This window comes from Pleionea sp. CnH1-48 (genome assembly GCF_024124665.1).
Classification (GTDB): domain Bacteria; phylum Pseudomonadota; class Gammaproteobacteria; order Enterobacterales; family Kangiellaceae; genus JAMXSB01.
Map to the genome: position 1 here is coordinate 1 of NZ_JAMXSB010000019.1, position 57,671 is coordinate 57,671.

Genomic DNA, 57,671 nt, shown 5'->3' on the forward strand with positions numbered 1-57,671 from the left:
AAATCTTGAATTAACAGATATTGAATATCTCTTTCTTTCAACACTCAAATCGATAATGTCGTTATTGACGCTTATCCTATCTGAGTGCCCACACAGATTACTTTATCCTGATTGTCAAAGAACATGTCCAAATCAGTCTCGCTGTTTGAACTCGATGTCGACTCTTTCTCAACACCGGGGCGCGAATTATACATGTTATTCGCAGAATGCCAACCCCTTTTCTTAGAAAAACCTGAAGTATTTATTCGGCCTTTCGGGTTAGCCAGAAAAAGCAATAATTTATCACCGATAAATTCATTTAAATCAAAGACTTAAAAATGAGCTTTTTCTGATTCTCTAGCTCTTCACTTGGCGTGTCGTGCTGAAGTAGGCGCGCATTATATAGAGGTTTGGGGGTTACGCAAGATCTTTTATGAGTTTTTTTACACTTTTCTTAAAAATAGCAGAAATGGGGATAAACATGGGTGTTTTTTGGTCAAACCAGTCAATAAATAGCAAAACGGGGGCTATTGCCCCCGTCGATAACTTCTAACTCTTGAAGTATTTACTTTATCATTAAAGTTTTTTTACGAGCGAAGTATGCTAAACCAGCCAGTAAAACAACAAGAGAACCTGGCTCTGGAATACTTTGCGTAGCAAGAGCGAACTGGAAACCATCATGAAATAAGAAGCCGTCAGTATCAGCAAAGTTACTAAAAGCAGCAGTAAAATCAATTGATGAAGTCGCAGCAAAAGCAGCAGTTTCAATTCCAGTATTATTAGAGTCGCTATCAGCAAAGCTAACAGACGCTCCATTATTTCCATCAAGGAATAGATCACTGGTGTAATTAGAGCCACCAAAAACCTGATTCACAGCACCTAAACCAATCATCTCCAGGCCAGCCATTGTGGCGATATTAAAGGTAATATCCATATCGCCAGAATCAAAGCCAAACATGTCTAATGGGAAAGTAGTTCCACCCGTTCCACGCATGCCGAAACCGCCAGTGTATGGATCGATTACATTATCCAATCCATAAAACTCGATAGAAGACAGATCCATACCATCGTAAGCACCCGCAGTAAAATCAAGCGATACACCAGAAATAGTAATACCGTTTACTGTCATGGTTGCGCCATTGGCAAAATCTTCAAGAGTACAAGCCGTCGCAGAGTAACATCCAACCACATCAATAACAGATGGAGCACCTGTTGCTAGATTCTGTGTGTCGCCAGTCACATCAGCACGAGTTACTGGAGTTGCAAATGCATTAGTAATACATGCAGCCGAAAGAGTCACCAAACCCAATAATTTTGTTAAACGTTTCATAGTCTTTCCTTAAATCTTCTTGCTAAAAAGACGCCTCTCTCAATGAAGAGAGAGGCATTTTATTTTTAGTTACAACGAGCACCGCGAGGGTTAGTGTATAGACCGATCAGAGTGCGGCGGTCACGAGAGTTAACCGTACCGTCACCATTTAGGTCAAACTTGGAGTCATTCGAACCAGCACGAATGGCATCAAGCAAGATGCGCATATCATCGATATCGATACAACCATCATCGTTGAAATCACCTGGAACTTGAGCATCTGGGATTAAGCAGAACTCATTAAATGTACCTGTATCAGCAAATGCATTGTCAGATACAAAGACTCTCCACTCACCCGCTAAGTCTTCACCATTAAATGCAGCTAGAGCATCATTAGGAATAAGAACTGCATCAGCAGGATAAGCATTTGGTGAAGTACAATCGTTTTCAGCAGATAAAGTACCATCATCATCAAAGATATTGTTGATGTCGTTACCACTACAGCCAAATCCGCTAGTTGTGCGACCAGGACGGTCAAGTAATGTAACTGTTGTGCCAGTATCAACATGCTCAAGAGTTACAATCAAGTCACCTACCCAAGTGTGATTCAAGTTAATTAATGCGTTCAGATCATTCAACTGACCAGGCTCATTAATCATCAAGCTGAAGGTAGCACCATTTCCGTCACCATCAGGAATTGAAAGTGCAGGCGCTTCACAGAACAGCTCACTAGTGATGAAGCTAAATGTTTGCGAGTACGCACCATCGCCACAAATGTTTGCAGCTTTTACACGCCAGTAGTAACGAGTGTTACCAGTTAAGCCTGTACTGGTGTAGCTAGTACCATTTACAGTTGCTGTTTCAACAATGTTTGCAAATCCAGCATCAGTAGCGATTTCGATAGTATAAGATTCGCCAGCGTTCGCAGCATCCCAAGAGAATGTTGGTGATAAACCAATGCCTGAGCTGTTATCTGCAGGAGCTTGCAGAGTTAACGCACCAGGAGCACTATCAAATGCAGTGAAAGATACATTGACTTGACGATCATCAGCACCACTTGCAGCACCTTCAATAGTGAACTGGTACTGACCAGATGCTAATCCAGCAGGAGTAGAAACGCTCGCAACGCTCGCACCAGGTAAGCTAACAGGGTTCACGCTGAAGTTACCGTTAACGCCAGCAGGTAAACCACTGTAGCTTAAAGTAACATCGTTAGAGAAACCTTGAACCTGACCAATGGTTAAATTGATTGGTGCTAAGTTGTTGTCGTTAGTTGTACAAACTTTTTGGTTAGTGTCTGAAGCGGTAATGAAGAAACCAGGCTCGCCACACTCATCGAATTTAAAGCTACATACACGAGTAGCCCAGTTGAATGAACCCGTTGTTTCAACATACTCTTCAGTGATCCAGAAAGTACACTGGTCAACAGGATCAACACTAACAGAAGCATAATCACCCCAGCGGCTAGTGCCTTGTTGGAAACCACTTCCATCAACACACACAGACTCAGTACGAGTTTCACCAGCAGGATCTGATGCTAAGCGTCCAGCAAAATAAACTGATGGGAATTGACCAGCACCAGAACCAGAACGGGTATAAACCAAACCAAGGTTACCGTCTTGGTCAATAGAAGATGAACCCATGAAGCGGAACAATCCGTCAGACGTATCAAGGTTACCAGAATCGGTTAAGGTATGATTACCAGCGCCAGAAGAATCTAAGTCAAAAGTTGCCCAGCGAACGGTCATGACGTTGTTACCATCATTAACATTGTGTGCAATTGAACCTTTTAACTCACCGTTTATCATACGAGTTGAAAAACGATACATAGTCATCTGAGGTAATGTGTCTAACTGCTGACTGGTACCTGGTTGAGGCGCACAAGTTGAACCAAAACCAGAAGATAAACAGCTTGAGTTAAACTCAGGTGCAGAGACAGCAGCAACTTGGTTGAAAGTTGTATTGGCAGGGTTGTTAGCGTCAACACAGTACTCATAGAAGAGATATGCATCATCTTCTTCTGGACCACCGTTGTTCCAAACTTCCCAATCGTTCGCCATCACGAACATGCCACAAGTGCCAGCAGGAGGAGCTGAGCTACCACCTTCAAGATGTGCAGGCTCTAAGTTAAAACGGCCACGCTCACCAGCACCAGGATCAGGTAAGAATTGAGTCTGAATGCTTGCAGGGTTACCCGCTAACATTGCCGTTCTGTCGAACCAAGTAATACCAACACCTACGAAGCTTGGATTAAATTCGTTATGAGACATGTAGTAGCCGTCAGGCCAAACAGAAATTTTCTCATAGTCATTAAAACCAGCCGATACGTTAAAGTCGTAGAGAGAGAAATTACCATTGTTGATGTCATCGACAAGATCAGGACCTTGTGAAACAGCAAAACACTGGTGACCACCGTCCGCTTGCTGTGGAGTAAACTGACTGAATACCCAGCGATCAGCTAAGTGATCATATAAAACAATTGGGTCACCAGCATTTGTGGTTTCACACACACCACCAAAGCCTTGCCAGAAACTATTTCCAATAAATGGACCAGCAGCAACACTGCCGTCTGATTTATTGTAAACAACCCAACCCAAATTTACATACTGAACATAGTAATCAACACCAACGTCACCATTAACATCAGGCGGTGCAACGTTAGGAGCACCCACTGCTGTATTGTCGGACTGACTATAACCATTAAAACTAATACCAGCAGCTGGAGATGGAGCCAAAATAGTTGCTGCTGTTTTTGCATTACGTGCTTGTTTCTTTTTCTTAGCAGCAATGGCATCGCTATCGTTATTCATTGTTTTAAAACGAATAGCGTCAGGAACCAATGTGTTTGGAATTTCTTTTGCTTTTACAGCTTCAGTTTTATTCACCCCTCTTTGTTGAGCTTCTTGCTTTCTTTGCAGCTCTGCTCGCTGTTTTGCAATCGCTAATCCTTTTGCTAATGGAACAGCTTGTCCTGCTTTAACCAGTTGAACTGGCGCTTTTGGATTCAGCGGTACATCTTTACTAACGGACTCTTTAGCAAAAGCAGAAGAACCTAACGCCCCCGCCAACGCTATCAAAGCCATGCGTTGATGTGCTTTCATCAGTATTTATCTCCATTTATTTTGTTTATGTAGGACCTGCCAAACCTTCACCCAAACCAAGTCGATATACATATCAATTTGTGGGTACTAAACGTTTTTACAAACGGGCAAGTAAGAAACACACACGCAATTAGCAAACCATCTATTGGCAGATTGGTAATAATTGACATTTTTCTAAAACATAATTGAGATAAACTATTAGCTCGCAGCGCAGCATTATCTCTGAGCAATATATATACAACCACAAATCAAAAGCAATTAAAACTCACAATCCGAATATTTCACTTCAAATAAAAACCCGAATAAAAGTGCTGTAAAACATCCTGACTGTAGCAAGCGCACGATCATCGCTAGTATGAGATTAAAAAGTTTTTTTTGAGGAAGGCATTCAATAAATTCAATAGCAGATTTTAATTTACTGGCCTGGCTATTGATCTGATGAAGAATAAATTAAATTTAGTGTAAAGCTTACTGACAGAAAATCTCGATAAGAAATCCAGCAGCTTTCGCTGCTGGACAATAATCATTACTTTTTAATGTAGTTTTCAAGAATACGACGAGTGTCGTTAAGAAGGGTTCGTTCATTTACAGCAATCTGAGCCAAGGTTTTTGCACTATTTTCGTCAAGCTTTGCCATTGACTGGAAAGCAGTACGAGCCACGCTTGGGCTGTTAGAGTCGAGTAGACCGTTCAACATCTTAATGTCTTCTTTTGTGCCCACACTCCCTAACACATCAGCAGCTTCAATAATTAAACCAGGAACAAAGGAGGCTAGCTTTACTTGACTACCATGTTGCTTAATAATGCTACGAGCCTGCTCTGCTAACCACTCTTTATCCGAATCCACATCCATCTTTAAGAAAGATTTTAAAGCGTAGGTTTGCATTTCATTACTTAGCGTCCCGCCAGCAATAACCTCTTTAAACTCAGAACGTTGTTTATCAGTAAAATGAGGTAACCACTTAGGCTGCATGTGCAACTCAAAAATACCTATTTGACGGTTTAAAGGGTTGTTGCTTTTCATTTGCTTTAAAAGCAATGCAACCATCTGTGAAGGCTTTTTAGGAGCGCCTTGAATTTGAGCATCAAATAAAGCTTTAACTTCTTTATTGGTATCAAACATAGCAGCTCTGAGTAACATGTAATTCAAGATACGTGGTCCATCAGGATCTTGAACTTTTTCATCACGAACAATGGGATGCTTCATAATATGGCTATAAACAATAAGATAGGTTTGTCCTTTCTTAAAAGCTTCTGTAGCAGCTTCATTCAATCGCAACGTTACTTTATCTTCACTTTTGCCGAATAACGTCTCTTTAATTTCGAAAACGACCTTACCATTTTCGATATCACTCACAGCTTTTGCTTCAACAACAACATTATAAGGGTTAACCAAAACCTTAACTGGCGGTCTTACGGGCTTTACCGCGTGCGCTGTTGATAACAATGAACTCACCAATACAATACCAACCCATACATTGAATAAATATTTTAAACTCATTATTGAAATCCCTAAATTCAATTACCTTAAATACCGACTTAAAAGGAAGCAAAAAACAAACCATCGGCTCCTAACCATCTGGCCAATGTAAATATTTACTTCCACCAACACAAACAACAGTAGGTACTAAAAGATACTACGCCTCTAGATACAGAATGCCAATAGTGAGAAAAACAACTTGGAGAGATATAAACGAAAGAGATATACGTACAGAAGAAAGGAAAAAAGATATCAGCGCATAGCGCTGATATCTTTATTAAGACTAACGTGCAATAACACGACGTCTTGCAAAGGCTAATAATCCAACCATTGCGATCAGACCAAAACCAAAGCTACCACTTGAACCATAGCGGCGAATAGTAACCTTAGTTGACTGCTGACCAATGCTTGCGCCTTGAGCGTTAACAAGAGCAACGTTCAATACTTTGAAACCGTACTCTTTGGTTTCGTTAGTTTCGAACTCGATGTACTTAGTAGAAGTATCACCGTCAGCCCAAGAAACCGTACCATTAGTTGCAGTGTAGTGAGTACCCGCTGTAGCAGAACCGTCAACTAAAACGTAGTCAACACTTACAGCAAAGTCACTACCATCAACACGGTTAACCGCAACACGAGCAGTTTCACCAGCATTAACAGAGAACTCTGTGGCACCAAACTGAATACTACCGTACTGAGGTGGAGTCACATCTAAAGTAACAATTGACGATTGGTCACCATAAGGTGTGTTACCACCAACAATCAACTGAGCTTTGTATTGACCTTCTTCTAGAGCAGAAGCATCTAGACCAAGAGCAACATCAGCTGTTGAATTAGCAGCAATGGTGCCAGATACAGTGTTCAATACAAAACCGTTTGTCTGCTTCCAGTCACAAACTGTATTGTCGCCAGTATCTAAACCAATAACACCACCCAGATCCATACTCACGCCCCAAAGCTTACCGTCACATCCGATAGCCAGGCCAGCTTGTGAGTTATCAGGCATCAAGTCGTCGTCATTGCCATCTTGGTCAACATCATAAGATGGGTAATTGAAGGCTTCGATTGGAGCCATTGTTGCACTGGTTGAGTCTAGAACCACTACATCAAATGCAGGTGCAGCAACATTTGATTGAACATACAAACGACCGTTAGATGGGTTAAGCGCCAAACCAGCAACGTTTAAGCCAACATTAACAGAGCGTAGGATAGTTCCATCAGTAGTAAACTGGTGAATGATGCTATCGTTCCATGAACCTGAGTAGAAGGTGTTAGTCACAGGGTCAAAAGTTAGACCACGTTGTGATGTACCAACAGCAGGACAAATGGTGTTACCCGTTACTGTCATGTCAGTAGGGTTCAACTCATGGATACAGTTCGCTGGGTCGCCCACAGCTACTTGCCACAACATACCAGTACGGTTATTGAAGGCAATGTCCGCGCCAAACGCAAATGTGATAGCTGATGTATCAATTGCATCGGTTGTTGGGTTACCCGTTGAATCGAAGCGAACAACAGCATGCGCAGGAGCACCTAACTGTACTGCATCACCTAACCAGAAATCACCCGTATTTTGGTTAACAGCAATACCGAAGCTACCATTAACACCAAAGATACCAGCCAAATCAGCCTGCTTAGCAACAACACCTACTTTAGAGTAATCACGCTGATCACGGATTTTCTTAGTATTGATGTCTTGTAAGTTTTTAGGGCCAAAGTGACGTGAAGAAGGATGGAAAGGACCATTAATCTTGCTCGCAGCAACTTCAGGAGCTTCAGTCAATAACAAGAAGTATTGAGCATCTGCGCTACCTGTGTTTTCTAAAGTAATCGTATCTTCTGATGCACGACCTTTAGTAACAGTAAAGCTAGCAGTTTCTGGAGCAGACAAACGACCTGCATCTAGCTCGATTGCAGTATCAAATGCGATGTCACCAGTAGCAACATTTTTAGTCGAGTATAAGTTTCTTGCAACACTGATTCCGTCTTCTGTAGCAGGAACAAAAATGCTGAAATAACCGTCATTCAAGTTAGCATCATTAGCTGTAGCAGCTGTCATAACGCTGTTAGAACCAGCAGTTACTGTCGCACCATTCAGAGCGTCGCCTGTATTCGCATCAATAACGAAACCTTTTGCCATTGTGCCTTGCTGAGGCATACATGCAGCGTCACCAAACTGGATATCATCAACATACGCATACCACTCGAAGAATGCGTCATAATAACGCCAGCGTAGCTGGAAGCTAGTTGCACCTGCCAATTGAGCAGTTAAGTCCACTTCGTGCTTAGCAACAGAGTTATCAGAAGGTACGCTGTATACAGAGTTCCAACCACCATTATCAATATTTAATTCAACATCGAGTGAATCAGCACCCGTGAAGGTTCTGAACAAAGCAACAAAGTTAAGTACTTTGCTGTCAATATCAGCAACATTAATCACAGGAGAAACAAGACTAGTATTAATAGCAACGTTACCCGCTGCATCACTGTCAATCGCAGCCGCTTCACCTTCGGTATTCAAAATATTACCGCGAGAAGTTGCTGAAGCACGGCCCCAAACAGCGCCATTACCAGCATCATCAACCACAGTCCAACCTGTTGGTGGAACACCAGAGTCAAACTTTTGAGTGAATGATGGGAAGCTTAATGCGTATCCAGGAGCGATACATGCACTATCGGTCATTAGTGCGAAGTTTTGCGTGTTGGTGTTCTCAGGAAGAATATCAGCCTCTTGAGCCAAGTATCCATCAACCATGGCCGTCGCAGTCAACTTAACTAAAGTGCCTTCAAACAAATCAATGCTGTACTGACCTGTTACAGGGTTAGAGTGAGTTGTTAATACTGTACCTGGCGCATTCACACGAATCTCAGCATAAAGACTGCCGCCTAAGCCAGAGCCGTCAGTAACAGAACCCGTTACAGTGATTGCGTTTGCCGCATTCAATTGTGCGTCAACGTCAACTACTGCATCTTCTGCAACATCAACGTCATTGTTAGAACCTTCTAACCAACCATACTTGAAGAAAGTAATGGCGTAGTCGTCACCAACAGGTAAACGTAGCTCGTAGTTACCATCTGCATCAGTAATAACAGTGGTTGCACCAACCGTTACAACAGCACCAGCGATAGGATCACCAGAAGCAGAATCTGTAACCGTTCCGCTTACTGTACCAGAAGGGCCAGCAACACAGTTCGGGAACTTAAAGCTACCGATATAGGTAGACCAAGCAGTAGAACCATTGTTAGCAGCTTTGTAGTACTCAGTGGTGTACCAGAAAGTACAATCATCAGAAGGGTCAACACTTAAGCTACTGTAGTCACCCCAACGGTTTGCACCACTTTGAGAACCTTCACCTGCTTTTAATACAGTTTCAGGAACCGTCAAAGTATTTGCGGCGTCACCAGGTTGACGACCTGAGAAGCGCAATGAAGGGAAACTAGAAGAACTTGAAGCACTATAGGCAACAGCAATGTTACCAACAGCATCCATAGCCGCACTACCCATCCAGCGAGACTCGCCATCGCCCAGGCTGTATGTACCATTATTGGCAACAGTAACAGCTCCTGCGTTGTCAACGTCAAACTCGTACCAACGAACACCAGGAATGTTTGTGCTTTCGCCAACAACCGTATGGTTAGCAATCAACTTATGCTGAGAACCATTCAAGTTACGATAAGCCAAACGGAACATCATACGCTGAGCAATAGAATCTAAGCGCTGAGAAGTCCCTTGCTGTTGAACACAATCACGAGAGAAACCACACACTGCGCCGTTATAAGGAGCAACAGCTACTGTTTGTAAGTGATCAAACGATGAATTAGCAGTGTTATCCCAATCAACAGAGAAGGTGAAGATATCCATTTCACCGTTACCTTTTGCCGAAACAAAATATTCTGGCATGGTAACAGGCGGCATGAAGACACCATCAATGTCAGCAGGCATTGGCGTAAAGGCGTCTGGGTGAGACGTTTCCAGATCAAAAATAACCTGTTGTGCAGGCTGACCTAGCAACATTTTATCTCTTTCGTAAGCAACCACACCAGAACCAGTAAACGAGTTACCCGTGAACTGGTTTACACCTGCGTAGTAACCATCATGCCATACACCATAGTGTGGATAATCGTTAAACTTGGTGGTGCTGTACAAGAAATCATACAGATAGTAAGAACCCGTTGGATCGCCTGTTTGAGAAATAGCGATACACTGACGGTTATCCGTGAAAGAACCGTTAAATGCAAACTGGCTAATTAACCAGCGATCAGCGGCACTATCATAAAGAACGATGGGGTCACCACGGTTGGTGCTTTCACATAAACCACCAAAGCCTGACCACAAAGTATTGATCGCTACGGGAGCAACAAGTTGATTACCTTGCTTGTCCCAAATAGCTAATGCAGTGTTTACTGTTTGAACATAATGGTTAGGACCAACGTCACCATTTGTATCAGGAGGAACCGCCCCCTGAACATTATCCATACCATTAAAACCAGTCAAAATCTGTGGCACCATCGCAGCGGCGTTGCTTTTAGATTTCATCTGGCTTTGAAGAACAGGATCCTGAATATCAGCAGGCTGATTTTTTAATACTTCTTCAGCAAAAGGAAAGTTTCTATTAGGAACTTCATGAAAAAAGTCCACACCAGGAATGGGCTCAGCCGACTTTTTCATCTTATCTTTTCTTGCTGGCGTAAGCGCTGGTAATGGTTTTGCCACATCTAATAATCGGTGGCTAAGCTTTGGGGTAGACAAGTACACTTTCGGTGCATCTTGTTTTGCTTCTTCAGCTGCCTCAACCGTAGTTGGAAGCATAGCCGCAGTAACAAAACTTGCAGAAAGCGTTGCTGCCATTAATTTTATTTGTACTGACACAACAACTCCTTTGGACCTGTTTGGGTAAAAAAATATGAAGTAAAACTAAACAGGGCGATTTTTATATCATTTAAGGATTGTTGTAAGTAGTGAAATAATTACTATTGATACGATTTGACAGTTAGTTTCGGCCAAAAATTTAAGCATACTACCCATAAAGTATGCTCAAAAACTAACACTATTGTTGTTCGTCTATTTCTGGATGAGGGTGATTGGGTACTTCGCATACCCCATTTTCATTGCGAAACTTTTCTTCACATTCATAGGGAGGCAACGCCTTTCCCTTATTTTTTTTATTAATTTCAGAAAGCGGCTCACTTACCCCTACTTTTTGCAGGGAAACTTTAGGAGAAGCTTTTTGGGTTTGATTTTCTATCGTTGATTGTTCGTCAACTTTTTTTTCGCTCTGACATGCCTGCAATAAAGGAAAACAGATCAAAGAGAGAATAAAACAACGAAATGCCTGATTTTTTTTCATGGTCTTCCTTCATCCTTATTAAGATGGTGAAAGAAGCTGCCAAACATGCTGGCAGCTTTTTAACGGCTATTCTCTCCAGGTAACAGATAATCCGATACTTCTACCAGGAGAAAACGTCTCTTGATCATCTGCCGAAGCAAAATACAGTTCGTCTAAAAGATTAGTTGCGGATAACGAAAGTTTCCAATGATCATTGATTTGATAAGCCCACTTGGCAGAAACAAGATCAACGCTCTCTAAAACATCTTCGATTTCACCATCACCAAACTCATTTTTCTCACGGCGATGTGTCCAATTAACTCCGACAGACCAATTATCACTATCATATTTATAGTTAAAGCGTACACGATCAGCAGGAATATCTGCCAACCATTGATTGTTACTATCACGACCTAAATAACGAGTGTAACTACTGGTAAGCGATTGACTCTCACCATAGAGGCCATACTCAAATTCATAACCTTGAATATCACCCTCATCGAGGTTAACAAAGGTATTACTGCCGTTATCTAGACGAATACGTTCTATGTAATTATCAACGAGCATTTGAAACGCGCGTACTTCTATGGTTTGCCCACTGCCTTCCCAACGAATACCTAAATCAGTATTCAAAGATTCTTCGGTCTCTAAATCAAAAACCGAAATCACATCACCGCGTCCGGTACTGCCGGTAAAAAAGCGTTCTGAAATAGAAGGAAAACGAAAGCCATTGGCAACATTGGCAACAAACTTCCACTGGTCGTTGATCACCCAGTCTAAACCGACAAACGCACTCCAGGCATTATCAGTAATGGTCGGGCTGCCACCAACTGACTGGCGTTGCCAGTTAAGTCTGGCCCCCAGATGCCAAAACAAATGGTCTTGCTCAATTTGGCTAGAAACAAACAGAGCAATGTCATCTTGCTGCCCATTATCAATAATGGTCGTATGCTCAACAGAACCATCAGATAATTGAGTTTCTGTTTCATTTGCTTCAACATTACGTCGAGAAAACCAATCCACTCCCCACTGATTATTGATGTTCTCACTGCCAACCAGTTTACTTTGGAAGCTTCCACCTAGATCTAAAGATTTGTTTTCGACAAAATTAATTCGACTACCTGGTCTTAGTGTATCCGTTTGCAAGCTGTTAGGGTGAGCAAACAAAGACATCGCCCAACCATCTTCAGTATTTTTGGCTGCAAACTTTACCACTGAGTGAGACTCTTCAGGATAATTGGTGATGCGACTGGCAGGAAATCGGCGATTCGACTTACCAATATCATCAGCGCGTGTTTGCAACCAGGAAAAGTCATACTCAATGCCATTACTCATCCACTCTTGGCTAAGGTAAAAGTTCTGCTGCCGATATCCGTTATTTAATATACCCATATCATCAGGCGCTTCACCTTTATCCGCATGGCGATAGGAATAAGCTACGACACCATTCTCAAGTCGCTTTTTGTACGTAGCAAAATGCATTTCACTTTGGCTTTGGTAACCGAGAGTAAATTCGTCGGAATCAGGTTCGGTAAGAAAAATATTAACAACGCCACCCAAGGCCCCTGAACCATAAAAGGTTGATACAGGGCCTCGTACGACATCAACAGAATCCAGTAAAACCGGATCAATAAAGGATGCCGAAATGCCAGCTCGACGTTCAGTGGTAATAGGAACACTATCAATCAATGTTTTAACACGGTGTTTTGCAACACCACGGATCGAATAAGTTTGAAAGATCCCTCCCTGACCATTAGCCACAACACCGGTTGTGTTTTCTACCATTGCCAATAGAGTATCAGGTTCAACAGGCATGTCTTCGTAGTTGATATTGTCGGCAACAATAGTTTGCGGAGCCTGACTTAAGAAAGGATCTCGGAAAGCAGAGATAACAAGACGACGCTCTTGCGGTTGATCACTATCTAACGTAATAGATGTAGTGCCTACATTAGAATCAACGGCGATAGTTTTAGCATTATATTCAGGATGCGAAATGCTCAGCTCACAGGAACTTGCGGGACAATTAAAAGAATACACGCCCGCTTCAAAACGCACTGCACTTTCGGAACCATCAACCAAAAACTTTGCACCTTCAATCATGTCTTGATTGTTAGCATCAACCAACTTTACTTGCACAGTTTCTGCCCAACTGATGGAAAAAGGCAAACAAGCCAATAGCGGTGTCCATTTTTTAACCACTGAATACATTCTATTAAACCTATTAAAATTAAATCCTAAAAGCCGCAGGTATTATATCAATTGAACCAGCAAATAATATGCAACGACAGAGTAATATTTACTCTTATTCTTTTTGATTGGAGTCATCGAGCATGGATAAGTTTCAACCTTTCTGTTTTTCATAAAAAAACCAGCTCAATTGAGCTGGTTTTGTTTAAACCCAATTAATTGAAAATCAGGGCTTCCATTCGGCATTCAAAGTCACACCAGAATACGCTCGATATCCACGTAAACCAATGTGCCAGGTGCCAGCACCAGGATTGTTGAAGGTACAAGTCTCGGCGTTACCGTTGCGATAAGGACGGCAGTCATAGCTAGAAGTGCTTGGCTGCGAGCCTTCACGAACATAAAGGTCCGCATCACCGGAACCACCAGAAATAGTCACAACCAAAGATGACATGCCCGCAGGAATATCAATGGTATAACGATCCCAAGCGCGACGGTCTCCAGACAAATTCGTCTCGGTTAACGTACCACCATTGCCAGTACCGCCTTCTGTGTAAGAGCCCGTCAAACTAACACCTGAATAGGTGTTATATGCACGCAGCATGACATGATAAGTACCCGCCTGCACATTACTGATAGTACAGGTTTCGCTGTTGCCGTTCAGGTATGGGCGACAATCGTAAGCAGAAGTGGTTGGCTGAGAACCAAAGCGAACATAGAGATCAGCGTCGCCAGAACCGCCATTGATAACAAAGCGTAGGTTAGATGCACCAGCTGGTACTTCCATAGTGAAGAAAGCCTGATCACCCGTGGTTCCAGATAATCCAGTTTTAGCAACACCATTCACCAATTCATTATCATTGCCACCAGGCGCGGTCACAGTGATTGATTTAGACGTTGAGTTGGTTGCACCTTGGTTATCAGTAACGGTTAAAGATACCGTGTAAGTTCCAGCCGCACTATAAGTATGCGAAGCATTAGCACCAGTGCCCGTTGAGCCATCACCAAAATTCCAGGCGTAAGAAGCGATAGTTCCATCGCTATCTGTACTGCCAGAGCCATCGAAGCTACACGCTAGATCGGTACAACTGTCTGTGAAAGAAGCCGAAGGAGGATTGTTGGTTCCGCCACCACCGCCACAGCTATTAAATTTAAAGCTGGAGATGTGCGTGCCCCACTGACCATTAGATTTACCGTACTCATTAGTAAACCAGAAAGTACAGCCATCAACCGGATCGAGAGCCATGTGGCTATAGTCACCAAAACGATTGCTAGAGATGCGAGATGTACCGTTTACCAAAATCGTTTCTGGCTGGTTCATTGTTCCATTAGCGTCTGTTGCTAAACGTCCAGTGTAACGAAGTCCGGCGAAGTCAGAGCTGCTGCCGTAGCTGTAAGCTAACGCGATGTTGCCATCTTTATCCATGGCAATCGAACCCATCCAACGGTTCTTCGTATCAGGTGCGTAAGTACCTTCTTGATGCAATCCCCAAGCTCCGCCGTTGTTACGACGTAACTCAATCCAACGAATACCACCGCGATCGTTACCGTTTACGTCCGTTACAAAGTTCGCCACAATGGTTTCATAAGAACCAAAGTTACGATACTGCGCACGGAACATGATGACTTCACGTAAAGGATCTAACGTTGTTGACGATCCAGACTGAGGGAAACAGTTGAACGAGGTCAATCCACATAAATGAGAATCAAATTCGCTCACAGCAATGTCAGCCACTTTTGTGAAGCTTGAGCTGCTGGTGTTACTAAAGTTGGCATTAAACTGCCATAGCTCAACATAATCCTGCGAGCCATTGTTGCTGCTGGAGTTATGCACTTCATCATCACGATGACGTAAGAAGTAACCCGGTGAAGACGTTGTTGGTCCAGTTGCACCATCGTGATCCACTGGCGTTAACATCTGGAAACCAAAACCTGCTAATTTAGGCGCTGTTAAACGAACAAAATTCGCTGAGTTACCTGCCAGCATAGCCGCACGATTTAACGCATATACCGTTGGCGAACTCTCGTTAGTTCCAACATAGTATGCATCATGCCATACACCGTACTTGGGATAATCAGGGAAAGTCGGAGACTGGAACGCATAGTTATACCAACCACCAGAGATAGGGTTGGAGGTTTTCGAAACGTAAACACAAAGATAGTTACCGCTGCTAGAAAACTCACTCAACATCCAGCGCTGTGCCATTTCATCAAACAGAACAATGGGATCGCCCGAACCACTGGCACAATTTCCACTACCTAAAGAATCCATTGCTGTAGGACCCGCTACTTTATTTCCTGTTGACTTATCGTAAACAGAAAATATTGAGCCGCCGGAACCGTTAATAGATTGAATATAATAATTTAAACCAACATCACCCGTTGGATCTGGAGGATTAACCCCCGTAAAACCTTCGCCGTCGAATGCCTGTTCTAACGCTCGAGCATTTTGCGCGGGAGCTTGTGAGGCTTGCTGTTGATACTTCATTAACTTATCAACTTTAGACAATACCTTATTCGCTGGCGCACTCGGTTTAACATAGCTGGGATCAAAACGCTTTCGTGGCATGGTTTTTACTTCATCACCAAACTGCCAAGGATTTGCAGTCGGCAAATTACGTAAATCGCCACTAAAACTGGTTGGTGCAATTTTTTCTGATGACCATGCGCTTACTTTTGCATTGTCTTCTGCTTGCACCGCAGAGCTTAAACCAACACCACCGAGCACCATTGCGCACAAGGCTGTTGTTTTAAGTTGTTTAAACTTACCATTTAAGGAGTTCATACAATTACCCTTTTATAATTTGTGATTATTATTATGTTGGAATGAGAAAGCACTTAAGAGATCTCCTACTCTCTTACGGGCCAAGTACTTTCCGTTAGGTCCTATCGTTTAGACTATTTTTCATCCAACAATCACAGGTTATACTACAGAGACAAGCGGCATAAACAGATAAATAGTTCACAAATTTTATAGCGCTATAAAAGCAAGGGTTTTAGCATTATCTTAATTTGCTAATTGGTTCATAAAACAGAAATTTTATTCAGATTTCCATGCACTTAAAAAACATTCATCGATGCAATAAATAAGAAAAGAAACGGAATTCGTAGACCTTTTTATATTGATTAATCTTTTGAGTGTCCCTACACACAATTTTTAAAACAGCATAAATATTCAATAAAAGTTTTTTGAGATGCAAGTAAACTAATCTTATAAAATTGTATCATTCTTGAAACAATTGCTTATTTGTTGCGCAATGAACAATAAATTGACCGAAAAAGCATTGCTTCAACTTACTTTTATCAAAGCAATGCTCAAAATCATTTAACGATTTTTTGCTCGGCTACGACCATCATTTTGTTCAACAATAGGCTGCCCTGCTTTCCAAGGTTTAACTTTTGGCAGGGTTCGAATATCCACGTTAGTGGAGGATGGTTTAACAGACTTAACTAAAGCAGGTGGAGGTACAACCTTAACGCTAACGTCTCCTTGTAATGAAGATAAAGTTACCAAAGACGTTTTGTTTCCTAACTCAAGAGCAACTTTTTTATCTTTTTGCTCCTTACCATCGTAAGTTAATAAACCACTGGTTTGCGCATTTAAACTCACATCCATATCAGAGAAGACTTCCACTTGAATAGGCCCACTCTGTGACGTTGCTACAGACTCTCCTTTCGCCTTAAAACCACGAAGTTTTAACGCAAGTTTGCCACTGTCTGTTTGCGCATTAAAAACACCCGTCGTCGCCAATAAAATTTTGCCACTTTGACTACGCGCCCATACGTTACTGGAAGATTTATCAATTTTAATCATACCAAAGTCGGTTTCGGCATAAATGCTCACCTCAGGAGGAAACACAACCGAAACATCCGTTCGAGCCAGCCACTTGCCTCCTTTGTCTTTTATCGCGGATGGATATACTACTTCGATTTCCAGTTGCCCATTCGCTTCTTTGATATCAAAAGATGGTATCAACCCTTTTTCGCCAACCGTCTGATAAGCAGCACTCAGAAATACTTTGGGATCGATGTGATTACGCGATCTTATATTACCATAAGGATTTTTAACAACGACCACTTTGCTCGTTGGAATATCTCCACTCCAATCATAAGAATCTATTACAACTTTGGGTTGATCAGATTTTTTTTGTTGGCCTTCATTATTGCCAGCTTGAATGCAAAGAGGAAACAAACAAACCAGGGCCACTATTTTTATTATATATTTACGCATTGTCCTACCCTTAAACTAGACAGTTCACGAATTAACCATAGCTAGCTTAAACCTATGCTCAGAATCTTAGCAACCGATAAATTTTTGAAAATGCGGGACAGCTCCCAAAGATCTGACAAATTCACCGACCGATGCTAACCTTTTGAGATGCGCAAGCGCCATTTGGTCAAAATATGCGGGTATTATGCGGTCTACTTTTAATCATTCTTTGTTTGCCTGGCTGTAAAGAAGACAATAAAAAACCGAAGCGAATTCGTGTTTCAGATCTTTCTGAAGGACAAGCCAAAGGTTTGATAGTTGACTGTTTTTTAAAGGTGCTTGCCGAGCAAGAAGCATTCTCGGATGAGAAGAAAGGACGTACAGAGCCGATTTCTGATAAGTCTGTTGCGAATTACCGCGCTCGAGTTTCCAGCCGTTCTTATTCATCACTCGAACAAAGAATGCGTCACTTTAAGCGCCATAAAGCCTTGAATCTACAATATTCTTTTTGGGGGTCGGTCCGCAACCACCAAGGGCAATACTTCCGCTATGTGATCACTCGCAGTTGCAAAATCAAGAACGGAGATATTGTCGGAACGATTAAAGGCCCAATGATTAAACTGGCAGGTAATAGCTAAAACTTACGATTTTACGGGTTGTGACACGGCCATCTGCAGCACCATGGTCGCCAACTCTTCAATATTCAAAGCACCATTAGGTTGATACCAATTAATCGTCCAGCTGATAGCTCCGGTCAACAATCGTCGTAAAATAAAGGGCGCAACCGATACCTGCTGCTGCTCATAGAGGTCTTGAATGACATCAAGCCAAAGTTGCTCATATTGCTCTCGCAACGCCAATACTTTCTGCTGATTTTCTTCTGATAAACTGCGCCATTCATACACCAATACGGCCATGGCTTCGCTGGTTTCGCCATTGATAGAAATTAGCTCACACTCAATCAAAGCCAGCAGCTTGTCTTGTGGGTTATCAACCTTAGACATGGCCTCAAGCATACGCTCGGTATTGAACTTGATCACCTCAACCATCAAAGAATAGAGAATATCCTGCTTCGTTTTAAAATGATGAAAAATACTCCCCGATTGAATACCAACCTCCTTTGCCAAATCCCTGACCGTTGTACGCTCAAACCCCTTGGTTTTAAACAAGTGAGCCGCTGCGCTTAGCAACTTGTTACGAGGAGTGTCCTCTAACCCATTGATCATACTAACTTCTCGAACATCACTCATTGCTATTATAGCCCTAGGTAGGTTAGCCATATTGAACCTGAAGTAAGCTCAGCTCCAGATTTACATTATCTCAATATACTGAATCGATAGACCAAAAAATTCAACCAAGCGCTTGCTTGGTTAGTCAAAACAAGTTTAAATAAAAGCCAACCACAGTGCAAATGAGTCGATATTCACTTATGACAGACACTTCCATTCGTATAGGTTGTGCCAGCGGCTTTTGGGGAGATACCAACAGCGCCGCCTTTCAACTGGTAGAAAAAGGTCAACTGAACTATCTGGTTTTTGATTATTTGGCCGAGATCACTCTCTCCATTATGGCTGGGGCGAAACGTAAGAATCCCGCATTAGGCTACGCTACCGACTTTGTTACTGACGTTATGTCTCCCTTAGCAAAGTCGATTCAACAGCAGGGGATCAAGGTGATTTCGAATGCGGGAGGCATTAATCCTCAGGCCTGCGCTGACGCATTAGCCGAACAACTGGAACAACAAGGGATATCTCTCAATATTGCCGTTGTGACTGGCGACGACCTAACGCAAACTCCACAACTAGAAGAACAGCTTTCACCAGAACTGGATTCACAAGCGCCCTTACCTAAATCCATGGTCAGTGCCAATGCTTATCTGGGTGCTAAAGCCATCACAGCAGCCCTGGCACAAGGCGCCGACATAGTGATTACGGGCCGTATCGTTGACAGTGCAGTCACGCTGGCTCCCTTGATGCATGAATTCAATTGGCAATGGGACCAATACGATAAACTGGCTCAAGGCAGCCTTGCCGGACATATCCTTGAATGTGGCGCACAATCAACAGGAGGTAATTTTACCGACTGGGAACAAGTGCCGAGCTTCGACAATATCGGTTTTCCCATTGCTGAGTGCTTTGCCAACGGCGAGTTTGTCATTCAAAAGCCGGAGCATACCGGTGGTCTGGTATCACCACTGACAGTCGCCGAGCAGATTGTGTATGAAATTGGTGATCCTGGTGCCTACTATCTGCCTGATGTCATCTGCGATTTTTGTCAGGTTCAGCTTCATCAAGAAGCAGACAATAAGATCAGAGTCTCTGGCGCGAAAGGCTATGCCCCTACACCTGACTATAAAGTCAGTGTTACCTATCTTGATGGTTTTCGAGCAAATGCCACTTTCATCATGGCAGGTATCGACGTCGCTGCCAAAGCAAAAAGAACAACCGCAACCCTTATCACCAAAATAAACCGGCAGTTAGAACAAAAAGGAGTGGCCCCGCTCACCACGCAAGTGGATCTACTGGGTACAGAAAGCAGCTATGGTGCCAATGCCCAAACTCGTCACTCTCGTGAAATCGTTGTTCGTATTGCAGCTATTCATCCCGACAAGCGCGCTTTATTTTTGTTCGGTAAAGAAATCGCACAAGCAGCTACAGGAATGGCGCCAGGGATCACCGGGCTGCTGGGTGGAAGACCCAAACCCACCCCGGTTATCAAACTGCATTCTGCACTCATTGCCAAATCTTCAGTGACGACTCAATTGGGCTATCGCAATGAGACGATCTTAGTTGAAAAGCCTTTAGCTAATGAACAGCCCTTAGCTGATAGCGAAAAGGACAGCTTCAGCTCCTCCGCTCGCACACCAGAACTTCATTCGCTCCCGGCTCTTTCTCACCAAGTGCCGCTGATTCAATTAGCCGTAGCTCGAAGCGGTGACAAAGGCGACCACGCCAATATTGGTGTCATCGCTCGTCACCCGGAATTTTTACCCTATATAGAAAATGCGCTAACCACAGACGCAGTGGCTAAGTTTTTTCAACACTGCCTAACCGACGAAAAGAGTGACGTTTTGTGCTGGCAACTTCCGGGACTCAATGCCGTCAACTTTTTGCTTAAACACAGTTTAGGCGGTGGTGGTGTAGCAAGCTTGAGAAGTGATCCTCAAGGCAAAGCTTTCGCTCAGCAACTATTGGAATTTCCAGTTCCGATCAGCGCGGCACTATGGCAGACCCTAAATCTGACCAGTAAGGAATAGACATGTCTTATCAATCGATTTTTAAAACCGATACTTTCCGGCAAAAAAATATCATTGTGACGGGAGGAGGCAGTGGCATTGGCCGATGTACAGCTCATGAACTTGCAGCACTAGGTGCACATGTCATTTTGATCGGACGCAATGAAGAAAAACTTCAACGGGTTTGCCAAGAAATTCAAGACGATAATGGCAGTGCATCCTACCACTCGCTGGATATTCGTAAAGAAGATGATGTAGCCAAAGCTATCAGCCAAATTCTTTTTGACTTCAAAAGCATCCATGGTCTGGTTAATAACGCGGGAGGGCAGTTCCCTTCGCCGCTTAAAGATATTTCACAAAAGGGATTTGAGGCCGTCGTCAATACAAACCTTGTAGGTGGTTTTTTAGTTGCACGAGAAGTCGTGAACCAGTACATGCAACAGCATGGCGGAGCTATTGTGAATATCATTGCCGACATGTGGGGTGGTATGCCGATGATGGGCCACTCAGGTGCAGCACGTTCTGGCATGGAAAACTTAACACGTACCGCCGCAGTAGAATGGGCGCAATATGGAGTGCGTGTCAACGCAGTTGCTCCAGGCTGGATCTTATCCAGCGGTTTAGATACCTATGACGAGCGCTTTCAAAAACAACTTAAATACTGCGAAAAAGCTGTTCCATTAAAACGTCTTGGACGCGAGAGCGAAGTCAGCAGCACGATTACATTTTTGCTCAGCGACGCCGCGGCTTTTGTCTCAGGAGCCACACTAAAAGTAGATGGTGCAGCATCTTTGGGTAATCAGGCCATTTATCCGTTACCAGATCATGACAACTCAAAACCTTTTGCAGCTTTCCATCGCGAAAAGTTACCCGATATTTTCCGTTAGAGGTTAACCATGCTCTTATACCTAACCACTATTAATCACGGAGTTTGACAATGCCAATCATCCAATCCGACATTGACACTCAAGCCAGTGAATTTATTGCTAATAAAGAAGATATGCTCAATGCATTGAATGAAGTCAAAGATATTGAGCAACGAGTCATTAAAAAAACCGAGTCTCAGCGAGAAAAATTTGCCAAGCAAAAAAAGTTGCTGCCAACGGAGAGACTTTCGCTATTACTGGATCCAGGTTCATCCTTCTTGCCTTTGTGTTCATTAGCAGGCTACCAAATGCATGATGACAAAGATGGCACTTTGGCAGGTGGAAACTGTTTTGCGGGCATTGGTTACGTAGAAGGCATTCGCTGCTTAATAAAAGTGGACAACAGCGCCATAAAAGGCGGCACCATTACGCCTGCTGGGCTGCAAAAATCTTTGCGGCTACTCACAATTGCCAAACAAAATAATTTGCCCATTATCACTTTGGCAGAAAGCGGCGGTGCTAACTTAAATTATGCCTCAGAAGTATTTGTCGAAGGAGCACGAGCCTTTGCAGAACAAGCTCGACTGTCAGCGGCTGGCATTCCTCAGATCACCGTCGTTCACGGTAACGCGACAGCAGGCGGAGCCTACCAACCCGGACTGTCTGACTATGTCGTTATGATCAAAAAGAAAACAAAAATGTTTTTGGCGGGTCCTCCTCTACTCAAAGCCGCAACGGGAGAACTTGCCAGTGACGAAGAACTGGGCGGTGCTGACATGCATGCTTATACGGCAGGCACAGCTGAATATCTGGCCGAAGATGATGCAGATGGCATTCGTTATGTAAAAGAATTGATCAGAAAGCTCAACTGGCCAATCAGCCCAACAGAAAAACAGCCAATAAAATTACCGCACTATGATCGTGAAGAATTGCTGGGTGTAGTGCCTGTCGATAATAAACGCCCCTATGATGTGAGAGAAATTATCACTCGCATTGCCGACGACTCGGACTTTCTTGATTTTAAAAATGAGTTTGATTCGCAAACCGTTTGCGGTTGGATATCGATCGAAGGGCATACACTAGGCGTCATAGGCAACAATGGACCGATAACGGCAAACGGTGCCAATAAAGCCGCGCAATTTATTCAGCTCTGTGATCAAACTCAGCGACCGCTGTTATTCTTGCACAATACTACAGGATTTATGGTCGGCACCCACGCAGAACAAAACGGCATTATCCGCCAGGGATCAAAAATGCTTCAGGCCGTGGCTAATACACGCGTGCCCAAAATATCCATCGTTGTTGGCGGTTCTTATGGCGCAGGTAATTACGCCATGTGTGGTCGAGGCTTAGATCCTCACTTTATTTTTTCCTGGCCGAAAAGTCGCACCGCTGTTATGGGAGGAGCCCAGGCAGGAAAAGTGCTCAGAATTGTAACCGAAGCCAAAGAGCGCGCGTTAGGTCAGGAACCAAACGAACAAAAACTGGAACAGCTCGAGAAAATGACGGCACAAGGTTTAGATCAGCAATCAACGGCTCTTTATGGTACCGCTCGATTATGGGATGACGGCATTATCGATCCTCGGGACACCAGAGAAGTCCTCGCTCAGGTTCTCGATACTTTGCACTCAGCTCAACAAACTCAACTTGCACCCAATACTTTTGGCATTGGCCGCTAATCCATTCAAAGGAGACACTCCATGCAATTTACACAAGAACATGAAGAACTAAGACGTACGGTTAGCCAATTTGTCAAAAAAGAAATTAACCCTAACGTTGATGAATGGGAAGAAGCAGGACGTTTTCCAATTCACGATTTATTTAAAAAAATGGGTGAGCTGGGTTTGTTAGGTGTAACTAAGCCAGCCGCTTATGGTGGACTGGCTCTTGATTACAGTTATGGCTTAATTGTGGCCGAAGAGCTGGGAGCTGCACATTGCGGTGGTGTGCCTTTATCTATTGGCGTACAAACTGATATGGCTACGCCCGCTCTCGCTCGATTTGGATCGGATGAGTTGCGCAAGGAATACTTAGCTCCAGCCATCAGCGGAAACAAAGTTGCCGCCATAGCGGTCAGTGAACCGAATGCCGGTTCAGACGTAGCCAGTATAAAAACAACGGCCAAAAAAGATGGCTCCGATTATGTCATTAACGGCACCAAAATGTGGATCACCAATGCGCCATCAGCAGACTTCTTTTGTTTGTTAGCAAATACAGGAGAAGGGCCCGTTCATGCCAATAAATCCTTGATCATTGTTCCAGCTGATGCCTCGGGTATTAGCATAGACAAACCACTTAAAAAGCTTGGCATGCGTTCATCCGAAACCGCACAGGTCTTTCTGGATAATGTTCGAGTGCCACAAACGAATCTCATCGGTCAAGAAAACCAGGGCTTTATGATGCAGATGATGCAGTTTCAAGAAGAACGTATGTGGGCAGCCGCCAATATCTTGAAAAATGCAGAGACAGTTATTCAAGCAACCATTGACTACTGCCGCGACAGAAAAACCTTTGGCCAACCGCTTATTTATAATCAGTCAATTCATTTCAGACTAGCTGAGCTGCAAACGGAAGTCGAAGCCTTACGCGCCCTCACCTATCGCTGCTGTGAAGATTATATTCAAGGCAAAGATGTACTACAGCTTGCTTCGATGGCCAAGTTGAAAGCAGGACGTTTATCACGAGAAGTTGCCGATGCCTGCTTGCAATACTGGGGTGGCAATGGCTTTATGTGGGATAACCCAGCGTCACGCATGCTGCGCGATGGTCGCCTTGCATCCATTGGCGGTGGTGCCGATGAAATCATGCTCGGTATCATTTGCAAAACCATGGAAATTCTTCCACCACAGGCTCGATAAACGCAGTATCTAATTGAAAGAAGAGACGGGTATGTCAAATTTCGAAAAAATTCTGATCGCCAATCGTGGTGAAATCGCTGTTAGGATCATGAAAACAGCTCAACGTATGGGCTTTGCAACCGTCGCAGTATTCAGCGACGCTGATCGCCACTCACCACATGTAAAGTTCGCTGATGAAGCTTTTTATATTGGTTCTTCAGAACCATCTCAATCCTATTTGAACATCGACAAGATACTAACAGCAGCTCAAGAAACAGGAGCTGACGCCATACATCCTGGCTATGGTTTTTTATCCGAAAACCCTCTTTTCGCCAAAGCCTGTGCCGAACACCGGATTACGTTTATCGGCCCTGCTGCCGATGCCATCGAGCTAATGGGTAGCAAAAGACTTTCTAAACTTGCTGTTATGGAAGCCGACGTGCCTTGCATTCCAGGTTATGAAGGTGAGGATCAATCCGACAGGGCGCTATTAAAAGCCGCAGAAGCGATGGGTTACCCAATCATGATCAAAGCCTCTGCAGGAGGTGGTGGGCGAGGTATGAGGTGCGTCGAACACGCTGATGATATGCCATCGATGTTGTCACTTGCTCGATCTGAGTCGCTCAATGCTTTTGGTTCTGACGAACTGATTTTAGAAAAAGCCATTCAGCAGCCTCGTCATATTGAGTTCCAAATTTTTGCTGATGCTCAGGGTAATTATCTCCACCTTGGCGAACGAGAATGTTCCATTCAACGGCGTCATCAGAAAATCATTGAAGAAGCGCCCAGCCCAGCATTAACTCAAGAACTCAGAGAAGCGATGGGACAGGCTGCTATCCGAGTTGCTAAAAGTTGTCAGTATCTAGGTGCAGGAACCGTCGAGTTCTTACTCGACAAAAACGGCGACTTTTATTTTCTTGAAATGAATACACGCCTTCAAGTAGAGCATCCTGTGACAGAAATGATCTACGGTGTTGATCTGGTTGAGTGGCAATTATTGGTTGCACAGAATCAAGCTTTACCTCTACTGCAAGAAGATCTTATAGCAACAGGCCACGCTATCGAAGCGCGCCTTTACGCAGAAGATCCTGATAACAACTTTATGCCACAGACAGGTTCGATTCTTGATTATGCCATACCTGAAATTGATGGTTGTCGAGTCGATACCGGTATAGAAACAAACTCTGTCATCAGTCCTTTTTACGATCCCATGCTGGGCAAGTGGATCGCCTATGGACAATCTCGTCAAGAAGCAACAAGAAAGCTAAAACAGCTGCTCAACAAAACCACAACACTCGGTATCACAAGCAATCAGAATTTCTTGCACTCTATTTTATCAACGCCTGCATTTGAGGATGGGGCAACCACCACCGACTTTCTGGAAAAGGTATCACTTCAATCTGAAAACAAAGAAAAAACGGTTGAATTGCTCGCCATAGGTTGCTTACTAAAATCACCCGAACAACATCCATCAACCTCTTCGATTCCAGCGATACGCAAGTGGACTTTTCAAGGAACTCTTTTCGAAAGCCATATATCTTGGCGTCATGAAGGCACAGAGGTTACCGTCATTAAAAACGAAGAAACTCATCGCTTCTCGTTTGAACAAATAGAAAGACAGAACAATCATTGCAACTACTTACTAAATAACATTAGAAGTAAAATCACCTTCAAAGTAATCAATGAAGCCATCTATTTGCAATCAGGTGCCTTTCAGATTTGCCTTGAAGATATGACCATGCGTCCTGCAAACACACAAGCAGATATAGACAGTGCCACCATGGTTGCACCTATGGATGCATCGGTGATCGACATTCTAGTTAACGAAGGTGATCTCGTTGAAAAAGGACAACCTATTGCTATTATCGAAGCAATGAAGATGGAGCATGTTATAAAGGCAGGTCAAAATGGCACTGTACAGGGCCTCTCTATATCAAAAGGCCAACAGGTAAAACGGCAGCAGTTGATTGCATCACTAGTAATCTGATAGCCACAATCTCATAAGACAATACCAAACAGATAGCAGCTTCCATTTCTTGGATTATAATACTAAGAACCCAATTCGTTAGGACTTTCCAGAGATGAAGCTGCTCAGCAAACTATCCAAGAAAACTGCACACGAGCGTGTCTGGTACTGCTTATTACCACTTATTAGTTTATTTGCGCGACTAGTCATCTTAATAGTTCCTTTCAAATATTTGTCTCGCTTAATTGGCAATTCTGCTATAGAAGATGAACATCATGTCACAAACACGGAAAGTTCAAATAAAGCTTTAGCCGTTTCTATCGGCGAAACTGTTCGCCACGTATCTCACTACATGCTGTGGGAGTCAAGTTGCTTAACACAAGCTCTAATGACAAAGTGTCTTTTATTATATTATAAAATCCCTCACACAATTCACTTTGGCGTTCGTTTATCAGAAGAAGCCTCTCCCAAAATTAATGCTCACGCCTGGGTAGTCGCAAACAATGAAGTAATAACAGGCAAAAAGAACTATAAAAAATATAAGATATTGTCCTCATTTGTAGCTCCCATAGAATCTTAGATAAGGACACCGTCAATGCATAACGAGAGCCTAAGAAATATAAAAGCTGCTCTTAACGATTTTTTTGGCTTTGCGCCCACCAAACAGAGCTTACTCCTTATACTGATGCTGATACAAAGTGCAACGACTGGAGTAGGACTGTTATTAATTCTTCCACTCCTTAATACTCTTGGCGTAGATACTTCAATAGAAGAAAGTAGTTACTCTTTTGTTTATATTAAGGAGACATTGCCTTTAGAATATATTCTAGCCATTTACGTACTAATTATCAGCGTAATAGCTTTGTTAAATCTTTATATCAGCCTGCTCAAAGTACAATTACAACAAAACTACATAGCTTTTCTTCGCACACATACTTATCAGCATCTTCTTTCAAGTCGATGGCAGTATCTTCGCCATCAAAAATCTCCAACACTTGTCCATAACTTGACAGTTCAGATACAAAACATAGGTCAAGCAGCGCATTTAGCTTTCACACTTCTCAGCCAGATGCTTTTTTCGATAACATTAATAAGCGTTGCCTTCTTCATATCTTGGAAAATGACATTATATTCCCTGATCTGCATGAGCATCCTCTCCCTTATTTTAATACCATTGCATAAACTCAATTACTCTAGCGGCTCAAATTTTCTAATGAGTTTCAAAGACATATTTAGTTTAATAAGCGAACAACTTCATAATATAAAATACATCAAAGTCAATAATAAAGAAAAACATTGTCTTAACAAAATAACTAAAGCGAGCCATTTTTTAGAGAAGCAAAATGTGACCTCAGCAAAAAGCCAAGCGATAGCAAGTTGTGTCTACCTTATCGGCTCTTGCATACTATTCAGTGTTATCCTCTATGGTTCTCTCAATATTGTCTCAATACCTATAGGAGAAGCTCTGCTATTAATAGGCATATACGCCCGGCTCCTGCCAAGTGTATCAAGCGGACACAAAACGTTACTACAGCTTTACCATAAATCACCTTCAATGAAAGGCATTAGTGATTTTCTAACAGAGTTAAAAGTACATAAAGAAGAAAAAAGCTCAATAGACCGATTGAAATTGAACGATAAGATAACTCTCAGCAATATTGAATACAAACACCCAGACAGCTTAGTTCCGACTATCAAAAATCTTAACTTCACGATAAAGAAAAACCAAGTTGTAGCCATTTCTGGCCCCTCTGGATCAGGGAAGTCAACGTTAGCAGATTTAATAGCAGGCTTGATAGAACCTTGTTCCGGAGAAATATATTGTGATAGAACGTTATTGTCAGGTTACTCGATTGCCCAATGGAGAAATTCTTTGAGTTATGTAACACAAGAAACACTGCTTTTTGACGACACTTTACGTAATAACATTACCGATTTTTTGCCAGAAAAATTCACGGATGAGGAAATTTGGAATGCCTTACATAAAGCTTCTGCAGATGAATTTGTTAGGCGACTTCCACAGCAGTTAGACACCCCTCTTGGCGAGCATGGAATGAGACTATCATGTGGCCAAAAGCAGCGACTGTCTCTTGCTAGGGCTCTTATTAATAACCCTCAAGTTCTTATTCTTGACGAAGTAACCAGCGCTTTGGATAAAGAGAACATAAACAATATAAACTCCATAATAGAATATCTCAGAGGGAGCTTAACAACTATCATCATCTCGCACCATGAATCGTCAATAAAAGGTGCAGATCAAATAATATATCTGAATGAATAGTCCAGTTAAGCTAATGGGTCTTAGGAGCCTGGTTTTGTTGTCGTCGTCTCGTTGCCACCAAATCCACCTCCTTTTGTGTCTTTAGTTGACAAGTGGTGGCACTCCGGTTTCTCCCATTTCTTTTTGGAGTCTTGCGAGTCATTTTCTTTATTCATTTTATCTGACATTTTCGTCTCCTTTTTTTATAAACTAGCCAATATTAGATACGCTGTAAAGCCCTACCCCACATTAACTTTTTTTGAGCATGACATGAAACTCATGGCCCTTCTTGACAAATCTTATATGCTCGTTCAAAACAGGATACTCCAAAAGCAGTATCTCCCAAAGGTACCTCTAAAGCTCTTTGCATAGTAAAAACATCCCAGTACTCATTAGCTTCCAATAATATAGGGCCTCTTTCTGTTATTGCGATATCCCATCCTATTGAAAAATACTCAGAAAAAAGTCGTCGATGAGCACGGCGAGCAAGTTTAAGGACATTCGACCAGCCGGGAACAACGACTTCCTTAAACTTAATGTTTTTTGTTGGGTGCCTGTCTAAAGGTTGGGAGTTTATTCGGTAATCATACGCCTTAGTAAGCTTCCCAGTTTTGGTATCTATTTTTGATATAAAACCAATATTATTAATCACTTCATCGCTCACTGGAAATTTTAAAACTCCATCCAGGAACTCAATATCATGCCCTCCTTTAACAAAAGTGACCAATCTAACACAACATACGGTATTTCCAGCGATCTCCTTTAAAGCCTGGTGACTTTTAATTTTCTTTTGAACAAGAAAACCTCGCTCCTTTGATTCATTCTTGTAATACTTTATTAGCTGTCGCCAATCAAAGATCTCGTGACTGCCACATAGATGATAGTAGCCATCATTAAATATCCAAAGCTTTGCATTCTCACCTTTACATCCCGTTATTGGTTTAATAAACAGGTCATGACAAAACCCATTTCCCTCCACTTGTTCACCATCAACTAAACACTCCCCTTTAGAAAAAACACCTAAGGTTTCAGCATGAGGAAAACTATGTTGAAAGCATAAATCGGCGAACGCTCTTTTATTATTCAATTCAATTCTTTTTGAAAATTTATTGAGGTATGAAAACAGCCCTTGAATCTCATGGTCATATATATAGAAAGCTATCTTCTCTTTACTTTCTGACAGATAAACTTGATAGCGGTAATAAAGCCTGGGAGAGACACCGAAATGTAGAGAAATGTAAAAAAGCTCCCGTAACTGCCTAAGCCTAGAAACCCCAGAACGTCGTTCAACGTCGCTACCAAACTTACTGACCAGTTTAAGGCTTAATAAAAATACTCGTACAGGCCATATCAACATCAATAAGCCCATAAAACTATAGCGCTGCCATTTCGGTTTCATATAAAAAAAATAGGACTCTGCGATTTTATGAATTGCCGACATTTCTTTTTTAGAAAAATACACTCTTCCTCGCCAGTAGTATGGACAAAAACAAAAGCGCTTCATGTAAGCCAATTTATTTTTAAAATGTTTCTTTTTTTTCTTAATCACTGACTAGTCCGTGGTTGTTACTTCCCACTCATTTATCTCAAAAAAATTATACTTACAAACTCGTCCCATCAATATCTACATTCTTGACATTACTCCCATATTGACTAGCTTTTCAAGAAGTCATTTTGTCGTTACGTACTGTTGGAAACTTCCTTAATGCTCAATGGAATAAGACTTCGTAAATACAATGATGACTAACCATCTTAACTTGCGAGTTATCAACATACACACAATAGGATATTACCTATGGCTGATCCATTTGTTGGTGAAATAAAAATGTATGGCTTCAATTGGGCACCAAGAAGCTGGGCTCTTTGCAATGGCGCGGTGCTTCCAATTTCTCAAAACACGACCCTTTTCTCTCTCTTAGGAACACAGTTTGGTGGTGATGGTCGCACAACCTTTGCCTTACCAGACTTAAGAGGAAGAGTACCTCGCCACATAGACAGCGATCTTGGCATGCGGCAAGGCACAAAAGGAGGAGTGGAAACCGTCACAATAAATCAAGCAGAAGTTCCCACCCACACCCACGCTTTTATGGCCTCAACAGAAACGGCGACTGGAAGTAATGTGACTCTTGACGGCACAACAACCTTTGCCGTCGCCGACGATGTTTTTTATACCTCTCCGTCGAACGTTACCCAGCTGTCTCCACAATCATCAACATCAGCAGGGTCTGGCTTGTCTCATGAAAACCGCCAACCAAGCTTGGGATTAAACTTTTGTATTGCCTTAACGGGCACTTACCCTTCCAGAAACTAGATATGGAGAGCCGATATGAGTGATGCTTATATAGGAGAAATCAGAATGTTTGCGGGGAATTTTGCACCGCGAAGTTGGGCTCTGTGTGATGGACAGATTATGGCTATCAGCCAAAATGATGCGCTGTTTTCATTGCTAGGAACCACTTATGGTGGTGATGGCCGTACTAGCTTTGCTTTGCCGGATCTAAGAGGACGAGTGCCAATTAACTATGGCACAGGCCCAGGTCTACAACCTTATGGTCTTGGTCAACAATATGGAGTTGAAAGAGTAACTTTGGCCACCAGTCAAATACCGTCACATAATCACCCAATGCAAGCCGCTTTAAATGATGTCTCATCACCAAACCCATCATCACAAATTCTTGGGCAAACGCCCGCAGACTTCTATCACGAATACGAACAAGGCAGAGAGTCTGAGTTTTCAGAACACGCAGTACAAAACACAGGCGCCAGTCAGGCTCATAGCAATTTGATGCCCTCACTTTGTGTTAACTTCATCATTGCCCTCTTTGGGCTCTACCCACCAAGAAGCTAAGGAGAATGTCATGGCAGAACCTTTTATCGGAGAAATACGCATAATGCCTTACACCTTTGCACCACGTTCATGGGCAGCTTGCGATGGCCAACTTCTCCCAATCAGTCAAAATACCGCCTTATTCGCAATCATAGGAACGATATATGGTGGTGACGGACGCACAACAATGGGGTTACCTAACCTTAAAGCTAGAGTGCCTATGCATCCGGGTAATGGTCCAGGTTTAACGCCTCGTGATGAAGGAGAAGCTTTAGGAGCCAACGCTATCACCCTTAACTCAAATCAACTACCAGTCCACAACCATCGGGCAGTAGGGATCAGACGAGCAGGGTCAACCAATGTTCCAAATAACACAGTTTTTCCAGCGACAGATAAAGACCTTAACGTCCACGAATACATTCAAAACAGCACTTCTCTAACACCTATGTCGGGAGAGTCTTTAGCAACTTATGGAGGTAATCAACCTCACGAAAACCAACAGCCTTACTTAGCAATGCAGTTTTGCATTGCATTAGAAGGCTTGTTTCCTTCGAGAAGTTAATAAAACAATGACTTTGATACTTAATCGCCAAAATCCTCATCTCTATCATCAAGTAAAGATAAGCCGGTTCAAGGATGAAGATATGCCTTTTCTTCAACAACTTTACGCGTCGATACGAGAACAAGAGTTGGCACTCACCAACTTCTCAAGAGAGGAGAAAGAATGGTTTATTCAAAACCAATTTCAAACCCAACATCAGTACTATTGCTCACACTACAATACAGAAAGTTTCGACATCGTCTATTTTTGTGATGAAAAAGCAGGTCGCTTCTTTGTTGACTACTGGGATCATGAAATAAGAGTTGTTGACATTGCTCTTATGCCAAAATTTAGAAATAGAGGAATAGCGAGTTACTTACTTGAATGTCTGTTCAATAAAGCAGATACCACAGGAAGAAAAGTGTCTATTCATGTTGAAAGACATAACAAAGCCAAGCAACTCTACGAGCGACTTGGCTTTAAACAAAAAAGTGAAGCTGACGATATCTATTTGCTGATGGAAAGAGCCGTTGAGGCTTGCCCATAACTACGTTGCAAATTATTGAACTTGTCGATTAATAATGATCTCGTACTCAGTCTCGCTGTTTGGGCTAATAAAAACAGGAACGTCGCCTATAACATCATGCTTAACATTATAAGTTCCCTGAGATAATAAATAACTCGGCTGTCCGGTTAGCAAGACAGAAAAACACTCTTTATCTTTGTCATGCTCCTTCGCAGCATTCACTTCTGCTACGGTGAGTTCAACGGTATTGTTGTGCTCATCCATCAAGCTAACAACATTGCCTTTAATAGAGCACAAGTTTTTGTAGTTAAATTTGTCCATCATCTTTACCCTGTTGACTTATCATTAAATAGGATTTATTAATAGGTTAGCTAATGCTGAAGAAAATAAAAGTAAATAAATTAGATTCAGATTAATAATCAGGATCATTGCTTATGACATCTTTTTTAAGCCTTGAAAAACCTAAATACAGATATCAAGCATTTGGTTTAGCTATCGACTCGGATATTGAGTGTAATGAACTTTCAAAAAATGAAGGTTTATTTTCTGAAACGATTAGAATCCAATACGGGAAGGTTCCTGACTTTCTTGAGGACTCAAATCATCACGGAGCGAGATTCCAAGCAAAAGACTCAGAAATTATTATAAGGGTCGATAATATTGCAAAGTACTGGATACGTAACGGTAATGTTATTATCGTTGATAAACATGCAGCTTCAGATAATCAAGCTGTAAAACTCTTTCTACTTGGCTCGGCACTAGGTGCATTATTAAAGCAAAAGCATTATCTGGTGCTCCACGCCAGCGTTATAGCGACCTCTCGGGGTGCCCTTGCCTTTTGTGGCCCATCAGGAGTAGGAAAGTCAACACTCACTCAAGCCTTTATTAAACATGGTTTTCAGTTTTTGAGTGACGACTTATGCCTAGTAAAAGAAGATAAGGATGGCTTAAAGGTTTATCCCGGCTACCCTCAAGTAAAACTATGGGAAGACACTTGCACGGCTTTTTGTCAACCAGTGCAAGAACTAAAAAAAGTTCGACAAGACATCAATAAGTACGCGCTCCCAAATACTCATCTATTTTGTAAAACTCCCCGTTTTCTAAAGCACGTTTACATTCTCTCTGTTGATCCTCATGATAGGTTACATATTGAAGATGTCTCAGGACCAGAAAGCTTTGAACTCATAAGAAAAAATACCTATCGATTTCAGTTTTTAAAAGGTATGGGGCTACAATCAATACACTTTAAACTCTGTAGCGACTTGATAAAACAGATTCCAATTAAAAGACTTAACCGACCCACATCAGGCTTTAAAGTCGAGGAGCTAATAAATGTTATTGTCCAGGATTTAACTCTGTGAGTGTTATTAGCTGGCTTGCATCGTATCCAAAATCAGGAAACACATGGTTAAGAGTGTTTCTCGGTAACTTACTAGCTAAAAACAATCACTCGGCCCTAAAGAACATAGAAAAAGCCCCTATTGCAAGCTGCCGTTCTCTATTAGATGAAGCGATAGGGTATGACTCTAGCTACTTAACAAACGAAGAAATTAATAAACTAAGGCCTGAGGTAGAACAGTATTGGGCAAACCAAGAGACACATTGGAAATTTAGAAAAGTGCATGATGCTTATACTTACTCAGATGATGGAAAGCCAATGATCTCTGATAGTACATTGAACGGCGCTATCTATATCGTAAGAAACCCACTAGATATTTGTATTTCTCTAGCTTACCACCTTGGACATAAGGATATTGATAAAAGTATTCAGCAAATGGCAGATCCTAATTTCTCTTTAGCAAGCTCCAATAAAAACTATAATAAGCAGCTCCCACAACAGTTATCAACCTGGTCTGAACATGTACGGAGCTGGATAAATACAAAAGAGATAAACGTTCATATTATCCGTTATGAAGACATGCAGGCGTTTCCAGTCTCAACTTTTAAAAAAGCTGCTCATTTTTGTGGATTAAATGCATCTACAAAAGAAATTGAACAAGCAGTGAAGAAAAGCCAATTTTCAGCATTACAAGAAGAAGAACAATCAGAGGGCTTCAACGAACAAGTGAATAGCAGTGCTTTCTTTCGAAGTGGCCGTTCAGGCAATTGGAAAAGCGTACTATCTGACTTTCAAATAAATAAAATGATTGAAAACCACTATGATGTCATGTCGCATTTTGGATATATTGATGAATCGATGCACTATTAACAAGAGACACCAAAATGAATCTAAAAGAGTTTACCTCCAAGTCATTTCAAAGCAACAAACAACACTCTAACTGCATTATCGATGGAGAACTTGTCTTACTAAATATCGAAAACGGTAATTATTACAGCCTAAACTCAACAGCCACAAACATATGGAGTAAGCTTGATAAAAAGCTTTCATTCAATGCGCTATGTAAGCAACTTCAAGAAGAGTATGACGTTGAAGAAAATCAGTGCTTCTATGATGTAATGGAAATTCTGACAGAGCTTCATAGAAACGACTTAGTGAACGCCTTTGAAATAGAAGCATCCAATTAGTAATTGCAACATGAGCTCTATCTGTGGAATTTATAATCTAGATAACGCGCCATCTCAAGTAGCAGAGTCAGCAATAATGATTGAGTCGCTGAATCATTGGGGTGCAGATTCAATCAATACAAGAGGCTTTGGCAATATTAGCATGTCTCATTTGATGCGCTACAACACACCAGACTCTCTTCATGATCAACAGCCTATTTCAATACAAGACAATTCGTTATCAATTGTTGCGGATGCTCGCTTAGACAACAGAGAGCAGCTCCTTAAACTACTAGATCTATGCTGTGCTAATCCAAATAATATAAGTGATGCCCAAATAATCCTGACATCCTATCAACGTTGGGACACATTATGTGTTAACTACTTTTTGGGTGACTTTGCATTTTCAATATGGGATAAGCAAAAGCGGAGGCTATTTTGCGCTCGAGATCATATGGGTTGCAAACCACTATATTATTACATCGACTCAAAGCAGTTTGTTTTTTCAAGCGAAATTAAGAGCATATCTAAGCTTCCTTTTGTTAATGGTGATATTAATGAATCTTGGCTAGCCTACTCTTTATGCTTATTAACCAAAGATAAAACTTCCACTTTTTTTAAAAACATACAGGCTCTGGAACCAGCTCACACCCTCACTATTGAAAATGGAAAGCTCAAGAAGAATAAATTTTGGCAGCTGACCTACGAGAAAGAACTAGTGTTAAGTAATGAGCAAGAATATGTAGAAGCACTAAGGGAGAAAATAAAAGAGTCTGTCGAATGTCGTTTGCGCAGTTGCTACCCAATAGGCTCAGAGTTGAGTGGAGGGCTCGACTCATCCTTTGTCTCTGCATTAGCATTTTCGCAATCCACTCAAAGTTTTCACTGCTTCTCTCATGTTCAATCGGCTAATGATAAGCGTCGTTATTTTCCATTTAAAGATGAAGAAAAATATATCTCGATGTTATGTGATTATATTCAATTGCCACCTAACAATCGACATCAGATTACAATGGAAGGAAAAGGCGCTTTTGATATTATCCATAAGATTTCAAGACTCCATAACTCACCAGCACTACCCACGCAAACTCTTTACTCCTCCGGACTTTTCGAAGCAGCAAGGGAAACAGGATGTCGAACGCTACTCACGGGGTTTGGCGGCGATCATCTGGTCAGCTCTTATGGTGATGGTGTATATAGCGATATGATACATAGGAATCAATGGGGCTCACTATGGAGAGAAATTCTCGATCTATCAAAGCAACGACGTACATCTGTAATGCGGCACTTTCTTTCTGTCGTACTGCAAGAACTATATCCTTCGTTCTACAATAGCTTACAAAAGCTAAGAGGATCTCCCCCAAAAGCAATAACATGGAATAGCGAAAAAGCAAGACTATGCATTCAGAGAGAATTTGCCGACAAACATAATCTTCCTAACTTGTTAACGAGCAATTACTTATATCAAACCCATGGATGTGTACGTGATCGAGAGTTAAGAAAAGTCACCAGCCCAATGCTGCTCACGCGACTAGAAAACGGAGGCTTGTTTGCATCTTCTTATGGCATTGACTATCGTCACCCACTATTGGACATAAGGTTACTTGAATTTTGCCTGTCACTTCCATCCTACTTGAAACAAAAAGGAGGGGTCAGACGCTACCTTTTTAGAAAAAGCATGACAGGGGTTGTACCAATAGAAATACAATACAGAGAAGACAAAGCGCGCCACTCAGTTCCCACTGCAATTTCTCAATTTACAGAAGATAAAAATGTGCTTTTAAAAAGCATTAAAAACCTCGATTCAACATCAACATTAAGTCGGTATGTTAATGTAGAAAAAGTGTTGAAATACTTAGAGGATTTTGCTCCTACTGAACAGCCAAAGATTCCTCTAAGAGCCATTGCTTTTTCGTATATGATAGGCCAACACCTAGCTAAACAAGAGCATTTTTGATAGAACAGCCCGGATTTATTTATTAGCAACAATTCTCTTAAGTAAAAGCAGTGGACGAGCAATGTATAAGATAGAAGGTAACCTATACGAAACTTCTTTCATTCTAATGATATCACTTACATTGGGGTAAAATAGAAGGCGAACTAACATAGAAGCCTTTCTGTAGATACCATGAGATAAGGCAATTCGACAAAAAGCGATCTTTATCATAAACCTTGGCGAAGTAATATCTCGACGATAGATCAATGCCTCGACAGAATCATTTATAACTTTTAAGAGAGCAGGTTTGCTTTCAACGTGTCTTTTAATTTCATCAGGAATAAAGTGCCCAAATATCATGCTAGAAAGATAAAGACATGAAGAGATATGCCCAAATACATTCAGCTCTTTAGACTTTTTAATAATACTATCAAACACATTGCTCGTGCTCTTCTCCAAAACTTCGATATATTCGACAATATCAACCAACCACTTCAATCTAAAATTCAGAGATCTTGAACTATGCCAGCACAAATATATAAACTCTAAAACAGAGATATTTGATGGAGAGTTTTCCTCAATAAACCACTTAGAGCAATGCTCTGATAACCTGGACTTTTCAACACTTAATCGAATATGCAGCTCTAATACAACTTTGTCATTTTTGTATATCAAATCTTTTTGAGACTTGAAATACATCTTCAGCATTTCATTACTAAAAGAACTAAACACATCACACTCAAAACCAAGCTCTCTTAACAGCTCATCGACTCTCTCCAGATCCTTTTCGCATACAATAATATCAATGTCATTAGAGTATCTTTTAGCAAGGTCACCATATAACTTTAATGCGAGATAGCTACCCTTAAAGCATCCGTAACTCACACCATTATTCTCGAGCTTATGCTCAATAATACTCAACAGCCTGAACTGATCGCTGCATTTTTTTACATTATTTTGATATTTCTTCTTTAAATATTCATAAACCCTTTCAGGAATAGATGGGCGGAAATATTGATGAATATTAGAATAAACAGAAGGCCATATTTTGCTTTGCTCTATGATAAAAATAAACTCATCAAAGTCTATTATCTCAAGTAGTTTATAGCATTCGACAATATCCCTATCGCTCATGTTATTGCGGCCAAGTAGAGCTGCCACCTGAAGTTCATTTGTCAACTTCATAAAAGACCTCCCTTAGTTAGCAACGAATGTTAGACCAGGTTCAGTTTATCCAAGATAATCTAAGTGCTATCAGCCGCATAAATCCAAGCTTCAATGTCCGATTTAAGTATAGCGGATACTCGAACATAATCATCAACTTCGTATTCATCGGCTTGCGCCAGTTCTGAGGCAGTAATATAAAAAACACTGCCTTCAACGCAATCTGTTTGATTACCAGTAAACTTCAATATGGGATGAAGGTTAGTCCCACTGGACTTAATCACCTGAGGATCGGTGATCTCTACTTCAGAAAGAATATATCCTGTAAGGGTGTCTTTTTGGCCTTCTAACAAACGCCCAAAAGTGTCGAGTTGAACCTGCCGTTGTTGAAGCGTTCCGTAAGAAAATAGAGCTTCCATATCTTCTCCACTTTTCCATTAGACAGACAAGGCGTTCTGCTTACTGCAGAATGCCTTGTTCATTATGCGATGGTGACTTTCGCAATTTTCTTTTTGCCTGCTTGAATCACATAAGTACCAGCAGACAACATTAATGAAGGCTCAACAGGCTGCCAATCCACTTTTACGCTGCCGTTTTTGAGCATGTCTTTTGCCGCAGCGGCATTTTTTGTTAGATCAGCCATATTCACCACTCGAGCGATAGGCAACGCTTCCTGGCCTTCTAGATCCAGGCTAACCTCTGGACAATCATCCGGGAGCTCGCCTTCTTTAACAATGTTTCCAGCGCCTTTGTGCGCGTTAGCAGCGGCTTCTTCGCCGTGAAAACGAGCCACTAGCTCTCGCGCCAGTTCTATTTTGATATCACGAGGATTAGCGCCCTGCTCCATACTTTCTTTAAGCTTTGCCAAATCTTCTAAGGGACGGAAAGATAGCAACTCAAAGTAACGCCAAATCAAACTGTCTGGCATAGAGACGATTTTTTGGAACATTTCACCAGGTGCATCGGTAATGCCAATGTAGTTGCCTAAAGACTTGGACATCTTTTGCACACCATCCAGACCTTCAAGTAATGGCATGGTGATCACAACCTGTGGCTTTTGGCCGTAGTCTTTTTGTAACTCACGTCCCATTAACAGATTGAATTTTTGATCGGTTCCACCTAACTCCACATCACACTCAAGAGCAACAGAGTCGTATCCTTGTACCAGCGGATACATAAATTCATGGATAGCAATCGATTGGCCGCCGTTGTAGCGCTTCTTAAAGTCATCCCGTTCTAACATACGAGCAACCGTTTGGTGAGAAGCCAGTTTGAGCATTCCAGCCGATCCAAGTTTTTCACACCACTCAGAGTTAAAAGCGACGGTTGTTTTTTCTGGGTCCAAAATTTTAAAGATTTGCTCTTTGTAAGTTTTGGCATTGTCAGCGATCTGTTCAGGAGTTAGCGGCGGTCGCGTAGCACTTTTGCCCGTTGGATCACCAATCATGCCGGTGAAGTCACCAATCAAAAATACAACCTCATGACCCAGCTGCTGAAACTGGCGCATTTTATTAATCAGTACGGTATGACCAAGATGCAGATCCGGCGCCGTTGGATCAAAGCCCGCTTTAATACGCAACTTCTTTCCTGCTTTTAACATTTCGACCAGTTCGTCTTCGACCAGAACTTCGTCAGCACCACGCTTAATTTCGTTCAAAGCGTGTGAAAAATCGCTCATTATCTATACTCCAATTTATTCTGGCCTACCCTGTTTTAGGCCTACCTTTCTGCGCGTTCAATCTCAAGCCCAGCAGTGGCTTTGATGGGCGGCTTGCACATGTGAGCATCCCCCCAGTTCGAGCCAGGCATTTTACCAATATCTCGCTTAACTTTCAGTCAGAAATAAGTTCAAAGCCGCTCAATATCGCTTACTTTTCGACCTCGAGACAGACGATATTCAATAAATTAAGCCTAGGAAACCCTTTTGAGATACCCAGCGGTTTCAGTTAAACTCCCTATTCTAGCGGGAACCCTACAGAAGTTGTATTCCAAATCAGTATGATCAGGCAAGATTATAAAAGTAAACGCTCAAAACAGGTGGCTCAGGCCAGCGATTGGCTTCACTCCATCAAGCTTCGCTGGCTGGAGATTATAGGCGTCGCATTTGCTATCTACCTTATTAGCTTTGCCTTAGACTTTGATGATGACTCTACGTCAATATCACCAACATCAGAAGCATCAAGCTCCACAACTGACTCACAGGCAGAGACACCTCCATCCCGCACCGAGTTTAAGCTACAACCCGATACCACTGTATCGTCTTCAAAACCTGTCTCGCAGAAGCGCCTACCCTTAACTCTCAATTGGCCACAGCCACTCGAAGTTGCTCCAGAGCTGCCAACAGAACCCCACTCAAACCGCTCGGTCGAAGTCACTATTAAATCAGGAGACACTCTGTCTGGACTATTTAGCCGACAAGGCTTTTCTGCACAAGATGTGTATCGCGTCACTCAAAATAAAAAAGCCGCTGATTATTTAAAGAAACTACGCCCAGGTAAGGTGATAACCTTTGTCTCCGATCCAGAAGGCAAACTGATTGAAGTTAACTACCAACTGAGCAAAAACGAAAAGCTGATTGTTAGCAAAGAAGCCGATGGATTTGACGCTCAGATTGAAACCAAACCCATCGAAACACGACACGCTTTTGCTTCGGGGGTGATCAAAGGCTCACTGTTTACAGCGGGTAAAGAGGCAGGCCTGTCCGATAACCTGATCATGAAGCTGGCTAATATTTTTGGTTGGGACATCGATTTTGTTCTCGACATTCGAGCAAAAGATACTTTTGCCATTCTTTATGAGAAAAAGTATCTGGAAGGTGAGTTTATTGGCAATGGCAATATATTAGCTGCCCAGTTCGTTAATCAGGGAGAAGTGTTTGAAGCCGTTCGATATACCGATTCAAAAGGCCGAAGCAACTATTATACCCCCAAGGGCAAAAGCATGCGTAAAGCGTTTCTGCGTGCTCCTTTGAACTTTATGTACATCAGTTCAAACTTCAAGCCACGTCGCTTCCATCCGATTTTAAAGCGTTGGAAGGCCCATCGCGGTATCGACTATCGAGCACCAACGGGCACTCCTGTTTTTGCAGCGGGTGATGGAAAAGTCATCGCCTCGTCTTACAACAAGTACAATGGCAAATATATCTTCGTTCAGCATGGTAATGGTATCGTTACCAAGTACCTGCACTTGTCAAAACGCTCAGTGAGTCGTGGTAAACGCGTAAAACAGGGGCAAACCATTGGCTTAGTAGGCGCAACAGGATTAGCCGAAGCACCTCATCTCCATTACGAGTTTGTTGTTAATGGCGTTCACCGAAATCCAAGAACGGTTAAATTGCCTCAAGCGGCTCCTATTAATTCAAAAGAAAAAGCGCGTTTTGATTTGCAGGCGGCTCCGCTTTTAAATGGTCTACAATTACAGCAAAGAATCTATTCAGACGTTGGAGCCAACTAGGCCATGCAGGAATGCTATATTGGGCTAATTTCAGGAACCTCTGCCGATGGCATAGATGCTGTTATCGCAGACTTTTCTCAACCAACTCCTAGACTTATTGCCAAAACAACCTATCCCATTCCGGCTGAGATCCAGCAAGAAATTTACCAACTTAGCCAACCAGCTAATGAGTTAGGCAAACATCGAATTGATCGGTTGGGTAAGCTCGATCACCAGCTTGGATTGCTGTTTGCTGAAGCTACTCATGCCATTTTGCAAGCGTCGCAATTAGCCCCAGACACCATTAGAGCCATTGGCTCCCATGGGCAAACCATTCGTCATCGCCCTGACAATCAACATGCTTTTACACTACAAATCGGCGACGCCAATGTCATCGCCTTTGAGACCAATATCTTAACCGTCGCAGACTTTCGACGTATGGATATGGCCGCAGGCGGTCAAGGTGCTCCACTTGCTCCTGCCTTTCACGCGGAACAATTCAAGCACTCAGAAAAAGATCGTGTGATTTTGAATTTAGGTGGTATCGCAAACATTACCTGGCTACCCAGTCACAGTGGCGATGTTATAGGATTTGATACAGGGCCCGCCAGTGCACTGATGGACTTGTGGATCCAGAAGCATCAACAAAAACCTTATGATGCCGAAGGGGCCTGGGCTGCAACAGGACAGCTCAATGAAGACTTATTGGATACCTTGTTAACAGATAACTACTTTAAGCAAGCTTATCCCAAAAGCACAGGTCGAGAATATTTTGATGAACACTGGCTGCAACAAAAACTCACCTCTTTTGCACTCTCACCACAAGATATTCAACGAACGCTATTGGAGCTAACAGCGGTCAGCGTGGCTGATCAAATCGTTTTATTCACACAAAAGGATGCCGACGTTCTCGTGTGCGGCGGTGGGCGGCTTAATCAGTTCTTGATGAAACGATTGCAACAACGACTAGGCGCTTCGATCAATGTAATGTCTACCGATACTCTGGGCGTAGACGGCGACTTTGTTGAGGCCATGACGTTTGCCTGGCTAGCAAAAAAGCGATTGAATAATGAGACCGGTAATGTGCCTTCTGTAACAGGTGCCAAACGCAGTGTTGTGTTGGGATCAGTGTTTACTAGCTAGATGTTATATAAGAAGGCTTAACCAATCCTTTCTTAAAACTCAAACCGACTCAGATAATTCCTTTCTTCCATTGAGTAGGGGCTTCCAATATACAACTCCAGGGCTTGACTAAGCATCGACAATATCTCCTCCTTTGTTCTACTTTTGATATGCATGTGCTTAATAAATTTTAACTTCCAGAATAGCTTAACGACATCATGTTTTTTATCGTAGTAACTATTTTCTTTTTGTTGAAAGACTGCTTTTGCAATTTTTGAATCGACTTTAATAATCCATGTCCAACAATTATCAGGATATCTAGAGTAATACTTTTTGCTAATAGGAAGAACGAAAATGTCTTTTTCCCGCTCTAGAATCCATCCGATATTCTGATAATACTTTTCTCCATCATCGTTGTAATACCAAGCGGCTTGGTATTTCTTATATAACGATTCAAGTTCATATTTCTTAATGTCTTCTTCAGAAGGCCGCTCGAATATAAATGCCATTCACACCCTCTTCTTATTCCCCCAAAATTAACCTTCTTCACGACTCCACACAGGCGCTTAAAAACGTTATTTAGTAATCGAACAACCACCTTATCCATTATCAATCAGAATAGAACGAATGATACTTACTCTTCCTCTAACTTTTTATTCTGACAATGCTCATATAACTTAGCTTCTTTGATAAACAGATAGTAAGCCGTCATAATCGAAATAATAAAGCCACGCATGCCAGAGAAAATATGGCGCTGAAAGATATAGGTTTTAGTAAAAATTAAAGGGAACACTAATAGTAACTTAAGGATGGAATAAGACTTCCCTTTATCGAACTTCTCTTGTGCTTTTAACGATGAATAAAGATTATTCTTATTGGTTATGGTTTCGATATTGCCATAGCCGTAGTGATTAAAAGCCTCTTTCACAAACAGTTCTTTGCCACTAATATCAGCACGCTCATGAGCTAGGCGAGTCGTATCAAAGTGCGCAGCTTGTTTTCGATACAGACGACAGTTATTAGGTTTCTTCGTCCAATCGGACAATGCCTTACCAATAAAGATATCGTTTCTCTGAGAACGAACAGCGTCATAGTGGTCATCACTAATTGTTTTGCGAAACTGTTCAATCAGCTCAGGAGTTAACTCTTCATCAGCATCCAGATTAAGCACCCATTCGTTACTGCACAAAGACATGGCATAGTCTTTTTGTTTAGCGTAGCCAGGCCACTCATTAAATGAGACTTTATCAGTAAACTCTTTGGCAATACTCACGGTACTATCCGTACTGCCACTATCCACCACTATGATTTCGTCCATGTCGCAACAGCTTTCTAACACTCGACGAATGTTTTTTTCTTCATTTAAGGTGATGATAAAAACGCTGATGGGTAATGTTTCTTGAGTCTGGCTCATTGATATTCTCTTTTTATGCTGAACTCAGTATCTAGATTGACAAGTTATGAAGCTTGTTGAGCATTCATTATATGTTCAAATACTTTTGCTGGCGTAATTTTATATAAACAGTCAAGATGGCCTAATGGACACTGTCGTTGATGGCAAGGTGCACACTCCAGTTTTAACCACTCAACCTTCGCCTTATCAGACAAAGGCGGTGTATACAATGGACTGCTAGAACCATAAATACAAACCAGAGGCAATCCCAAAGCCGCAGACACATGCATCAAACCAGAGTCATTCGTGACAACAATATTAGTCATGGCAATCAGATCAATCGCATCTTCAATGGTGGTTTTTCCACAAAGATTAACGACAGCATCACAAGCTTCAGCAATTTTGTCACCATCGGCTTTATCTTTTGGTGAGCCAAATATAAACGTCTGCCCACCAGCGTCTTTGATCAGATTAGCTAATGTTGCAAAATGCTCCAAAGGCCATTGCTTGGCAGGACCATATTCTGCACCGGGCATAAACCCTACGGTTAAACGATCAACTTTGATGTTTAATTCTGTTAACAAACGCTGAGCATTGGCTTTATCGGCAACGAGCTCGGGATAAGGTGTTTGAATTTCTTCGTCAATAGACTGGCAAAGAGACGCATATTTTTTGACGGTCTGATTTAATATCTTTTTGTCAAAAGGTTTAATATCGTTTATCAAACCATATCGGCTCTCGCCTAAAATACCAGTACGCAAAGGTATTTTTGCAAAAAGCGGTGCTAGCGCTGATTTAACTGTCTTTGGTAATACATAAACTTGTTTGTATTTTTTCTCTCGTAGGGCTTTACCTACACGATAACGTTTACCTAAACCTATCTCACCGTGCTTAACATCTAACTCGATGCCGTCACGAACTTCAGGCATACGAGCAATGGTGCCCAGAGTCCATTTAGGTGCCAACACATCAATTTCAACATCTGGCTGCTGTTGCTTGATCATTTTAAATAAGCTTTGGGCCATCACCATGTCACCAATCCATGACGGCCCAACGATCAGTATTGCATTATTTCTTGTCATATTATTATCAATAGCTCGATTTAAAACGTTTACTTGTTTAACCAGTCTAAATACTTAGGAACTGCCTGCTCAACAGTGTGGAAGGCATCGGTATAACCTGCAGCACGCAACTGTGTTAAATCCGCTTGAGTATAACTCTGATAGGCTCCCTTTAGGCTGTCAGGGAATGGAATATACTCAATCGTCCCACGTTGATGATAGTTAACCACCGCATTGGCCACATCGTTAAAGGACTGACTTTTACCCGTACCGCAATTAAAAATGCCACTCACTTGAGCATTTTTCCATAACCAAAGATTAACCTTGACGACATCTTCAACAAACACAAAGTCTCTTAGCTGGCCGCCATTATCGTAACCATCATTGCCTTCGAATAAACGGCAAACGCCCTTATCTAAAATCTGATTGTTAAAATGAAAAGCAACACTCGCCATGCCACCTTTGTGTTGTTCTCTTGGGCCGTAGACATTGAAATAGCGCAATCCCGCAATCTGAGACTTAGCGGTTTTCATTTCGCGCCGAACATATTGATCAAAAAGAAACTTAGAGTAGGCATAAACATTCAGCGGCTTTTCGTACTGACGCTCTTCAATAAAATGCTCACTGCCACCATAAACAGAAGCAGAAGAGGCATAAATAAATGCAATGTCATGACGCTGGCAATAATGTAACAGGGACTTAGAATATTCGTAGTTATTCCGCATCATATATTGGCCATCCCACTCAGTTGTGGTTGAACAGGCTCCTTGATGGAAAATCACTTCAACATCTTCGGCAAAAGATTCATCATTTAGCAGGCGTGTCAAAAAGTCGTCTTTATCCAGATAATCCTGGATCTCACAATCCGCCAGATTAAACATCTTGTGACCATCAGAGAGATCATCAACAGCAAGAATATCTGTTCGCCCCTGATCGTTGAGAGCTTTCACCAAATTGCTACCAATAAAGCCTGCGGCACCTGTTACTATGATCATGTTAATTCCTGATTAATATGGTACGGATACTTTGACGAAGTGGGTATTTGACAGCAAAACCAATCAATCATTCCAACGTCTCAAATACAGTATATACCCGTCACCTTTCAAGGTGCAGCGGTGTTGGCTGCGCGCACTCCCCCCAATTACTTAGTAAAGCTAAGCTCAGGGGATTCGCTTGCTAGCCGCCTACCTGTATCTTGAAATACCTGAGTATAGATTGCCTTAAAACCAGCGCATCGACGGTTTATTGCAAGAGCCTGATCCGTAACCGAAAATAGGCAATAATTGCTCTTAAAACATCCAATTATGATACCATAGTTTGGATATGCTATCATAGCTCACACCGCAGGATTCAAACCCCTATCTCATGACAACTCAGAAACCAACCAGGCCCAATCTTTATCATCCTCGATATTGGCCCAACTACCTTGGATTCCTGATTCTGCGCGTCCTTGCGCTGCTGCCCTACCCCATCTTGTATCGTATGGGTAAGTTGCTTGGCATCATCATGTATCATCTGTTTAAAAGCCGGGTTCGCGTAGCGAGAACCAATATGGAACAGTGTTTTCCACAACACAGTGCTGACTCCATAGAAGCCCTGGTCAGAGATAACCTGATTTCTACTGGCATCGGCATGATGGAAACTGCCATGCTTTGGTTTGGCCCTCAACGAAACTGGCAAAAACATATACAGATAGAGGGCATGGAACACTATGAAAAAGCCTTAGAAGATGGCAAAGGCGCTCTGATATTAGGCTTCCACCTCACCAGCCTGGAATACGGTGGCTCCATGTTAGGAAAACGCTTCCCCCTCGCTGCGCTCTATCGGAAGAATGAGAATCCAGTGATTGAACAAGCGATGTTCAAAGGACGCAGCCGTTTTGTTCATCCCATTCCTCGCAACGATACTCGCGCCATGGTGCGCTGGATAAAAGATAATGGCTGTGTATGGTACGCCGCGGATCAGGACTATGGCCGAGAACAAAGTATTTTTGTCCCTTTCTTTGGTGTCGATACAGCCACTATCACAGCAACCTCTCGTTTTGCCAAGCTCACCAAAGCACCAGTCATTCCCTTTACTCATGAACGTATCGGTCATGGCAAAGGGATAAAACTCAAACTTCATGCCCCTCTACCAGATATCGGTAAAAATCCAGAGGCAGACGCGCTGGTAATCAATCAGTTTCTGGAAGAGTTCCTAACGCAACATCCAGCAGAGTATTTGTGGATCCATCGGCGTTTTAAAACACGCCCAACCGAAAATTCACCTTCGTTGTACCCACCCAAAGGTAAGAAGCGAAGAATCAACGCAGAGCGATTTGATAAAAATATTGAAGCGGCAGAAGTGCTGGAACAAGAAGACGGGCGTGTGACCTGTTATCGAATAAAAACCAGTTTAGTTTATGTCTTTTACCGCGATAAAAACAAATTCGGGCATACGCTTACACCGCCCTATAAAAATGCACTCAACTCACTTCAAGAAGTGACTCGTGACGATGTGACTTACAAGTTCTATGGCACCGTTGAGTACTGTCGCGAATATCATTGTGATGCGGTTGTATTAGAAGCCTTCTACACTCATTGATTATGACAAACGCCGCCAAAACCTCTCTTTGCTTTGTAAATTCAACTCCTTTCTGGGGAGGTGGAGAAAAACTTCATCTGGATTTAGCACAAGCCTTTGCTCGCAAAAGCAACTATCATATTAGCCTGGTCACCAACACCACCAGTGAACTGGCCAACCGAGCATCAAAGCTGGGATTTCACTGTGAGCCATTTTCTTTAGGAAAGAACTCATTTTTAAATCCATTGAAAATGTATCGGCTCTATAAATACTTTAAGCAGAGCCATATTGACTCGGTGATTCTGTCCGACTCAAAAGATTTAAAAGCCTCCGGTCTTTGTGCAAAGCTCGCTGGTGTAAAGCATATTGTTTATTTACGTGGTCAGGCCAAGCCTATCAAAAGCAAGTTTCTTAACCATTGGTTGTTAAAAAATGTCTGTACGCATTTTATTGCCAGCTCCCATGAAACACTGCGTAAAAGCCTTTCGCGACTACCTAATTTGCTGCCGAAAGAAAAGACTTTTGTGGTGTATCACGGCCTTGATACTGACGAGTGGCCGACCACTCCTGCAGCACTCAAAGAATCAGACTCAGCCCCGGTTCTCATCACCAATATTGGCCGACTGATCCCCGATAAGGGTCAACACTTTTTGATTCAGGCCGCAAAGATTTTACGTGATGAAGGTTGCAACTTTAAAATTGAAATCGTCGGAACCGGCGGACTAGAAACCACCCTACAACAGATGATTGAAAACGAAGAGTTGACGAATTATGTTGAGCTTGTAGGTTTTAATGACAATATCCCTGAGTATCTAAAATCCGTTGATATTTTTGCTTTATCATCCGTATCCGAAGGATTTGGCTTTGTAACCGTTGAAGCAATGTTAAGTTTTAAGCCTATCGTCGCTTTTAACATGAGCAGCATGCCTGAGTTAATAGAACACCAGAAAACCGGTTTGCTGGCAGAGCATCCTAATGTCGAAGAGTTTGCTCAATATTTAAAGCAATTGATTCAGAGCCCAGAGCTTCGAGAAAAGCTGGGGCAAGCCGCCGCCCAAAGCGCGCGTGAAAAATTTTCTCTGGCAGATAGAACCGATGAACTAGAAAGTGTTATTTACGGTGAGTAATGTTTACTTGTCTCATTTTAACTTGATGTATTAGTGATCTAGCTCATGGCTGAGCTAAAAAAGCCGTCAGTTTATCTTTTTCACTCTTAGAAAAACTAACACTGCCTACAGGTACTTCCGAGTCAACAGCCTGAATTAGTAATTCCCTATCTTCAGTGCCAAAACCACCACACAGTTCTATGACCTGAATACCATCAGCAACCATTTTTTTGGCCGCTACAATTGCTTCGTCAAGACTGGAGACTCCAACGATCATTGTATGAAAATGCTCACTGTCCATATTCAAGCTATGGCTATCAGCAGAGTAACCGGGGGCTTTAACAATGAATCCATAATGGGTCAACGTCATAGCTCATTCCTGCTCTTTACTTTTTCGCTCTTTAATCATTTTGGTAAGCTCTTTTTCCATATAGTTTTTTCGCAATCGATTTTTATACCAAAGCACAGGTAAAACAAAAATAGCAACAAACGCGATGGCGTAGATGCGAACATCCTCAGCTTTTAACGCCTGTAAAAAACTATACTGTCGAAATAACTCACCATTAAAAAACAACTTTAGTCCAATTAATACCCCAATAACAACCGAAGCAGTGATTGCGGCTTTGAGTATTTGAATTAAAAAAAACTTCATCGGATCGATACTCTGTTACTCAGGCTTAGGGAACAAAAAGATATCTCTCGTCAATCCATCAGGAAAGAGCTCTCGCCTATCTTTAACGCCGCCTAAACGCTCAGTCAGCCGTCGTGCAGGAATGTTCTCGTCGTTCATATAGGTCTCAACCTTGTTCCATCCCATCGAGCCGTATGCATGAGCAATGGCAGCTTGTGACGCTTCCCGCGCAATGCCTTTACCCCGCGCTTCGGGCAATAGCCACCAGGTTAACTCTCGCGGCCATCCAACACCCTGCCAGAATCCACAGGTACCGAGACATTCGCCAGATGCTTTGTCTTGCACAACCCAAACACCAAATCCTAATAAATACCAAGAACCGAGATCCGCCTTCAGGCGATTCCAGGTATCTGCCGGACTAATAGGCCCGCCATAGGCGCTGGAAGCTTTGCCATCGGTATAAAACTTTTGATACAGCTCAAAGTCCTCAACACTGGGCGCGCGTAACAAGAGTCGCTCACTCTCAACGATGGGAATAGTGACATGGCTCATCAGCCGATCCTATGGGTTACAACTTGTTTTGAATGGAATAGAGAGTAAATGGGGACGGAAGTAGGAATTAAAAGCCCCAGAGATAAATCACTGACGAGAAGCTTGCGAATCTGTCTTGTTCGCAATAAAAAAGCCCGGCAAGTCATACTTGCCGGGCTTTAAACGAGTCGTAATAGAAACCGATTCGTTAGTAAGATCGTCCTTGCAATGTTACACCGGAGTAGTTAGAGAAACCGCGTAACATAATGTGGTAGGTACCTGGTTTAGCCGTTAATGTGCACGACTCTCGGTTACCATTTTTATAAGGACGGCAATCATACTTTGTTGACGTTGGTTGATTACCATGACGCACATATAAATCAGCATCCCCTGTTCCTCCACTCATAGAAATAACTACCTGAGAGCGACCGGCAGGAACTTCTAGCGTGAAGAATTGCTCACTTCTACGAGCACCTGATAATCCTGACTCTTTAAGAGTGTCATTTGACGATGCAGAGTAGGTCGCCGTCAATTCCACACCCGAGTAAGCTTTGTAGCCACGTAACATAACATAGTAGGTACCCGCTTTTACTTGAGTGATTTCGCAGCTTTCTTTGTTGCCATTTTTGTAAGGACGACAATCATATTTAGAGCTGGTAGGTTTATCCCCAAAACGCACGTATAAGTCTGCATCACCAGAACCACCTAGCATGTTAACTTCCAAACGGTTCATACCTTCCGGTACTTCGATGGAATAAAATGCTTCATCGGCTGCATTACCTGCTAGCCCGGTGGCAGCCACACCATTGATTAACTTTGTAATCCCATTATTGTCTTCTAATTCATAACTACCAGAAAGAGTCAGCCCAGAAACTTCACTAAACGCTTTAACACGTACAAAGTAAGTCACATCGGTTTCTTTCATGGTACAACTTTCTGAGCTGCCAGACTTATAAGGACGACAATCGTAGTCAACATCGGTTGGTGCCTGATTCGCTCTGACATACATATCAGCATCACCACTACCACCCTCTATGACAAACCGAATGTTTTTGGCTTCAGCAGGAACATGCATTTTATAAAGCGCTTCATCTTTACGAGCCAGGTTAATATTGGTTTCTGGAGAACCATTAACTAACTCGATGACTTCCTGGTTGTTGTCATCATCAAAAGTACAACCATTTGCTGCAATGTAGTCAATAGCGGCTTTCGTTTGAACCAAACCATAACCAAACTTAATATCTCGTCCCGTCTCGCCTAAATCTTCTGCTGTTAAGTTTAAGACTTTACGAATAGCTTGATTGGTACAGTTAGGGTAAGTACTCCAAACCAGTGCAGCAACGCCAGCAACATGAGGCGATGCCATAGAAGTACCGCTCATTTTTCCATAGTTGCCAGGACCAATATGAATCTTCGTTGTTTGCCCCAATTGCTGCAACATAGCAGCGCCATCAACATCAGACGCAGACACAGCCGGAATACTGGTCGTATTTGTATCACCGAGTGTTGCACCAAAATTCCCAGCAGCATTGTTATAAATAACGGCTCCTACACCACCGCTACTTTCACAATTTTTCACTTTGTCATGAAAAGAAATCTCACCTCGTTGAATGAGACATACTTTTCCTGATGCATTATTATCTGTTTGATTACCAAGACCAAAGTCATACAAAGAACCTTGTGCAGTTCCCTGATTTTCCATGCTGTTCGATTGATACTGAGTCGAGCCAACGTTTAAGTTAACTTCAGAACCTAAACCATGAGGATAAGTCGAAACAATATCGACACCCGGTGCAGCAATTTCTATTTGAGCATTTTTTTGTGAGAAGCCAGCAAGTTCTTTTTTATCATCAATAGCAGCAACTGATACAACGCTGTCATAAGATGCCGGATAACTCATGACATCCACTTCTTTATCAACATCGCCGCTGTTTCCTGCAGCTGCAATTAACAAAATACCCGATTGATAAGCGGCATCCATACGCTCTTTTTCTGTGGTTGTTGAAGACTTACCACCTAAACTCATATTAATAACTTGAGCACCGTTATTGATACAAACATCAACTGCGCTGGCTAAATTTGATGAATAACCCCATCCCGATTGATTAAATACTTTAACAATATGTACGTTAGGATCAGAGCCAATCACACCACGAACACCAATACCATTATTTAACGCTGCAATGGTTCCTGCAACGTGAGTTCCGTGAGGGCCGCCGTGATCAAACCAATTACCAGTACCGCTATCGTTAGTGCCTGAAACAGTAGCGCCTTGAGCTCCCATATCTTCATGAGGCAATTGGATCCCTGAATCGATGACGCAGATTTTCTTGCCGCCAGAAGCAGCCGATGCAACCGAGTCATCCACCATATCAGCCTGAACCATACTGATGCCATAAGGCATATCCTGACTAAGAATACGACGAGGCTGATCTTTTTCGATATAGGCGATTGCATTATCTTGTGCTAATTCGTTTGCAGCTTGCTCTGATAACTCAGCAGTCACCACTTGAAGGTTATTGAATTCCTGTTTTATAACACCGCCTAATGCCATTGCTTTAGACATGACTTTATTTTTAGCTACAGAATATTTTGCAACGCTTGAGCTATTTGGTTTGAACTTAATGATATAACGCTCTGGCAATGGATTATTTTTATTTTTGATTGCCGACCGATCTACAGTTGCCATTTTTTCATGTACTGCCCCTTCATTGAATTCAGCTTTGTTTTCTGATGCATATAAAACACCAGAAATAGCAGAAGACAACAATGTTGCCGTCAAAATGTTAGCAACCTTTTTCGGTTGTGTTTTCATCATCAAACTTACTCCATTATTATTATGAGTTTTAAACTCTTTTATCTTTATATAAACACTCAATTTATAAGGGCTTATAAACTGGCGTCCCAACGTAAGTGAAGAAGAAACTACAATAGTCGCGCATAGCGAACAACCCATGATGTTAAAACAGTGAAATATTACCTTTTCATTGCAATATTTGGCTAAAACAAAAACACAATCATTTTATGGAGATAGTAAACTTAATACTAAAAATCAGATATTAACTTTGTTTTTTTAAGGTTTTAGAGATAACCACATAAATACTAATCATTTCTGATTAAGTAAATTCCATTTTACTTTTAAGCCAAAAAATACTAACCAAGATAATAGGCTTAGAATTTTTATAAAGATAAGGAAGAGTGCTTTTTACTGAAAGAAAAATTCTATAGATAACTTTATTAATTTTAAAAGCAGCCTACTTAAAAAAATAACAAATAGAGCAAGCTGCTACACTTTAAACAGAATATTATTGACTGCGACGTTTTGTTGTTGGCTTTTTCTTTTTTGTGATAAAGCCAGGCTTTTTTCGACTGGCCTTGCCACGGGTTCGATCTTTTGGTGCAGCCGTTTGATTTTTTTCGTCGCGTTCTTTAGCTTTTGCTAATTTCTTTTTATGTGGCTTTTTCTTTTTTTGAGCTTTCAGTCGTGTTTCAGGAACAGTGTGCTCAGGAATAAAATCATCAATAAATTTGCGAGAAATTTTTTGTCGAATTAAATTCTCAATATCCGATAGCGAATCTACTTCATCTGCAGACACTAATGAGATAGCGTGCCCACGACTTCCTGCTCGCCCTGTACGTCCAATTCGATGCACATAGTCTTCTGCTACATTTGGCAAATCAAAATTAACCACTTGAGGCAACTGATCAATATCCAGTCCTCGAGCAGCAATGTCTGTTGCCACTAGTGCTCGCAATTTACCCTCTTTAAATTCTTTAAGTACTCGCGTTCGAGTTCCCTGGCTTTTGTCTCCATGAATGGCAGCCGCCTGAACACCATTTTTTTCGAGATCATAAGCCAGCTTGTTCGCTCCCCTTTTTGTACGAACAAAGACTAACACTTGTTCCCAGTTATGATGACCAATCAAGTAGCTAAGTAGTGCCGCTTTGCGTTTTTTATCAACTGGGTGCAGCCACTGTTTGACTGTTTGCGCCGTCGCATTACGTGGGCTTACCTCAATCGAAACTGGCTCTTTTAATAGCCCCTTGGCCAAGGTTCGAATATCATCCGAAAAAGTTGCCGAAAACAACAAGCTCTGTCTCGTTTTGGGTAACAACGCGAGTATTTTTTTAATATCAGGCAGAAAGCCCATATCCAACATACGATCAGCTTCATCAAGAATTAAAAATTCTAGTTGAGAAAACTTAATGGCATTCTGCTGGAATAAATCCATAAGTCGGCCAGGAGTTGCCACTAAAACATCAACGCCTTTGCGCAACCGTAACATTTGTGGATTAATTTTGACGCCACCAAAAACCACCTGCGAACGGATCGGCATATTAGCCGAATAAGTTTTTACGCTCTCGCCAACCTGTGCCGCAAGCTCGCGGGTCGGTGTTAAGATCAGGGCTCGCACATGATTTGACCGCGCTTTGTCACCTTCGCTCAGCTTCTGTAACACTGGCAGAGTAAATCCAGCAGTTTTGCCAGTCCCAGTTTGTGCTGCAGCCATCACATCCTTACCAGCTAATATGGCAGGGATAGCTTCTTGCTGAATAGGCGAAGGCTTATCATATCCTTGCTCAGATATGGCTTGTAGCAATGGATCAATAAGCTTAAGGGAAGCAAAGGTCATAGAGTTTACTCAATAGGGGTTGGTCAAAAGGCTGTGAGGTCACCGCCTAGCAGACAATGGAATCAAGATTAGTTCAAATCATCAAATTAGGATATACCCATCGTCTTTCGGAATGCTTGCAGTCTTAGCAAAATTCGAAATACTTTGGGTATCGCTGAATCAGCACTCAACCTCTTGCCGGAGGTTAAATAGAAAAAGAGGCTCCACAACCACAAGTACTGGTTGCATTGGGGTTGTTCAATACAAAGCGAGCACCTTCTAATCCTTCAAGGTAGTCAACGGTAGATCCCATCAAATATTGAATGCTGAGAGGATCAACCAGCAAAGTAACGCCCTGTTTTTCGATACGAGTGTCTTCGTCGGTGCTGGTTTCATCAAAACGAAAACCATACTGAAACCCTGAGCATCCGCCACCGGTCACGTAAACGCGTAAACACAGATCTGCGTTATCTTCATCTTCCAGAAGTTCTTTGACCTTAGCGCAAGCGGCATCGGTAACCGCGAGTAAGGAGGGTGTTTCGTTTTCAACTGACATCTAGTAACTACTCAATATTCGTAAAACAAGGCTTTGATCCGGCTATTATCTCAGCGAACTGACTCACGAATCAACTACAGATTCTTTGGCTTTTCCCTTCACCACAGACGAATCGCCCACTTGCGGCTCTTTCTTTTCGCCTGCAGGAGCTTCCGCCTCAGCATTTCCGTCGTGATTCAATAGCTTAGGTTTGTCTTCACGGTGCAACATCTGGCCGTTAACTTCAGCGCCCATGGCCATTTCAATCAGCTTGTAATAAACATTGCCATCGATATGTGCCGTACTTTGCAGCTCAATATGCTCTGATGCATGAACATCGCCCGTCACTTTACCCAAAACCACCACGTGTGGCACCTCAACCTGCCCTTCAATCACGCCGTGCTTACCAATTGTCAGTAATGACATTTCCAGCTCATCGGCACGGACATCTCCTTTGACATGTCCATCGATATACAGCACACCCTTAAACTGAATATCACCCGTGATATGTGTGTCCTGAGTGATCAAGGTGTCGGCAGCACCAGCTTTAGAACGAACTTTTACTTTTTTATCTTTCTTGCCCCACATTGTTGGTGCCTCCTAAACAGACCAGGGAAATGCTTTTTTAATAGTTTGTGATTTGCGACCCGAAGTGGTCGCATTTACGATGACTTGCGTCGGCTTAAACCCTTCCGGCAACGAAAATTGCCCCTTTATATGCTGAAAGTATTTAAACTGAAACTTCATGTCTTTTTCGGTTAACGAACTCAGCTCTGTCATATTATGAACCGTATCCTTGCCATTGAGAGAGCCCTCAATGGCGATAGTCACACGACCTTGCAAAAAGCTCTTATGACTTTTCACCTGAGTCAGAGCCAGCTGAAACCGATATCGGCCATTGGTTACCAAAGGCTCAAGTATAAAATCGTTGACGTGCAACCCCTTAACATCCAGCTCAGGGGCCATGATCCCTCGATAAAACGACAGCTCTTTTTCAAGATTATCAATATTCTGTTGTAAGCCCGTGATGGTCTCCATAATCTCTTCACTGGCTTGCGCATCAACCTGAGCTGAGCGATCAAGCATCACAACCTTTTGTTGCGCTTCTTTTAACTGCAGATCCAGGTCATCGACCTGTGCATTCAGTATATCTCGCTCATTCATCAATTGTGTTCTTTCTTGTTGGCTATCTAGCCTTCCCAGAAAAAACATGACGGTTAACGCAATCAAAAACACCAGAGACCAGGCAATATACCATCCAGCTCCACGCCTCTGCGTTATGATCAATTCACCTTGTGTCATAAAATTTCATTTATCCGCGTTGTTTGATTATTATTTATAGAAGACCGTCATTTACGTTGAGCAAAAATCCAAGTTATTTGATTTTTATAACAAATCTAGCGCTTGAATACTTTCAAACTTAAAGTTTTTGCAACGAAATGCTCAAATGTCCGCTATGTTATGACTGTATACTAGAGCAAAGCTAAAACATTGCCGATCTTTGATATACTTTTAACGGTCACAACTGTTATCAGGTGGTCACTATAAAAAAAACCACGATAACTCGACAAGCAAAACTCTTGTAAGGCATTAAATTCAAGCCCTATGAACAATAAAAAAGTATAAATTTCAGCCTTATGTCAATTATTGACCGCATACGACTCAGAATTAGCCGCTCCGACGGCCTGTTATTATTGGCCATCGTTGGTTTGTGCAGCGGCGTACTAGCAGGCGCCTCTAATATCTTATTTCGTCTTTTTACCGAGAGCGGTATTGTACTTTGGCATCCTAAGTCCGATGCTGGTGACTTTGAAGGACTGCCCTGGCACATTCGCCTTATCATGCCCATTATCGGCGGCCTTATTGTTGGTCTCTTCTTACAAAAACTCAGTAAACATCGCCGCGCAGTAGGCGTTGGCCACGTACTTGACCGTTTATCTTTCCACCAGGGATATTTGCCCTGGAAAAACGCCATCGTCCAATTTTGCCTTGGAGGCCTGACTCTGGCTTCAGGCATGTCGGTAGGTAGAGAGGGTCCTGGCGTTCATCTGGGTGCTGCTAGCGGAAGCTGGTTAGGACAACGACTGAAACTGCCCAACAACAGCATCCGAATTCTTGTCGCCTGTGGTTGCGCCGCAGCCATTTCGGCCAGCTTCAATACACCTTTGGCCGGCGTTATCTTTGCCATGGAAGTCATCATGATGGAATACACCATCGCCAGCTTTATTCCAGTGATCCTGGCTTCGGTATCGGGTGCCATGCTGTCGCGAATGGTGTTTGGACATAACGTCGCTTTTATTGTTCCCAACTTAGAGCTGACATCACTCTGGGAAATGCCCTTCTTTTTATTGATGGGAATCGTCATTGGTTGTCTGGCCGCCCTGTTTATTCATCTGACGACACGGGTAGCCCAAAAAACCGCCAACTGGGAAGTC

General features: G+C 42.2%; 48 protein-coding genes (1 of these 48 running past the window's edge). 21 read left to right on the forward strand and 27 right to left on the reverse strand.

The features are described from left to right. Nucleotides 1–544 precede the first annotated feature (544 nt). From NH399_RS23590 to NH399_RS23630, 8 genes are all read right to left on the reverse strand, one after another. Complete coding sequence (locus NH399_RS23590; RefSeq protein WP_253043764.1) at nucleotides 545–1,309, reverse strand: hypothetical protein; 765 nt, start codon at nucleotides 1,307–1,309, stop codon at nucleotides 545–547. Nucleotides 1,310–1,374: 65 nt separating this feature from the next. Then, entirely contained in the window at nucleotides 1,375–4,389 is a 3,015-nt protein-coding gene (locus NH399_RS23595) for a fibronectin type III domain-containing protein (protein ID WP_253043765.1), read from the reverse strand. Nucleotides 4,390–4,915: 526 nt separating this feature from the next. Then, on the reverse strand, nucleotides 4,916–5,890 hold the full coding sequence (locus tag NH399_RS23600; RefSeq protein WP_253043766.1) for a hypothetical protein: 975 nt from the start codon (nucleotides 5,888–5,890) through the stop codon (nucleotides 4,916–4,918). 262 nt (nucleotides 5,891–6,152) lie between these two features. Next, nucleotides 6,153–10,736: a carboxypeptidase regulatory-like domain-containing protein gene (locus NH399_RS23605; protein ID WP_253043768.1), complete on the reverse strand. Its 4,584-nt coding sequence runs from the start codon at nucleotides 10,734–10,736 to the stop codon at nucleotides 6,153–6,155. A gap of 178 nt (nucleotides 10,737–10,914) precedes the next feature. After that, complete coding sequence (locus NH399_RS23610; protein WP_253043769.1) at nucleotides 10,915–11,214, reverse strand: hypothetical protein; 300 nt, start codon at nucleotides 11,212–11,214, stop codon at nucleotides 10,915–10,917. A gap of 66 nt (nucleotides 11,215–11,280) precedes the next feature. Next, nucleotides 11,281–13,401 (reverse strand): TonB-dependent receptor, encoded by a 2,121-nt coding sequence (locus tag NH399_RS23615; protein ID WP_253043770.1) that lies wholly within the window; start codon nucleotides 13,399–13,401, stop codon nucleotides 11,281–11,283. A 205-nt stretch (nucleotides 13,402–13,606) separates the two neighbouring features. Continuing rightward, nucleotides 13,607–16,162, reverse strand: a complete 2,556-nt coding sequence (locus tag NH399_RS25780) for a pre-peptidase C-terminal domain-containing protein (RefSeq protein ID WP_305885110.1) — start codon at nucleotides 16,160–16,162, stop codon at nucleotides 13,607–13,609. A 540-nt stretch (nucleotides 16,163–16,702) separates the two neighbouring features. Continuing rightward, on the reverse strand, nucleotides 16,703–17,608 hold the full coding sequence (locus NH399_RS23630) for a hypothetical protein (RefSeq protein ID WP_253043772.1): 906 nt from the start codon (nucleotides 17,606–17,608) through the stop codon (nucleotides 16,703–16,705). Nucleotides 17,609–17,781: 173 nt separating this feature from the next. Here NH399_RS23630 and NH399_RS23635 point away from each other — a divergent pair, with 173 nt between their 5' ends. Next, nucleotides 17,782–18,225: a hypothetical protein gene (locus NH399_RS23635; RefSeq protein ID WP_253043773.1), complete on the forward strand. Its 444-nt coding sequence runs from the start codon at nucleotides 17,782–17,784 to the stop codon at nucleotides 18,223–18,225. 3 nt (nucleotides 18,226–18,228) lie between these two features. Here NH399_RS23635 and NH399_RS23640 read toward each other — a convergent pair whose 3' ends face one another. Next, a complete protein-coding gene (locus NH399_RS23640) occupies nucleotides 18,229–18,837 on the reverse strand; it encodes a TetR/AcrR family transcriptional regulator (protein ID WP_253043775.1) in 609 nt (202 codons plus the stop codon). A gap of 179 nt (nucleotides 18,838–19,016) precedes the next feature. Between NH399_RS23640 and NH399_RS23645 the strand changes: the two genes are divergently transcribed. From NH399_RS23645 to NH399_RS23675, 7 genes are all read left to right on the forward strand, one after another. Beyond that, the gene (locus NH399_RS23645) at nucleotides 19,017–20,843 is read left to right on the forward strand and encodes an acyclic terpene utilization AtuA family protein (protein WP_253043777.1); all 1,827 of its coding nucleotides are present in this window, start codon (nucleotides 19,017–19,019) and stop codon (nucleotides 20,841–20,843) included. 2 nt (nucleotides 20,844–20,845) lie between these two features. Next, on the forward strand, nucleotides 20,846–21,709 hold the full coding sequence (locus NH399_RS23650; protein WP_253043778.1) for an SDR family oxidoreductase: 864 nt from the start codon (nucleotides 20,846–20,848) through the stop codon (nucleotides 21,707–21,709). Between the two features lie 50 nt (nucleotides 21,710–21,759). Next, entirely contained in the window at nucleotides 21,760–23,367 is a 1,608-nt protein-coding gene (locus tag NH399_RS23655) for an acyl-CoA carboxylase subunit beta (RefSeq protein WP_253043780.1), read from the forward strand. Nucleotides 23,368–23,388: 21 nt separating this feature from the next. After that, nucleotides 23,389–24,546 carry an acyl-CoA dehydrogenase family protein gene (locus NH399_RS23660; RefSeq protein ID WP_253043782.1) on the forward strand — a complete coding sequence of 386 codons (1,158 nt, stop codon included), beginning with the start codon at nucleotides 23,389–23,391 and terminating at the stop codon, nucleotides 24,544–24,546. Nucleotides 24,547–24,577: 31 nt separating this feature from the next. Then, complete coding sequence (locus NH399_RS23665) at nucleotides 24,578–26,512, forward strand: biotin carboxylase N-terminal domain-containing protein (protein WP_253043784.1); 1,935 nt, start codon at nucleotides 24,578–24,580, stop codon at nucleotides 26,510–26,512. Between the two features lie 94 nt (nucleotides 26,513–26,606). Beyond that, nucleotides 26,607–27,071 carry a lasso peptide biosynthesis B2 protein gene (locus NH399_RS23670; RefSeq protein ID WP_253043786.1) on the forward strand — a complete coding sequence of 155 codons (465 nt, stop codon included), beginning with the start codon at nucleotides 26,607–26,609 and terminating at the stop codon, nucleotides 27,069–27,071. A 15-nt stretch (nucleotides 27,072–27,086) separates the two neighbouring features. Beyond that, entirely contained in the window at nucleotides 27,087–28,772 is a 1,686-nt protein-coding gene (locus NH399_RS23675) for an ABC transporter ATP-binding protein (RefSeq protein ID WP_253043788.1), read from the forward strand. Between the two features lie 20 nt (nucleotides 28,773–28,792). Here NH399_RS23675 and NH399_RS23680 read toward each other — a convergent pair whose 3' ends face one another. Next, nucleotides 28,793–28,939: a hypothetical protein gene (locus NH399_RS23680; RefSeq protein WP_253043789.1), complete on the reverse strand. Its 147-nt coding sequence runs from the start codon at nucleotides 28,937–28,939 to the stop codon at nucleotides 28,793–28,795. 89 nt (nucleotides 28,940–29,028) lie between these two features. After that, on the reverse strand, nucleotides 29,029–30,300 hold the full coding sequence (locus tag NH399_RS23685; protein ID WP_253043790.1) for a sugar-transfer associated ATP-grasp domain-containing protein: 1,272 nt from the start codon (nucleotides 30,298–30,300) through the stop codon (nucleotides 29,029–29,031). Nucleotides 30,301–30,546: 246 nt separating this feature from the next. Between NH399_RS23685 and NH399_RS23690 the strand changes: the two genes are divergently transcribed. From NH399_RS23690 to NH399_RS23705, 4 genes are all read left to right on the forward strand, one after another. Then, the gene (locus NH399_RS23690) at nucleotides 30,547–31,062 is read left to right on the forward strand and encodes a phage tail protein (RefSeq protein WP_253043791.1); all 516 of its coding nucleotides are present in this window, start codon (nucleotides 30,547–30,549) and stop codon (nucleotides 31,060–31,062) included. Between the two features lie 15 nt (nucleotides 31,063–31,077). Beyond that, nucleotides 31,078–31,599, forward strand: a complete 522-nt coding sequence (locus NH399_RS23695; protein ID WP_253043793.1) for a phage tail protein — start codon at nucleotides 31,078–31,080, stop codon at nucleotides 31,597–31,599. A 10-nt stretch (nucleotides 31,600–31,609) separates the two neighbouring features. Beyond that, entirely contained in the window at nucleotides 31,610–32,140 is a 531-nt protein-coding gene (locus NH399_RS23700) for a phage tail protein (RefSeq protein WP_253043794.1), read from the forward strand. 82 nt (nucleotides 32,141–32,222) lie between these two features. After that, the gene (locus tag NH399_RS23705) at nucleotides 32,223–32,666 is read left to right on the forward strand and encodes an N-acetyltransferase (protein WP_253043796.1); all 444 of its coding nucleotides are present in this window, start codon (nucleotides 32,223–32,225) and stop codon (nucleotides 32,664–32,666) included. A 12-nt stretch (nucleotides 32,667–32,678) separates the two neighbouring features. Here the strand turns inward: NH399_RS23705 and NH399_RS23710 are convergent, their stop codons facing one another. Then, entirely contained in the window at nucleotides 32,679–32,969 is a 291-nt protein-coding gene (locus tag NH399_RS23710) for a hypothetical protein (RefSeq protein WP_253043797.1), read from the reverse strand. Nucleotides 32,970–33,079: 110 nt separating this feature from the next. Between NH399_RS23710 and NH399_RS23715 the strand changes: the two genes are divergently transcribed. The 4 genes from NH399_RS23715 to NH399_RS23730 are packed head-to-tail and all read left to right on the forward strand — an operon-like array spanning nucleotide 33,080 to nucleotide 37,107. Beyond that, nucleotides 33,080–34,006: a hypothetical protein gene (locus NH399_RS23715; RefSeq protein ID WP_253043799.1), complete on the forward strand. Its 927-nt coding sequence runs from the start codon at nucleotides 33,080–33,082 to the stop codon at nucleotides 34,004–34,006. Further along, entirely contained in the window at nucleotides 34,003–34,854 is an 852-nt protein-coding gene (locus tag NH399_RS23720; RefSeq protein WP_253043800.1) for a sulfotransferase domain-containing protein, read from the forward strand. Before NH399_RS23715 ends, NH399_RS23720 begins: the two co-directional genes overlap by 4 nt. Nucleotides 34,855–34,868: 14 nt before the next feature. Then, a complete protein-coding gene (locus NH399_RS23725; protein ID WP_253043801.1) occupies nucleotides 34,869–35,171 on the forward strand; it encodes a PqqD family protein in 303 nt (100 codons plus the stop codon). 10 nt (nucleotides 35,172–35,181) lie between these two features. Next, the gene (locus NH399_RS23730; RefSeq protein WP_253043802.1) at nucleotides 35,182–37,107 is read left to right on the forward strand and encodes an asparagine synthase-related protein; all 1,926 of its coding nucleotides are present in this window, start codon (nucleotides 35,182–35,184) and stop codon (nucleotides 37,105–37,107) included. Nucleotides 37,108–37,122: 15 nt separating this feature from the next. Here the strand turns inward: NH399_RS23730 and NH399_RS23735 are convergent, their stop codons facing one another. The 3 genes from NH399_RS23735 to tyrS form a co-directional block, all read right to left on the reverse strand. After that, the gene (locus tag NH399_RS23735) at nucleotides 37,123–38,271 is read right to left on the reverse strand and encodes a nucleotidyltransferase family protein (protein WP_253043804.1); all 1,149 of its coding nucleotides are present in this window, start codon (nucleotides 38,269–38,271) and stop codon (nucleotides 37,123–37,125) included. A 59-nt stretch (nucleotides 38,272–38,330) separates the two neighbouring features. Next, a complete protein-coding gene (locus NH399_RS23740; protein ID WP_253043805.1) occupies nucleotides 38,331–38,669 on the reverse strand; it encodes a gamma-glutamylcyclotransferase family protein in 339 nt (112 codons plus the stop codon). A gap of 62 nt (nucleotides 38,670–38,731) precedes the next feature. Continuing rightward, nucleotides 38,732–39,928, reverse strand: a complete 1,197-nt coding sequence (tyrS, locus tag NH399_RS23745; protein WP_253043807.1) for a tyrosine--tRNA ligase — start codon at nucleotides 39,926–39,928, stop codon at nucleotides 38,732–38,734. Nucleotides 39,929–40,248: 320 nt separating this feature from the next. Here tyrS and NH399_RS23750 point away from each other — a divergent pair, with 320 nt between their 5' ends. Both NH399_RS23750 and NH399_RS23755 read left to right on the forward strand, forming a co-directional pair. Then, nucleotides 40,249–41,703, forward strand: a complete 1,455-nt coding sequence (locus NH399_RS23750; protein ID WP_253043809.1) for a peptidoglycan DD-metalloendopeptidase family protein — start codon at nucleotides 40,249–40,251, stop codon at nucleotides 41,701–41,703. 3 nt (nucleotides 41,704–41,706) lie between these two features. Continuing rightward, entirely contained in the window at nucleotides 41,707–42,825 is a 1,119-nt protein-coding gene (locus tag NH399_RS23755) for an anhydro-N-acetylmuramic acid kinase (RefSeq protein WP_253043810.1), read from the forward strand. A 32-nt stretch (nucleotides 42,826–42,857) separates the two neighbouring features. Here NH399_RS23755 and NH399_RS23760 read toward each other — a convergent pair whose 3' ends face one another. The 4 genes from NH399_RS23760 to rfaD form a co-directional block, all read right to left on the reverse strand. Continuing rightward, complete coding sequence (locus NH399_RS23760; RefSeq protein ID WP_253043812.1) at nucleotides 42,858–43,313, reverse strand: hypothetical protein; 456 nt, start codon at nucleotides 43,311–43,313, stop codon at nucleotides 42,858–42,860. Between the two features lie 125 nt (nucleotides 43,314–43,438). Further along, complete coding sequence (locus tag NH399_RS23765; protein ID WP_253043814.1) at nucleotides 43,439–44,218, reverse strand: glycosyltransferase family 2 protein; 780 nt, start codon at nucleotides 44,216–44,218, stop codon at nucleotides 43,439–43,441. A gap of 44 nt (nucleotides 44,219–44,262) precedes the next feature. Next, a complete protein-coding gene (gene waaF / locus NH399_RS23770; RefSeq protein ID WP_253043815.1) occupies nucleotides 44,263–45,279 on the reverse strand; it encodes a lipopolysaccharide heptosyltransferase II in 1,017 nt (338 codons plus the stop codon). Nucleotides 45,280–45,308: 29 nt separating this feature from the next. Beyond that, entirely contained in the window at nucleotides 45,309–46,253 is a 945-nt protein-coding gene (rfaD, locus tag NH399_RS23775) for an ADP-glyceromanno-heptose 6-epimerase (protein ID WP_253043817.1), read from the reverse strand. 370 nt (nucleotides 46,254–46,623) lie between these two features. Between rfaD and lpxL the strand changes: the two genes are divergently transcribed. Both lpxL and NH399_RS23785 read left to right on the forward strand, forming a co-directional pair. Next, nucleotides 46,624–47,841 carry an LpxL/LpxP family Kdo(2)-lipid IV(A) lauroyl/palmitoleoyl acyltransferase gene (lpxL, locus tag NH399_RS23780; protein ID WP_253043819.1) on the forward strand — a complete coding sequence of 406 codons (1,218 nt, stop codon included), beginning with the start codon at nucleotides 46,624–46,626 and terminating at the stop codon, nucleotides 47,839–47,841. A 2-nt stretch (nucleotides 47,842–47,843) separates the two neighbouring features. Beyond that, entirely contained in the window at nucleotides 47,844–48,947 is a 1,104-nt protein-coding gene (locus tag NH399_RS23785; protein WP_253043820.1) for a glycosyltransferase, read from the forward strand. Between the two features lie 43 nt (nucleotides 48,948–48,990). Here the strand turns inward: NH399_RS23785 and NH399_RS23790 are convergent, their stop codons facing one another. From NH399_RS23790 to NH399_RS23830, 8 genes are all read right to left on the reverse strand, one after another. Then, a complete protein-coding gene (locus NH399_RS23790; protein WP_253043822.1) occupies nucleotides 48,991–49,296 on the reverse strand; it encodes a DUF6506 family protein in 306 nt (101 codons plus the stop codon). 3 nt (nucleotides 49,297–49,299) lie between these two features. Continuing rightward, on the reverse strand, nucleotides 49,300–49,578 hold the full coding sequence (locus NH399_RS23795) for a hypothetical protein (RefSeq protein WP_253043823.1): 279 nt from the start codon (nucleotides 49,576–49,578) through the stop codon (nucleotides 49,300–49,302). Nucleotides 49,579–49,593: 15 nt separating this feature from the next. Further along, nucleotides 49,594–50,109, reverse strand: coding sequence for a GNAT family N-acetyltransferase (locus NH399_RS23800; RefSeq protein WP_253043825.1), 516 nt, complete (start codon nucleotides 50,107–50,109; stop codon nucleotides 49,594–49,596). 187 nt (nucleotides 50,110–50,296) lie between these two features. Further along, nucleotides 50,297–52,906: a pre-peptidase C-terminal domain-containing protein gene (locus tag NH399_RS25785; protein WP_305885111.1), complete on the reverse strand. Its 2,610-nt coding sequence runs from the start codon at nucleotides 52,904–52,906 to the stop codon at nucleotides 50,297–50,299. A gap of 487 nt (nucleotides 52,907–53,393) precedes the next feature. Beyond that, entirely contained in the window at nucleotides 53,394–54,722 is a 1,329-nt protein-coding gene (locus NH399_RS23815) for a DEAD/DEAH box helicase (protein WP_253043827.1), read from the reverse strand. A 184-nt stretch (nucleotides 54,723–54,906) separates the two neighbouring features. Continuing rightward, on the reverse strand, nucleotides 54,907–55,257 hold the full coding sequence (gene erpA / locus NH399_RS23820; protein WP_253043829.1) for an iron-sulfur cluster insertion protein ErpA: 351 nt from the start codon (nucleotides 55,255–55,257) through the stop codon (nucleotides 54,907–54,909). Between the two features lie 63 nt (nucleotides 55,258–55,320). Then, nucleotides 55,321–55,824, reverse strand: a complete 504-nt coding sequence (locus NH399_RS23825; RefSeq protein WP_253043831.1) for a polymer-forming cytoskeletal protein — start codon at nucleotides 55,822–55,824, stop codon at nucleotides 55,321–55,323. A 12-nt stretch (nucleotides 55,825–55,836) separates the two neighbouring features. Further along, nucleotides 55,837–56,538 (reverse strand): DUF6776 family protein, encoded by a 702-nt coding sequence (locus tag NH399_RS23830; RefSeq protein ID WP_253043833.1) that lies wholly within the window; start codon nucleotides 56,536–56,538, stop codon nucleotides 55,837–55,839. A 335-nt stretch (nucleotides 56,539–56,873) separates the two neighbouring features. On the opposite strand from NH399_RS23830, the gene NH399_RS23835 reads away from it, so the two are divergent. Continuing rightward, nucleotides 56,874–57,671 carry the start of a chloride channel protein gene (locus NH399_RS23835; RefSeq protein ID WP_253043835.1) on the forward strand. It continues 939 nt past the right edge of the window, so the window shows 798 of its 1,737 coding nt (coding positions 1–798); its start codon is at nucleotides 56,874–56,876; its stop codon lies beyond the right edge, outside the window.

Excerpts from the sequence above, each read along its gene's own strand:
- NH399_RS23590 (WP_253043764.1), bottom strand. The coding sequence starts at position 1,309 with ATGAAACGTTTAACAAAATTATTGGGTTTGGTGACTCTTTCGGCTGCA.
- NH399_RS23595 (WP_253043765.1), bottom strand. The coding sequence starts at position 4,389 with ATGAAAGCACATCAACGCATGGCTTTGATAGCGTTGGCGGGGGCGTTA.
- NH399_RS23600 (WP_253043766.1), bottom strand. The coding sequence starts at position 5,890 with ATGAGTTTAAAATATTTATTCAATGTATGGGTTGGTATTGTATTGGTG.
- NH399_RS23610 (WP_253043769.1), bottom strand. The coding sequence starts at position 11,214 with ATGAAAAAAAATCAGGCATTTCGTTGTTTTATTCTCTCTTTGATCTGT.
- NH399_RS23615 (WP_253043770.1), bottom strand. The coding sequence starts at position 13,401 with ATGTATTCAGTGGTTAAAAAATGGACACCGCTATTGGCTTGTTTGCCT.
- NH399_RS25780 (WP_305885110.1), bottom strand. The coding sequence starts at position 16,162 with ATGAACTCCTTAAATGGTAAGTTTAAACAACTTAAAACAACAGCCTTG.
- NH399_RS23630 (WP_253043772.1), bottom strand. The coding sequence starts at position 17,608 with ATGCGTAAATATATAATAAAAATAGTGGCCCTGGTTTGTTTGTTTCCT.
- NH399_RS23635 (WP_253043773.1), top strand. The coding sequence starts at position 17,782 with ATGCGGGTATTATGCGGTCTACTTTTAATCATTCTTTGTTTGCCTGGC.
- NH399_RS23640 (WP_253043775.1), bottom strand. The coding sequence starts at position 18,837 with ATGAGTGATGTTCGAGAAGTTAGTATGATCAATGGGTTAGAGGACACT.
- NH399_RS23645 (WP_253043777.1), top strand. The coding sequence starts at position 19,017 with ATGACAGACACTTCCATTCGTATAGGTTGTGCCAGCGGCTTTTGGGGA.
- NH399_RS23650 (WP_253043778.1), top strand. The coding sequence starts at position 20,846 with ATGTCTTATCAATCGATTTTTAAAACCGATACTTTCCGGCAAAAAAAT.
- NH399_RS23655 (WP_253043780.1), top strand. The coding sequence starts at position 21,760 with ATGCCAATCATCCAATCCGACATTGACACTCAAGCCAGTGAATTTATT.
- NH399_RS23660 (WP_253043782.1), top strand. The coding sequence starts at position 23,389 with ATGCAATTTACACAAGAACATGAAGAACTAAGACGTACGGTTAGCCAA.
- NH399_RS23665 (WP_253043784.1), top strand. The coding sequence starts at position 24,578 with ATGTCAAATTTCGAAAAAATTCTGATCGCCAATCGTGGTGAAATCGCT.
- NH399_RS23670 (WP_253043786.1), top strand. The coding sequence starts at position 26,607 with ATGAAGCTGCTCAGCAAACTATCCAAGAAAACTGCACACGAGCGTGTC.
- NH399_RS23675 (WP_253043788.1), top strand. The coding sequence starts at position 27,087 with ATGCATAACGAGAGCCTAAGAAATATAAAAGCTGCTCTTAACGATTTT.
- NH399_RS23680 (WP_253043789.1), bottom strand. The coding sequence starts at position 28,939 with ATGTCAGATAAAATGAATAAAGAAAATGACTCGCAAGACTCCAAAAAG.
- NH399_RS23690 (WP_253043791.1), top strand. The coding sequence starts at position 30,547 with ATGGCTGATCCATTTGTTGGTGAAATAAAAATGTATGGCTTCAATTGG.
- NH399_RS23695 (WP_253043793.1), top strand. The coding sequence starts at position 31,078 with ATGAGTGATGCTTATATAGGAGAAATCAGAATGTTTGCGGGGAATTTT.
- NH399_RS23700 (WP_253043794.1), top strand. The coding sequence starts at position 31,610 with ATGGCAGAACCTTTTATCGGAGAAATACGCATAATGCCTTACACCTTT.
- NH399_RS23705 (WP_253043796.1), top strand. The coding sequence starts at position 32,223 with ATGCCTTTTCTTCAACAACTTTACGCGTCGATACGAGAACAAGAGTTG.
- NH399_RS23710 (WP_253043797.1), bottom strand. The coding sequence starts at position 32,969 with ATGATGGACAAATTTAACTACAAAAACTTGTGCTCTATTAAAGGCAAT.
- NH399_RS23715 (WP_253043799.1), top strand. The coding sequence starts at position 33,080 with ATGACATCTTTTTTAAGCCTTGAAAAACCTAAATACAGATATCAAGCA.
- NH399_RS23725 (WP_253043801.1), top strand. The coding sequence starts at position 34,869 with ATGAATCTAAAAGAGTTTACCTCCAAGTCATTTCAAAGCAACAAACAA.
- NH399_RS23730 (WP_253043802.1), top strand. The coding sequence starts at position 35,182 with ATGAGCTCTATCTGTGGAATTTATAATCTAGATAACGCGCCATCTCAA.
- NH399_RS23735 (WP_253043804.1), bottom strand. The coding sequence starts at position 38,271 with ATGAAGTTGACAAATGAACTTCAGGTGGCAGCTCTACTTGGCCGCAAT.
- NH399_RS23740 (WP_253043805.1), bottom strand. The coding sequence starts at position 38,669 with ATGGAAGCTCTATTTTCTTACGGAACGCTTCAACAACGGCAGGTTCAA.
- tyrS (WP_253043807.1), bottom strand. The coding sequence starts at position 39,928 with ATGAGCGATTTTTCACACGCTTTGAACGAAATTAAGCGTGGTGCTGAC.
- NH399_RS23750 (WP_253043809.1), top strand. The coding sequence starts at position 40,249 with ATGATCAGGCAAGATTATAAAAGTAAACGCTCAAAACAGGTGGCTCAG.
- NH399_RS23755 (WP_253043810.1), top strand. The coding sequence starts at position 41,707 with ATGCAGGAATGCTATATTGGGCTAATTTCAGGAACCTCTGCCGATGGC.
- NH399_RS23760 (WP_253043812.1), bottom strand. The coding sequence starts at position 43,313 with ATGGCATTTATATTCGAGCGGCCTTCTGAAGAAGACATTAAGAAATAT.
- NH399_RS23765 (WP_253043814.1), bottom strand. The coding sequence starts at position 44,218 with ATGAGCCAGACTCAAGAAACATTACCCATCAGCGTTTTTATCATCACC.
- waaF (WP_253043815.1), bottom strand. The coding sequence starts at position 45,279 with ATGACAAGAAATAATGCAATACTGATCGTTGGGCCGTCATGGATTGGT.
- rfaD (WP_253043817.1), bottom strand. The coding sequence starts at position 46,253 with ATGATCATAGTAACAGGTGCCGCAGGCTTTATTGGTAGCAATTTGGTG.
- lpxL (WP_253043819.1), top strand. The coding sequence starts at position 46,624 with ATGACAACTCAGAAACCAACCAGGCCCAATCTTTATCATCCTCGATAT.
- NH399_RS23785 (WP_253043820.1), top strand. The coding sequence starts at position 47,844 with ATGACAAACGCCGCCAAAACCTCTCTTTGCTTTGTAAATTCAACTCCT.
- NH399_RS23790 (WP_253043822.1), bottom strand. The coding sequence starts at position 49,296 with ATGACGTTGACCCATTATGGATTCATTGTTAAAGCCCCCGGTTACTCT.
- NH399_RS23795 (WP_253043823.1), bottom strand. The coding sequence starts at position 49,578 with ATGAAGTTTTTTTTAATTCAAATACTCAAAGCCGCAATCACTGCTTCG.
- NH399_RS23800 (WP_253043825.1), bottom strand. The coding sequence starts at position 50,109 with ATGAGCCATGTCACTATTCCCATCGTTGAGAGTGAGCGACTCTTGTTA.
- NH399_RS25785 (WP_305885111.1), bottom strand. The coding sequence starts at position 52,906 with ATGATGAAAACACAACCGAAAAAGGTTGCTAACATTTTGACGGCAACA.
- NH399_RS23815 (WP_253043827.1), bottom strand. The coding sequence starts at position 54,722 with ATGACCTTTGCTTCCCTTAAGCTTATTGATCCATTGCTACAAGCCATA.
- erpA (WP_253043829.1), bottom strand. The coding sequence starts at position 55,257 with ATGTCAGTTGAAAACGAAACACCCTCCTTACTCGCGGTTACCGATGCC.
- NH399_RS23825 (WP_253043831.1), bottom strand. The coding sequence starts at position 55,824 with ATGTGGGGCAAGAAAGATAAAAAAGTAAAAGTTCGTTCTAAAGCTGGT.
- NH399_RS23830 (WP_253043833.1), bottom strand. The coding sequence starts at position 56,538 with ATGACACAAGGTGAATTGATCATAACGCAGAGGCGTGGAGCTGGATGG.